The sequence below is a fragment of the Pseudomonas sp. AC211 genome (genome assembly GCF_979258055.1).
Map to the genome: position 1 here is coordinate 4118062 of NZ_OZ409830.1, position 57671 is coordinate 4175732.

At 61.6% G+C, this 57671-nt stretch carries 44 protein-coding genes and 10 pseudogenes (2 of these 54 only partly in view); 22 read left to right on the plus strand and 32 right to left on the minus strand.

The window, feature by feature from the left end; genetic code table 11:
- The 3 genes in view from ACZZZP_RS19535 to ACZZZP_RS19545 are tightly spaced (at most 55 nt apart) and all read right to left on the minus strand, a layout consistent with a single transcriptional unit that may run on beyond the window.
- Positions 1–672, minus strand: the 5' portion of a protein-coding gene (locus ACZZZP_RS19535) for an N-acetylmuramoyl-L-alanine amidase (protein ID WP_463536966.1). Its footprint begins 87 nt before the window's first position; 672 of the gene's 759 nt are visible here — the first part of the coding sequence; the start codon lies at positions 670–672; the stop codon falls past the left edge of the window.
- Positions 554–1285, minus strand: coding sequence for a hypothetical protein (locus ACZZZP_RS19540; protein WP_463536778.1), 732 nt, complete (start codon positions 1283–1285; stop codon positions 554–556). The genes ACZZZP_RS19535 and ACZZZP_RS19540 overlap by 119 nt, the downstream gene beginning before the upstream one ends.
- 55 nt (positions 1286–1340) lie before the next feature.
- Positions 1341–2108, minus strand: a complete 768-nt coding sequence (locus ACZZZP_RS19545; protein ID WP_463536779.1) for a hypothetical protein — start codon at positions 2106–2108, stop codon at positions 1341–1343.
- Positions 2109–2757: 649 nt separating this feature from the next.
- On the opposite strand from ACZZZP_RS19545, the gene urtA (ACZZZP_RS19550) reads away from it, so the two are divergent.
- The 5 genes from urtA (ACZZZP_RS19550) to urtE (ACZZZP_RS19570) all read left to right on the plus strand — a co-directional run bounded on the left by urtA (ACZZZP_RS19550) (position 2758) and on the right by urtE (ACZZZP_RS19570) (position 8553).
- Positions 2758–4026 (plus strand): urea ABC transporter substrate-binding protein, encoded by a 1269-nt coding sequence (urtA, locus tag ACZZZP_RS19550; protein ID WP_122452268.1) that lies wholly within the window; start codon positions 2758–2760, stop codon positions 4024–4026.
- Between the two features lie 186 nt (positions 4027–4212).
- A complete protein-coding gene (gene urtB / locus ACZZZP_RS19555) occupies positions 4213–5796 on the plus strand; it encodes an urea ABC transporter permease subunit UrtB (RefSeq protein ID WP_463536780.1) in 1584 nt (527 codons plus the stop codon).
- Positions 5793–6872, plus strand: a complete 1080-nt coding sequence (gene urtC / locus ACZZZP_RS19560; protein ID WP_463383816.1) for an urea ABC transporter permease subunit UrtC — start codon at positions 5793–5795, stop codon at positions 6870–6872. The genes urtB (ACZZZP_RS19555) and urtC (ACZZZP_RS19560) overlap by 4 nt, the downstream gene beginning before the upstream one ends.
- Positions 6873–7748: an urea ABC transporter ATP-binding protein UrtD gene (gene urtD, locus ACZZZP_RS19565; RefSeq protein WP_463383817.1), complete on the plus strand. Its 876-nt coding sequence runs from the start codon at positions 6873–6875 to the stop codon at positions 7746–7748.
- A 106-nt stretch (positions 7749–7854) separates the two neighbouring features.
- The gene (gene urtE / locus ACZZZP_RS19570; RefSeq protein ID WP_122452264.1) at positions 7855–8553 is read left to right on the plus strand and encodes an urea ABC transporter ATP-binding subunit UrtE; all 699 of its coding nucleotides are present in this window, start codon (positions 7855–7857) and stop codon (positions 8551–8553) included.
- On the opposite strand, the gene ACZZZP_RS19575 is transcribed toward urtE (ACZZZP_RS19570), so the two are convergent.
- On the minus strand, positions 8550–9341 hold the full coding sequence (locus ACZZZP_RS19575) for an aldolase (RefSeq protein WP_463383818.1): 792 nt from the start codon (positions 9339–9341) through the stop codon (positions 8550–8552). The two genes, urtE (ACZZZP_RS19570) and ACZZZP_RS19575, sit on opposite strands and share 4 nt — an antisense overlap.
- A gap of 335 nt (positions 9342–9676) precedes the next feature.
- Between ACZZZP_RS19575 and ACZZZP_RS19580 the strand changes: the two genes are divergently transcribed.
- Positions 9677–10999: an aminotransferase class III-fold pyridoxal phosphate-dependent enzyme gene (locus tag ACZZZP_RS19580; protein ID WP_463383819.1), complete on the plus strand. Its 1323-nt coding sequence runs from the start codon at positions 9677–9679 to the stop codon at positions 10997–10999.
- 146 nt (positions 11000–11145) lie between these two features.
- Here ACZZZP_RS19580 and ACZZZP_RS19585 read toward each other — a convergent pair whose 3' ends face one another.
- Positions 11146–11922, minus strand: a complete 777-nt coding sequence (locus tag ACZZZP_RS19585) for a ferredoxin--NADP reductase (protein ID WP_463383820.1) — start codon at positions 11920–11922, stop codon at positions 11146–11148.
- 172 nt (positions 11923–12094) lie between these two features.
- Here ACZZZP_RS19585 and ACZZZP_RS19590 point away from each other — a divergent pair, with 172 nt between their 5' ends.
- Entirely contained in the window at positions 12095–13219 is a 1125-nt protein-coding gene (locus ACZZZP_RS19590) for a methyltransferase (RefSeq protein ID WP_463536781.1), read from the plus strand.
- Between the two features lie 205 nt (positions 13220–13424).
- Here the strand turns inward: ACZZZP_RS19590 and ACZZZP_RS19595 are convergent, their stop codons facing one another.
- From ACZZZP_RS19595 to ACZZZP_RS19620, 6 genes and pseudogenes are all read right to left on the minus strand, one after another.
- Positions 13425–15836, minus strand: coding sequence for a TonB-dependent siderophore receptor (locus tag ACZZZP_RS19595; RefSeq protein WP_463383821.1), 2412 nt, complete (start codon positions 15834–15836; stop codon positions 13425–13427).
- A gap of 154 nt (positions 15837–15990) precedes the next feature.
- A complete protein-coding gene (locus tag ACZZZP_RS19600; RefSeq protein WP_463536782.1) occupies positions 15991–16956 on the minus strand; it encodes a FecR family protein in 966 nt (321 codons plus the stop codon).
- Positions 16953–17459, minus strand: coding sequence for an RNA polymerase sigma factor (locus ACZZZP_RS19605; RefSeq protein WP_463383823.1), 507 nt, complete (start codon positions 17457–17459; stop codon positions 16953–16955). Before ACZZZP_RS19605 ends, ACZZZP_RS19600 begins: the two co-directional genes overlap by 4 nt.
- A 159-nt stretch (positions 17460–17618) precedes the next feature.
- Entirely contained in the window at positions 17619–17759 is a 141-nt protein-coding gene (locus ACZZZP_RS19610) for a DUF2474 domain-containing protein (protein WP_463383824.1), read from the minus strand.
- Positions 17760–17769: 10 nt separating this feature from the next.
- Positions 17770–18781, minus strand: a pseudogene (gene cydB, locus ACZZZP_RS19615) (cytochrome d ubiquinol oxidase subunit II).
- Between the two features lie 2 nt (positions 18782–18783).
- Positions 18784–20217 (minus strand): cytochrome ubiquinol oxidase subunit I, encoded by a 1434-nt coding sequence (locus ACZZZP_RS19620; RefSeq protein WP_122494630.1) that lies wholly within the window; start codon positions 20215–20217, stop codon positions 18784–18786.
- Between the two features lie 1341 nt (positions 20218–21558).
- On the opposite strand from ACZZZP_RS19620, the pseudogene ACZZZP_RS19625 reads away from it, so the two are divergent.
- A pseudogene (locus ACZZZP_RS19625) lies at positions 21559–22813 on the plus strand (MFS transporter).
- On the opposite strand, the pseudogene ACZZZP_RS19630 reads toward ACZZZP_RS19625, so the two are convergent.
- The 3 genes and pseudogenes from ACZZZP_RS19630 to ACZZZP_RS19640 form a co-directional block, all read right to left on the minus strand.
- Positions 22791–25030 (minus strand): annotated as a pseudogene (locus ACZZZP_RS19630) (xanthine dehydrogenase family protein molybdopterin-binding subunit). The pseudogenes ACZZZP_RS19625 and ACZZZP_RS19630 overlap by 23 nt on opposite strands.
- On the minus strand, positions 25027–26016 hold the full coding sequence (locus ACZZZP_RS19635; protein WP_463536783.1) for an FAD binding domain-containing protein: 990 nt from the start codon (positions 26014–26016) through the stop codon (positions 25027–25029). The pseudogene ACZZZP_RS19630 and the gene ACZZZP_RS19635 overlap by 4 nt, the downstream one beginning before the upstream one ends.
- Positions 26013–26585, minus strand: coding sequence for a (2Fe-2S)-binding protein (locus ACZZZP_RS19640; RefSeq protein WP_463383827.1), 573 nt, complete (start codon positions 26583–26585; stop codon positions 26013–26015). The genes ACZZZP_RS19635 and ACZZZP_RS19640 overlap by 4 nt, the downstream gene beginning before the upstream one ends.
- 420 nt (positions 26586–27005) lie before the next feature.
- On the opposite strand from ACZZZP_RS19640, the gene ACZZZP_RS19645 reads away from it, so the two are divergent.
- Together ACZZZP_RS19645 and mdoH are read left to right on the plus strand one after the other, a co-directional pair.
- Positions 27006–28694 carry a glucan biosynthesis protein G gene (locus ACZZZP_RS19645; protein WP_463536967.1) on the plus strand — a complete coding sequence of 563 codons (1689 nt, stop codon included), beginning with the start codon at positions 27006–27008 and terminating at the stop codon, positions 28692–28694.
- A pseudogene (gene mdoH, locus ACZZZP_RS19650) lies at positions 28687–31229 on the plus strand (glucans biosynthesis glucosyltransferase MdoH). Before ACZZZP_RS19645 ends, mdoH begins: the two are co-directional and overlap by 8 nt.
- Before the next feature lie 413 nt (positions 31230–31642).
- Here the strand turns inward: mdoH and ACZZZP_RS19655 are convergent.
- The 4 genes and pseudogenes from ACZZZP_RS19655 to ACZZZP_RS19670 form a co-directional block, all read right to left on the minus strand.
- The gene (locus ACZZZP_RS19655; protein ID WP_463536784.1) at positions 31643–31939 is read right to left on the minus strand and encodes a PDC sensor domain-containing protein; all 297 of its coding nucleotides are present in this window, start codon (positions 31937–31939) and stop codon (positions 31643–31645) included.
- Positions 31903–32567, minus strand: a pseudogene (locus ACZZZP_RS19660) (methyl-accepting chemotaxis protein); the annotation flags it as partial. The gene ACZZZP_RS19655 and the pseudogene ACZZZP_RS19660, both read right to left, overlap by 37 nt.
- A pseudogene (locus tag ACZZZP_RS19665) lies at positions 32550–33053 on the minus strand (methyl-accepting chemotaxis protein); the annotation flags it as partial. The pseudogenes ACZZZP_RS19660 and ACZZZP_RS19665, both read right to left, overlap by 18 nt.
- A gap of 151 nt (positions 33054–33204) precedes the next feature.
- Positions 33205–33531: a DUF4345 family protein gene (locus tag ACZZZP_RS19670; RefSeq protein ID WP_463536785.1), complete on the minus strand. Its 327-nt coding sequence runs from the start codon at positions 33529–33531 to the stop codon at positions 33205–33207.
- Between the two features lie 224 nt (positions 33532–33755).
- Between ACZZZP_RS19670 and ACZZZP_RS19675 the strand changes: the two genes are divergently transcribed.
- The 4 genes from ACZZZP_RS19675 (at position 33756) to ACZZZP_RS19690 (ending at position 37014) form a co-directional block, all read left to right on the plus strand.
- On the plus strand, positions 33756–34190 hold the full coding sequence (locus tag ACZZZP_RS19675) for a DUF411 domain-containing protein (protein ID WP_463383831.1): 435 nt from the start codon (positions 33756–33758) through the stop codon (positions 34188–34190).
- 73 nt (positions 34191–34263) lie between these two features.
- Positions 34264–35187: a KPN_02809 family neutral zinc metallopeptidase gene (gene ypfJ / locus ACZZZP_RS19680; protein ID WP_463536786.1), complete on the plus strand. Its 924-nt coding sequence runs from the start codon at positions 34264–34266 to the stop codon at positions 35185–35187.
- Between the two features lie 92 nt (positions 35188–35279).
- A complete protein-coding gene (locus ACZZZP_RS19685) occupies positions 35280–35930 on the plus strand; it encodes a hypothetical protein (RefSeq protein ID WP_463536787.1) in 651 nt (216 codons plus the stop codon).
- Positions 35896–37014 (plus strand): sensor histidine kinase, encoded by a 1119-nt coding sequence (locus ACZZZP_RS19690; protein WP_463383834.1) that lies wholly within the window; start codon positions 35896–35898, stop codon positions 37012–37014. The genes ACZZZP_RS19685 and ACZZZP_RS19690 overlap by 35 nt, the downstream gene beginning before the upstream one ends.
- Positions 37015–37018: 4 nt before the next feature.
- On the opposite strand, the gene ACZZZP_RS19695 is transcribed toward ACZZZP_RS19690, so the two are convergent.
- Positions 37019–37924: an AEC family transporter gene (locus tag ACZZZP_RS19695; RefSeq protein ID WP_122494659.1), complete on the minus strand. Its 906-nt coding sequence runs from the start codon at positions 37922–37924 to the stop codon at positions 37019–37021.
- A 368-nt stretch (positions 37925–38292) separates the two neighbouring features.
- On the opposite strand from ACZZZP_RS19695, the gene ACZZZP_RS19700 reads away from it, so the two are divergent.
- Positions 38293–39018, plus strand: coding sequence for a TorF family putative porin (locus tag ACZZZP_RS19700; RefSeq protein WP_463383835.1), 726 nt, complete (start codon positions 38293–38295; stop codon positions 39016–39018).
- An 8-nt stretch (positions 39019–39026) separates the two neighbouring features.
- On the opposite strand, the gene ACZZZP_RS19705 is transcribed toward ACZZZP_RS19700, so the two are convergent.
- From ACZZZP_RS19705 to urtA (ACZZZP_RS19755), 11 genes and pseudogenes are all read right to left on the minus strand, one after another.
- Complete coding sequence (locus ACZZZP_RS19705) at positions 39027–39320, minus strand: chaperone modulator CbpM (RefSeq protein WP_241000575.1); 294 nt, start codon at positions 39318–39320, stop codon at positions 39027–39029.
- Positions 39321–39322: 2 nt separating this feature from the next.
- Entirely contained in the window at positions 39323–40246 is a 924-nt protein-coding gene (locus ACZZZP_RS19710; protein WP_463383836.1) for a DnaJ C-terminal domain-containing protein, read from the minus strand.
- Positions 40247–40427: 181 nt separating this feature from the next.
- Positions 40428–40694: a DksA/TraR family C4-type zinc finger protein gene (locus ACZZZP_RS19715; protein WP_122494665.1), complete on the minus strand. Its 267-nt coding sequence runs from the start codon at positions 40692–40694 to the stop codon at positions 40428–40430.
- Between the two features lie 95 nt (positions 40695–40789).
- A complete protein-coding gene (locus ACZZZP_RS19720; RefSeq protein ID WP_122452231.1) occupies positions 40790–41653 on the minus strand; it encodes an isocitrate lyase/PEP mutase family protein in 864 nt (287 codons plus the stop codon).
- Positions 41654–41848: 195 nt separating this feature from the next.
- Positions 41849–42197: pseudogene (locus tag ACZZZP_RS19725) on the minus strand (FmdB family zinc ribbon protein).
- Positions 42198–42372: 175 nt separating this feature from the next.
- Positions 42373–43603, minus strand: a pseudogene (gene fmdA / locus ACZZZP_RS19730) (formamidase).
- Positions 43604–43839: 236 nt separating this feature from the next.
- Complete coding sequence (gene urtE, locus ACZZZP_RS19735; RefSeq protein WP_122494669.1) at positions 43840–44529, minus strand: urea ABC transporter ATP-binding subunit UrtE; 690 nt, start codon at positions 44527–44529, stop codon at positions 43840–43842.
- Between the two features lie 159 nt (positions 44530–44688).
- On the minus strand, positions 44689–45450 hold the full coding sequence (gene urtD / locus ACZZZP_RS19740; protein WP_122494671.1) for an urea ABC transporter ATP-binding protein UrtD: 762 nt from the start codon (positions 45448–45450) through the stop codon (positions 44689–44691).
- The gene (gene urtC / locus ACZZZP_RS19745) at positions 45447–46631 is read right to left on the minus strand and encodes an urea ABC transporter permease subunit UrtC (RefSeq protein ID WP_122494673.1); all 1185 of its coding nucleotides are present in this window, start codon (positions 46629–46631) and stop codon (positions 45447–45449) included. Before urtC (ACZZZP_RS19745) ends, urtD (ACZZZP_RS19740) begins: the two co-directional genes overlap by 4 nt.
- Before the next feature lie 108 nt (positions 46632–46739).
- On the minus strand, positions 46740–47657 hold the full coding sequence (urtB, locus tag ACZZZP_RS19750; protein WP_463383838.1) for an urea ABC transporter permease subunit UrtB: 918 nt from the start codon (positions 47655–47657) through the stop codon (positions 46740–46742).
- Positions 47658–47841: 184 nt separating this feature from the next.
- Positions 47842–49077 carry an urea ABC transporter substrate-binding protein gene (urtA, locus tag ACZZZP_RS19755; protein WP_122494675.1) on the minus strand — a complete coding sequence of 412 codons (1236 nt, stop codon included), beginning with the start codon at positions 49075–49077 and terminating at the stop codon, positions 47842–47844.
- A 304-nt stretch (positions 49078–49381) separates the two neighbouring features.
- On the opposite strand from urtA (ACZZZP_RS19755), the gene ACZZZP_RS19760 reads away from it, so the two are divergent.
- From ACZZZP_RS19760 to ACZZZP_RS19785, 6 genes and pseudogenes are all read left to right on the plus strand, one after another.
- The gene (locus ACZZZP_RS19760) at positions 49382–52798 is read left to right on the plus strand and encodes an ATP-binding protein (protein ID WP_122494677.1); all 3417 of its coding nucleotides are present in this window, start codon (positions 49382–49384) and stop codon (positions 52796–52798) included.
- Entirely contained in the window at positions 52795–53454 is a 660-nt protein-coding gene (locus ACZZZP_RS19765) for a response regulator (protein WP_463383839.1), read from the plus strand. Before ACZZZP_RS19760 ends, ACZZZP_RS19765 begins: the two co-directional genes overlap by 4 nt.
- A 251-nt stretch (positions 53455–53705) precedes the next feature.
- Positions 53706–54206 carry an urease accessory protein UreE gene (gene ureE / locus ACZZZP_RS19770; RefSeq protein ID WP_463536788.1) on the plus strand — a complete coding sequence of 167 codons (501 nt, stop codon included), beginning with the start codon at positions 53706–53708 and terminating at the stop codon, positions 54204–54206.
- Between the two features lie 11 nt (positions 54207–54217).
- Complete coding sequence (locus ACZZZP_RS19775) at positions 54218–54892, plus strand: urease accessory protein UreF (RefSeq protein ID WP_463384757.1); 675 nt, start codon at positions 54218–54220, stop codon at positions 54890–54892.
- 22 nt (positions 54893–54914) lie between these two features.
- A pseudogene (ureG, locus tag ACZZZP_RS19780) lies at positions 54915–55530 on the plus strand (urease accessory protein UreG).
- Between the two features lie 32 nt (positions 55531–55562).
- A pseudogene (locus tag ACZZZP_RS19785) lies at positions 55563–56136 on the plus strand (HupE/UreJ family protein).
- Positions 56137–56221: 85 nt separating this feature from the next.
- On the opposite strand, the gene ACZZZP_RS19790 reads toward ACZZZP_RS19785, so the two are convergent.
- Together ACZZZP_RS19790 and ACZZZP_RS19795 are read right to left on the minus strand one after the other, a co-directional pair.
- Positions 56222–56752, minus strand: coding sequence for a hypothetical protein (locus ACZZZP_RS19790; protein ID WP_463383842.1), 531 nt, complete (start codon positions 56750–56752; stop codon positions 56222–56224).
- Positions 56753–56811: 59 nt separating this feature from the next.
- Positions 56812–57237, minus strand: a complete 426-nt coding sequence (locus ACZZZP_RS19795; RefSeq protein WP_122494686.1) for a VOC family protein — start codon at positions 57235–57237, stop codon at positions 56812–56814.
- Between the two features lie 132 nt (positions 57238–57369).
- On the opposite strand from ACZZZP_RS19795, the gene ACZZZP_RS19800 reads away from it, so the two are divergent.
- Positions 57370–57671, plus strand: partial view of a LysR family transcriptional regulator gene (locus ACZZZP_RS19800; protein ID WP_463536789.1) — the 5' portion only. It continues 559 nt past the right edge of the window; only the first 302 of its 861 coding nucleotides appear in the window; the start codon lies at positions 57370–57372; its stop codon lies beyond the right edge, outside the window.

A 57671-nucleotide genomic window follows, 5' to 3' on the forward strand; every position in this document is an offset into this window, starting at 1 on the left:
CTGGAAGGCGCGGACCAACTTGCACTTGCTGTCGGCATCGGTGGCCACGCTCACGTCGTAACCGAAACGGGCAAATAGATTCAGGCACTCGCGGGGATCGACGCCCGCCATGGTGTATTCCTGGACGTAGCGATTTTTGGTGGCTTGCTCGTACCAGGCGCCGATGCCGGCCCGGTACAACTCCTGCCAAGGAAACATGGGCCCCGGGTCAATTTTGCGTAGCGGCGCAATGTCGCTATGCCCCACCACATTGCGCGGCTCAATGCTGGGGTAGCGCTGCAAAATATCCAGCGCAATCGCCTTTATGGCGTCGATCTGAGCGCGGCTATAGGAAGGAAAAACGGGCAGCCCGTCGGCACCTTCGTGAGCCTGGTTTACGATTTCGATACCAATGGAGCTGTCATTCAGGTTGTTGCGGCCACGCCATGCGCTCACGCCCGCATGCCAGGCACGCTCTGATTCTTCCACCAGGTTGAAGCCGCGCATTTCGCTAAAGCCGGCGTTCCGATAGGTCGGGTCTTCGAGGTCCGGAACAAGGTAATGCGCACTGACATTAGGCCCGGTCAACGTCTGGATGGAGGCCGCGAAATCGCATGCGGTGTAATGCATAACCAAAAAGCGCACCCGGCTGTCGAAACCCAGTCGTGAGTGGTAGGTGGTGGAGTCGATGATCATCGCGGCCTCCGGGTTCGCTTACTTTTTTGTTGGCTACTGCCAGCAGATTAAGGATCGCGGCGAACGAAATTTCGGACGTGCCGATCTTGCTCATCTGGTCTTCCGGCAAATAGCTGAGCTTCAAGTACACCAGGTCACCCTGCGACTCGCCTTGCTCGCGATTGAAGCGCTCCAGCACCGACAGCAGCTCTTTGGCATCGCCCGTCAGGTCGGCGGCGTCGACAAACCACGGAATGTTGAGGTCGGCGACGTTGGGGAAGAATTTGGCTAACTTGCCAAACAACTGAGTGCCAAAGTCCTGAGCGGGAAACAAACCGCGAAAACGCTCGCCTTTTTTGTAAGGCGTTATGCCCATGTAAATGTCTGGGAGGGCTGCGATCTTGTTAACGACCTTTTTGTCTTTCTTGCCGATCAGGTAGGCCGCTATTTCCATGCGTGTGCCAATAATGGCCAGCGGCTGCACGCCAGGGCCCGCTTCGCTGAACAAGTAGTTTGAGTTGCTATCGGCAATGGCTTTTTTCAGGACTCCGCGATCTTCAATAACACTTGAATACTTACCTTCTTTCACAACCGGCGCAGGTACGCGCCAGAGCGCAACTTCATAGCTCATATCGAATTCTCATAGATAACAAAGCAGCCCGCTTAAGGGCTGCGAGTGGGGTAAATTAACGGGCAGCCAGCATAAGTTTCGCGCGCAACCCGGCGAGCGCCTTGGTGCTCTTGGCAATTAAGTCGCTGTAAATTTCAACACTGGATTGATACTGCTCGGGGGTGATCTTGTCCGCCGCAAGCTGATCTAGATAGCCATGAACTTTCTGCGTAAATGTGGCGATCTGATCTTCGTAAAGTTTGGTCAGCTCCATTTTCGCTTGTGTTTGCGCTTCACCTACCGAGTATTTAACTTCATAGATATACAGGTACTGGTAGATCTGCTGGTTTTCGAAAAAGCTGGTCGACTTGTACGAATCGCAAACCACCGTGGCGAACAGATGCATGCCGTTGCCGAGCGGCTGGCTCTTGTAGGACGAATTAAACGATACCGAGCTAGCGCTGCCGAAGCTCTCGACGATACCGCCCAACACTTCAAAGCATTTGCCGGCCACGTAGGTTTGCAGACTGGTTAAGTTGGCAACCGATTTACCGAGATCAATGTCTTTATTGACTTCTACGCCCTTCGGCACTTTGCCTTCACCGCCCAACACGGCTTTGGCAATGGAGTCGATTATTTTCTGCACATTACCAAGCGACCAATCAGAGGCCTGCATAAAATCCGAGTTACGGCCGGAGATAAAATCGGTTTTATCGTAGTCGTTGTCTTTGTAGAAACTGTCGATTTTCGCCTGCATTTCATCGCCGTGTTTCTTCGCTTTTTCCTCGAGCTCGTTTTCGATCTTGTTTATATACGCCCGGTACTCATCTTCTTTGGCTTGCATTTCCGCTATCGATTGTGAGTGACCCATAAACAACTCCTGATTGAAAAATCATTAAGAAACCAGCGGCATCCGCTTTGGTCGTCGGAACAAGAAGGTAGTCAGGGTTCTTGCGCAAACAAATCGCCTGCGTCCGAAGCGCAGTTCGGAGAGTTCTTTGAACAACTGGATAAAGCGATGAATATCGATGCAGTTCGCTGGCCTCGTAGGATGTGACGGCCAACAGACAGGCAAAAAAAAGCAGCTCTATAAAAGAGCTGCTAATGGGCCGGAAGCGGGGAAGGTTCCGACCTGGAGAAGGCGCTCAGACTACTGTATATCCAGACAGCACCGCAAGCACGATTCTGCGTGACCTGTTCTGAAAGCGACAAAACAGAACACAAACGCGCCCGCGCTAGGAAAAACCGCTAAAAAATGCACCAATACAGCGCATTTAGTAGGCGACGGAAAAACCTGAGAAGGCAGTCAACCGCATGGCCACGCGGTTTGGGCGATTTGGCACGGATGCTGCCATTGATTTGACGCGCAGCCGGAATTCACGCAACTGCCCGCTGTGGCTAGAGATTGGTGCCTTAGAGACAAGCGCACCCAACGATAAAAACCATCTGCCTTCCACCAGTGATGTGCACGGACCGCCCAGGAGCTTCCCCCGATGAAACGCCGCCCGTTCCTCAAAGCTACCCTCGCTGCCAGTACCCTGCTGCTCAGCGGCCTGTTCCCTTACACCCTGCAAGCTGCCGAGACCATCAAGGTCGGCATTCTGCATTCGCTGTCCGGCACCATGGCCATTTCGGAAACGTCGCTCAAAGACATGGCGTTGATGACCATCGACGAAATCAACGCCAAAGGTGGTGTGCTCGGTAAAAAGCTTGAGCCCGTGGTCGTAGATCCTGCGTCCAACTGGCCGCTGTTCGCTGAAAAAGCCCGCCAGTTGCTGACTCAAGACAAAGTCGCGGTAACCTTCGGTTGCTGGACCTCGGTGTCGCGTAAATCGGTGCTGCCGGTGTACGAAGAACTCAATGGCCTGCTGTTCTACCCGGTGCAATACGAAGGCGAAGAAATGTCGCCGAACGTGTTCTACACCGGCGCTGCGCCAAACCAACAGGCGATTCCTGCCGTTGAATACCTAATGAGCGAAGACGGCGGCGCCGCCAAGCGCTTCTTCCTACTGGGCACGGACTACGTGTACCCGCGCACCACCAACAAAATTCTGCGTTCCTTCCTACACAGCAAAGGCGTAGCGGACAAAGACATCGAAGAGGTCTACACCCCGTTCGGTCATAGCGACTACCAAACCATCGTTGCCAACATCAAGAAGTTCTCGGCTGGCGGCAAAACGGCGGTGATCTCGACCGTTAACGGCGACTCCAACGTGCCGTTCTACAAAGAGCTGGGCAACCAGGGCATCGAAGCGACCGAAACCCCAGTGGTGGCGTTCTCGGTAGGTGAAGAAGAACTGCGCGGCATCGACACCAAACCGCTGGTGGGCCAACTGGCCGCCTGGAACTACTTCCAGTCGGTGGATAACCCCACCAACAAGAAATTCGTCGACAGCTGGAAGGCGTACGCCAAGGCGAAGAACCTGCCGAACTACCAAACCGCAGTCACCAACGACCCGATGGAAGCCACGTACGTCGGCATCAACATGTGGGCGCAAGCCGTCAACAAAGCCGGCACCACCGACGTCGACAAAGTACGCGAAGCCATGGCGGGCCAGGAATTCGTATCGCCTGATGGCTACACCATGGTCATGGACAAAACCAACCACCACCTGCACAAGCCGGTGATGATCGGTGAGGTTCAGGAAGACGGGCAGTTCAACGTGGTCTGGCAGACCGAAGGGCCAGTGCGCGCCCAACCGTGGAGCCCGTATATCCCAGGGAACGACAAGAAGCCGGATTACGCGGTTAAGTCGAAGTAAGACGCTGAGTCGTCAGGGGTTGTGAACCTAGCGTTCCACTCCTGACGCCGACGTTCTGTGGGAGCGGCTTTAGCCGCGATGCTTTTGGCCGCAAGAGCATCGCGGCTAAAGCCGCTCCCACAGAAAGCGGCGGCCACATCTCGCACCCTGCACCCTTCGTCCGGCACCACCCTCAAGGACGCTTCCATGCTCACTGCCCTGCTCCGCCCCCCACTTTTTCTCATGCTGCTGCTCACCCTCCTCGCGCCCAGCGTTCAGGCCGGCGATGCAGCCGACTTCGTTGCCGCTAACGCCGCCAAACAGGCGACGCTGCTGGAAACCTGGTCCGCGCAGCCAGACGCCACTCGCCTGCCTCTGATCGAAGCCCTGCAACAAGGCCGCCTGGCGAGCGACAGCAATAAAGCCCCGTTCCTGCAAACCGACACCGGCTGGCAAGCCGCTGAAGGTGGCGAGGCGCAACCGGCTTCAACGCCAAAGAAAATTCCGCTGAACAACCGCCTGCGCGGCTTGATCGGCACCGCGCAAGCCAGTCACCAGTTGCTCGACAAAGACCCGGCCGTGCGCCTGAACGCCGCTCAGCAATTGCAAAAAAGTGCCAAGCCGGCGCAGTTGGCGTTGCTCAATGCCCGGGTCGCCAGCGAAGACGACGACACCGTGCGCGGCGCCCTTTCACTCGCGCTGGCGAACTTGCAGCTGATCGACCCCAACCCGGCCATTCGCCTGGCCGCCGTGCGCCTGCTGGGCGACACCGGCGAGCCGCTGGCGCGCACGCGTCTGGAAACCTTGCTCGACCCGGCGGTTGAAACGGACGCCGCCGTGCGCACTGCTGCCGAAACCAGCCTGGCGCAAGTGAAGCGTCGACTGCTGTTCGGCGAGCTATTGGGCCAAGCCTTTAGCGGCTTGTCGCTTGGCTCGATTCTGCTACTTGCAGCCCTTGGCCTGGCGATTACCTTTGGCTTGCTCGGCGTGATCAACATGGCCCACGGTGAAATGCTGATGCTCGGCGCCTACTCCACCTACATGGTGCAAATCCTGTTTCAGCGCTTCGCCCCCGATGCGCTGGCCTTGTATCCGCTGGTGGCGCTGCCGGTGGCGTTCTTTGTCACGGCGGCCATCGGCATGGCACTCGAACGCACGGTGATCCGCCATCTGTACGGCCGCCCGCTGGAAACCTTGCTGGCAACCTGGGGCATCAGCCTGATTCTTATCCAGTTGGTGCGGGTGCTGTTTGGCGCGCAAAACGTGGAAGTGGCCAACCCGGCGTGGTTGTCCGGCGGCGTGCAGGTGCTGCCGAACCTGGTACTGCCTTACAGCCGCATGGTGATCATCGGTTTCGCCCTGTTCGTGGTGCTGCTCACCTGGTTGCTGCTGAACAAAACCCGCCTGGGTCTCAACGTTCGCGCCGTCACCCAGAACCGCAACATGGCCGCCTGCTGCGGTGTGCCAACCGGCCGGGTCGACATGCTCGCCTTTGGCCTCGGCTCCGGCATTGCCGGGCTGGGTGGCGTGGCGCTGAGCCAGATCGGCAACGTCGGCCCGGACCTCGGCCAGAGCTACATCATCGACTCATTTCTGGTGGTGGTGCTCGGCGGCGTCGGGCAGTTGGCGGGCAGCGTCATGGCCGCCTTCGGCCTGGGCATCGCCAACAAGATTCTGGAACCGCAGATCGGCGCCGTCCTGGGCAAGATCCTTATCCTCGCGTTGATCATTCTGTTTATTCAGAAACGTCCGCAGGGCCTCTTTGCACTGAAAGGTCGGGTGATCGATTGAACCAGCCACTAAGCCTTACGCTGGCGCAAAAAGCCGGCCCCAAACTGACCCTCGCCGTGGGCGCCGTGGTGCTCGCCATTCTGGTGATTCTGCCGCTGCTGCACCTGCTGCCGGCCGATAACCCGCTGCAAGTGTCGGCCTACACGCTAACGCTGGTGGGCAAGATTCTCTGCTACGCCATCGTCGCCCTGGCGCTCGACTTGGTGTGGGGTTACGCCGGGTTGTTGTCGCTGGGCCACGGCCTGTTCTTTGCCCTCGGCGGTTACGCCATGGGCATGTACCTGATGCGCGAAAGCGCGGGCGACGGCTTGCCGGCCTTCATGGTGTTTCTGTCGTGGACCGAACTGCCGTGGTACTGGACCGGCACTCAGCATTTCCTCTGGGCCATGTGCCTGGTGGTGCTGGCCCCCGGCTTGCTGGCCCTGGTGTTCGGTTTCTTCGCCTTCCGTTCGCGGATCAAGGGCGTGTACTTCTCGATCATGACCCAGGCCCTGACCTTCGCCGGCATGCTGCTGTTTTTCCGCAACGAAACCGGCTTTGGCGGCAACAACGGCTTCACCAACTTCCGCACCATTCTGGGTTTCGACATCACCGCCCAAGGCACCCGCACGGTGTTGTTCCTGGCGATTGTCGCGCTGCTCACCGCCAGCCTGTTGCTGGGCTGGCGGTTGGCGAAAAGCAAATTCGGCCGCGTGCTCACTGCCCTGCGCGACGCGGAAAACCGCCTGATGTTCTGCGGCTACGACCCGCGCGGTTACAAGCTGTTTATTTGGGTACTGAGCGCCGTGCTGTGCGGCCTGGCCGGGGCGTTGTATGTGCCGCTGGTGGGCATCATCAACCCCAGCGAAATGTCGCCGACCAACTCCATCGAAGCGGCCGTGTGGGTGGCGCTTGGCGGACGCGGCAGCCTCGTCGGCCCGCTGCTCGGCGCCGGGCTGGTGAATGGCATGAAGAGTTGGTTCACCGTGGCCTTTCCCGAGTATTGGCTGTTCGCCTTGGGGGCCTTGTTTATCTTGGTGACGCTGTATCTGCCCAAGGGCGTGATCGGCTTGCTGCGTAAAAAGGGGGAACAGTAAATGCGCGCCACGCCCGTACCCGAATTTATGCTCGAACCGGCTTACGATCCGGCGAACCAGAACCCCAACAGCGACGCCGGCACCAGCCGCGACTCCCTGGGCTTGGGCCGTGCCGCCGGGCCGGGGCTGGATGTGCGCCACGGCACCATCCTCACCCTGGAAGACATCAACGTCAGCTTTGACGGCTTCAAGGCATTAACCAACCTCAGCCTGTACATCGGCGTGGGTGAACTGCGCTGCATCATTGGCCCGAACGGCGCCGGCAAAACCACGATGATGGACGTGATCACCGGCAAAACCCGGCCCGATAACGGCAAAGCCTACTTCGGCGAAACCCTCGACCTGACGCGCATGAGCGAAGTGCAAATCGCCCAGTCCGGCATTGGTCGCAAGTTCCAGAAACCCACGGTATTCGAAGCCCTCAGCGTGTTTGAAAACCTGGAGCTGGCGCTGAAAACAGACAAGTCGGTATGGGCCAGCCTGCGCGCCAAACTGAGCGGCGAGCAACGCGACCGCATTGACGAAGTGCTGACCACCATTCGCCTCGACAGCTCGCGGCAGCGCCCAGCCGGTTTGCTGTCCCACGGGCAGAAACAGTTCCTGGAAATCGGCATGTTGCTGATGCAAGACCCGCAACTGCTACTGCTCGACGAACCGGTGGCCGGCATGACCGACGCCGAAACCGAATTCACCGCCGAGCTGTTCAAATCGCTGGCGCGTAAGCACTCGCTGATGGTGGTGGAGCACGACATGGGCTTTGTCGGCTCCATCGCCGACCACGTCACTGTGCTGCACCAGGGCAGCGTGCTGGCCGAAGGGTCGCTGGCCGATGTACAGGCGGATGAACGCGTGATTGAGGTTTATTTGGGGCGCTGAGTTCGCCGCCTGTTCGCGAGCAAGCTCGCTCCTACGGACCGTGCATCGCCTGTAGGAGCGAGCTTGCTCGCGAAGCGGTCTGACCAACACATTCGAGTACATGACCATGCTTCAAGTCGAAAAACTCCACCAGTTCTACGGCGGCAGCCACATTCTTCGCGGCTTGTCGTTCGAGGCCAAGGTTGGCGAAGTCACCTGCCTGCTGGGCCGCAACGGCGTGGGCAAAACCACGTTGCTCAAATGCCTGATGGGCTTGATCCCTTCCAAGGAAGGCGCGGTGCAGTGGGAAGGCAAGCCCATCACCCAGTTCAAACCGCACCAGCGCGTGCACGCCGGAATCGCCTATGTGCCCCAGGGCCGGGAAATTTTCGGGCGCCTGACGGTGGAAGAAAACCTGCTGATGGGCCTGTCGCGTTTCCCCGGTTCACAGGCCAAGGAAGTGCCGGCGTTTATCTACGAGCTGTTCCCGGTACTCAAGGAAATGAAGCAGCGTCGCGGCGGCGACTTGTCTGGCGGTCAGCAGCAGCAACTGGCGATTGGCCGCGCCCTGGCAAGCAACCCGCGCCTGCTGATTCTCGACGAGCCCACCGAAGGCATTCAGCCCTCGGTGATCAAGGAAATCGGCGTGGTGATCAAAAAGCTCGCCGCCCGTGGCGACATGGCGATTTTGCTGGTGGAGCAGTTCTACGATTTTGCGGCGGAACTGGCCGATCAGTACCTGGTGATGTCACGCGGCGAAATCGTGCAGCAAGGGCGCGGCGAAACCATGGAAGCGGATGGGGTACGCGGGTTGGTGGCGATTTAAACGCTGTACTCGGGCTCGCGCTTGGCCAACTGCCGCTTCACGCTATCCAAATGCAACCGCGCACTCTCGGCATTGCCGATCAGCATCTGCTTGCTCGCCGCACTGGCAATTTCATGGGACACGGGTTTTAACGGGCGGCCGCTGCTCATGGCTTTGAGCTGCACCTCGGCGGCGCGTTCGAGGTAATAGAGGTCGTCCCAGGCCTCGGCGATGCTCGGCCCCAGCACCAGCGGGCCGTGGTTTTTCAGCATCACCACATCGGCATTGCCGGCCGCGCGGGCGATGCGCTCGCCCTCGGCGTTGTCCAGCGCCAGCCCGTTGTAGTGCTCATCGACGGCCATGCGTTCGTAGAACTTCAACGCCGTTTGCCCGGCCCACACAAACGGTTCCCCTTCGAGCATGCACAGCGCGGTGGCGTTGGGCATATGGGTGTGAAAGGCCGCCGTGGCGCGCGGGTTCAGACGGTGCAATTGGGCGTGGATAAAAAACGCGGTGGCCTCTGGCTTGCCCTCGCCAAGCACCACACGTCCCTGGAAGTCGCAAATCAGCAACGACGACGCCGTGACCTCGGCAAACGCCAAGCCATAGGGATTGACCAGAAACAGCTGCGGGTGGCCGGGCAACACCACGGAGAAGTGATTGCAGATGCCCTCGCCCATGCCCAGGTGGGCGGCCATGCGAAAGCACGCCGCCAAGTCGATTCGCGCCTCGCGGATGGCGGCGGTGTTGAGGTCGGCGGCAAGCACCTCGGCGGCGGGGGCGCGGTTGAGTTCGAAGGCGTGGGCCATGGCAGGCTCCTGGTGAAGTGGGATGGACTAAGACTAGCGGGGCTGGCTGGATTGGATAGGGGCAGATGGGCTGCCGCAATGGGCCAGATGGAATTGCGGTGGGTTCGGCCCTCACCCCTAGCCCCTCTCCCGTAAACGGGAGAGGGGAATTCAACCGCGATCGGCGTCAGAGCGCGGCGGGTCTCCCCTCTCCCGCCACGCGGGAGAGGGGCCGGGGGTGAGGGCCGCGGCAAACGAACTGCCCTGACCCACCCTTTCCCCCATCTGGCCCTACGACCCCGCCAGCGTTTATTCCTAAGGTGGCCCCATTCCCCGTCCAGCTCGCGAGGTCCGCCATGAGCACCGAGATTTCCAACGCCTACGTCCACGCCCTCGACCGCCAGTTCGTGTTCCATTCCTGGTCGATTCAGAGCGCCCTCAATCCGCTGGTGATCGCCGGCGGTCAGGGTTGCACGCTGTGGGATTACGACGGCAATCAGTACCTGGATTTCAGCAGCCAGTTGGTCAACACCAACATCGGCCACCAACACCCGAAAGTGATCGCCGCCATTCAAGAACAGGCCGGCTCGCTGGTGACGGTCGCGCCCGCCACCGCCAACCTGATGCGCGGCGAAGCGGCCAAGCGCATCCTGTCCCACGCGCCGAGCAACTTCAGCAAAGTGTTCTTCACCAACGCCGGTGCCGACGCCAACGAAAACGCCATGCGCATGGCCCGCCAATTCACTGGGCGCGACAAAATTCTCTCGGCCTATCGCTCCTACCACGGCAGCACCGGCTCGGCGATTGCCGCCACCGGCGACCTGCGCCGCGTGCCGAATGAATTCGCCCGTGGCCATGTGCATTTCTTCAACCCGTACCTGTACCGCACCGAGTTTTACGCGGGCAGTGAAGCGGAAGAATGCGAGCGCGCGTTGCAGCACCTGCGCCGAATTATCGAATGCGAAGGGCCGAACTCGGTGGCGGCAATTCTGCTGGAAAGCGTGCCCGGCACCGCCGGCATTCTGGTGCCGCCCAAGGGCTACATGAAAGGCGTGCGGGCGCTGGCGGACGAGTTCGGCATCGTGCTGATTCTCGACGAAGTGATGGCTGGTTTCGGCCGCACCGGCGCCTGGCTGGCGCTGGATAATTTCGACGTAGTGCCCGACCTGATCTGCTTCGCCAAAGGCGTGAACTCAGGCTACGTGCCGGCTGGCGGCGTGATGATTTCGCAGCCGATTGCCGAGTTCTACGAGAACCGTTTCTTCCCCGGCGGCCTGACCTATTCCGGACACCCGCTGGCGATGGCGGCAATCGTTGCCACGCTGGATGTGATGGCCGAAGAAGGCATCGTCGACAACGCCCGCATGATCGGCCAGGAATACCTCGGCCCAGGCCTTAAAGCACTGGCCGCCAAGCACGCGTTGATTGGCGAAGCCCGTGGCATCGGCCTGTTCTGGGCGTTGGAACTGGTCAGCGACCAGCAGAAGAAAACGCCGCTGGCGCCACCAGTGATGGCCCAGATGAAAGCAGCATTTCAGGCGCGTGGGTTACTCACCTTTATCGTGGAAAACCGCATTCACGTAGTGCCGCCGTGCATTGTTAATCCGCAGCAGGTGGCGCAGGCATTAGCGATTTTTGACGAAGTAATTGGCGAGTTTTCAGCGAAGCACGCCGGCTGAAAAAAGCATCGCGGCTAAAGCCGCTCCCACAGACTTCGAAATCCTGTGGGAGCGGCTTTAGCCGCGATTGGCCGGACCTGGAACCGCTGTGGTCAGGGTCAAGAGCATCGCGGCTAAAGCGGATCGCCGCCCGGCCGCTCCCACAGTTACCAATAATTCTCCACCGCCACCGCGCCTGGCCGGCGGGTCAGGCTCAGTTGCATGTCGCGGGTCTTCAGCACGGCGCGGCAGTCGTCGATCATTTGCGGGTTGCCGCACAGCATCACCCGTGAATGCTCCGGCGTCAGTTCAAGCCCGGCCGCTTTTTCCAGTTCGCCATTGGCGATCAATCCGGTGACCCGGCCATGCAGCGCGCCGGGCACTGCTTCGCGGGTAACAATGGGCACGTAAACAAACTTGTCAGCGTATTCGGCCAGGTAATCGCGCTGCATCAGGCCGGCGATCATGTCCTGATAAGCCAACTCGGTTCTGCTGCGGGCGCTGTACACCAGCACCACGCGCTCGAAGCGCTGCCACACCTCGAAGTCTTGCAGAATCGACAGAAACGGCGCCAACCCGGTGCCGGTGCCGATCAGCCACAAATCGCGGCCATCGACGAAACGGTCGAGGGTCAGATAGCCCACCGCCTGACGCTCCACCAGCAATTCGTCGCCAACCTGCAAGCGGCTCAGCTCGCTGGTGAATTCCCCGCCCGGCACCACGATGGAGAAGAACTCCAAGTGTTCGTCATGGGGCGCCGAGAGCATTGAATAGGCGCGCCACACCACGCTGCCATCGGCCTTCTGCACGCCCAGGCGTGCGAACTGCCCGGCGCGGAAGCGAAAGCCGGCGTCGCGGGTGCAACGCAGGCTGAACAGGGTGGGCGACCAGGGCCGCACGTCCAGCAAGGTTTCGCGGGTGAACTTGTCGTCGCTAGCGGTCATACGCACACATCCTTTCAAAGCCGATGGCCCAAGTGTCGCGCAAAGTGCGGCGCGGCAATACCTGCAAAGCATGGGGTTTTAGCCGGCCAAACGGCGCGCCCGGCTCGCGCCACTTTGCAGCATCGAGCACATCCGCCATCATTGCCGCCCTTGCTCTTCAGCGGTTCGCGCCATGCCTGTTTTCACCACGCCCTTCGCTTCTCTCGACCTGTTCCGCCAGCCGCCGCAGCGCGACGATCCGTTGCAGGCGTTCGACGCGGCGGACGAATACCTGCTCAACCACCTCGCCGAGCAGGGTCTGGCGCCCGAGGCGCGCGTGCTGCTGCTCAATGACAGCTTTGGTGCATTAGCGGCGAGCTTGGCGGGCAAGGCGCAGATCATCAGCAGCGGCGACTCGCACCTCGGTGCGCTGGCGCTGCGCAATAACCTGGCGTGTAACGGATTGCCGGCCGACAGCGTGCCATTCGTGCCGGCCAGCCAAACCGTGCAAGGGCCGTTCGACTGGGTGCTGATCCGCATCCCCAAAACCCTGGCACTGCTGGAAGAACAGCTGATCCGCCTGCACGGCCAACTCGCCCCCGGCGCACAGGTGGTGGCAGCCGGCATGGTCAAGCACTTGCCACGCAGCGCTGGCGATTTGCTGGAGCAATACGTCGGTCCAGTACAGGCCTCGCTGGCGGTAAAAAAGGCACGCCTGCTGCTGGTAACGCCGACGCATAAAGCCCCGGTCGCATCGCCCTACCCCAGCCGTTATCTGCTCGATTCGCCGCGCCTGGAGCTGCTCAACCACGCCAACGTGTTCTGCCGCGAAGGCCTGGACATCGGCACCCGCGCCTTCCTCCCGCACCTGCCAAAAAACATCGGCAGCGCCCGCGTGGCTGACCTGGGCTGCGGCAACGGCGTGCTCGGCATCGCCTGCGCCCTGGCCAATCCGGATGCGCAGCTGACGCTGGTGGATGAGTCGTACATGGCCGTGCAATCGGCCGCCGAGAAGTGGCAGGCGGCGCTGGGCGACCGGGCGGTGACGATTCGTGCCGATGATGGGTTGGCCGAGCAGGAAGAAGATTCGCTGGATATCGTGCTATGCAATCCGCCGTTTCATCAGCAGCAGGTGGTCGGTGATTTTCTCGCGTGGCGCATGTTTCAGCAGGCGCGGGCGGCGTTGGTGACGGGGGGTGAGTTGTGGATTGTGGGGAATCGGCACCTGGGGTATCACGCCAAGTTGAAGCGGCTGTTTCGGGGGGTTGAGCAGGTGGCGGCTAATCCGAAGTTTGTGGTGTTGAAGGGGGTTAAGTAGGTTGCCGTTTGGGTGAGGACCGAGTCCGACGCGGCACTCTGGATTCCCGCCTGCGCGGGAATGACGGTGGGTGGGGCCGTGCGCAGTGACTCATCTCGTCGAACCAAAACACCGTCATTCCCGCGAAGGCGGCGGTCCGACGATTCGGAATCCAGAATCGTCAGCCGAGCACCAAACTCGAATCAAACCTCAACACCCTCCCCCTTCAAAAATCCACCGTAGCCGACACCTTCACCGTCCTCGGCGCGCCCTGGGTCAAGTACCCGCCATTAGCCGATTCCCAATAATCCTTATTCGCCACGTTCTCCATCCCGGCGCGCAAGGTGATATCGCGCTCATCCAGCTTGAAGGCATAACGCGCCCCCAGGTCGATGCGGGTCCAGGCGGGAATGCTCAGGTCGTTGGCCGAGTCGTAGTATTGCCCGCCAGTGCGCAGCAACAGGCCATTGACGGCCAGGCCTTGCACGCCCGGCACGTCCCAGTCGGCGCTCAGGTTGTATTGGAAGTTGGGGACGCCCACGGCGCGGTTGCCGTCGTTCACGCCGCGCACGGTGCGTGCCGGTGTGCCGACGCTGGCCACCGTGCCGCGCAGTTCGGTGTCCACCCACGTACCGCCCGCCAACAGGCGTAAGCCCGGCAGCGGTTCGCCGAATACGCTCAATTCAACGCCGCGGTTGCGCTGCTCGGCATCCACGCTGGAGACGTTGTTGACGGTCACCAGCTGCGGCTGCTCGATGCGGTACACGCCGAAACTGGCACCGAAGGTTTGCCAGTCGAGCTTCACGCCCGCTTCGATTTGCTTCGAACGATACGGCGGGAACATCTCGCCACGGTTTCCCGCTGCCGTGCTCACCTGCCCCGGCGAGAGTCCTTCGATGCGGTTCGCGTAGAACGACAGGTACTCCGTGGGCTTGATCACCAGGCCATACACGGGCGTGTTGATGCTTTGGTCGTAGTCCGAGCTGCGCACACCGGTGCGGGCGTTCCAGGCGCTGGTGACGATCTGCTGACGACGAATGCCGAGGGTGAACAATACGCGCTCGTCAAAGAAACCCAAGGTGTCGGAAATGGCGGCGCTGCGGGCGATTGAGGATCCGGTCTTGCGTGGGTCGTGAATATCGCCGTTGATCGTGGCGCGTGGTATGGGACTGTCGAAAGGGTCGTAGAGATTGCCCGGCAAGCGATTGGCTTCAGACGTCGACTCATTCGCGCTACGCCATTCCCGCCAGTTGCCGCTCAAGCCGAAATTGAGCTTATGGCTGACCGGCCCGGTGTCGAACGTGCCGCGCAAACCGCCAAGGGCGCTGCGGCTTTCTTCATCGCGCGGGGCGTACAAGCGCCCGACTCGTCCGGTGCCATCCAGGCTGCTGACGTACAGCGACGAGTACACGCCGTTCTCGCGGGTGTACTTGCCGCCAGCGGCGCCGTAGAGGGTCCAGGTGTCGTTGAGGTCGAATTCGACCGTGGCCATGCCGAAGGTGTCTTCCATCTGCGAATACGCCCAGGGCTGGGAGTAGTTGTGGTCGGCGTCTGGCACTTTCGGGGTTTTACTTAGCGAGGCGGGCGTGAGGTAAACCACCGAGCGGCCTTCGTTGACGCGCTGTTTCTGATAGCCAAAGTCGGTCGATACACGCAGCCGCTCGCCCCGGTAGTCCAGGCCAAACGCCACCAGGCTGAAGTGTTGGTGCTCGTCGTCTACCGCCGTTTCGCCATCGCGCTTGGCCATGTTCACGCGCACGCCGAATTTATTGTCTTCGCCGAAACGCTGGCCCAGATCGAAGCTGCCACCGACGCGGTCGCTGCTGCCGTAATCCAGCGTGGCGCTGCGGTTGGGCGTGTCTTCGGCGTGCTTGGAAACGATATTGATACCGCCGCCCACGCCGCTACCGCCGGGCGACACGCCGTTGAGAAAGGCGTTCGAGCCTTTGAACACTTCCACCCGTTCCACCGCTTCAGTGGAAATAATCTGGCGCGGCAGAACGCCGTACAAACCGTTCAGCGAAATGTCGTCGGAATACAGCTGCAGGCCACGGATCACGAACACTTGCGAGAAGTTGCCGAAGCCATAGGACTGACGCACCGCCGGGTCGCTGTCCATCACCTCGCCCAGGCTTTGGGCCTGGCGGTTTTCGATCAGTTGGCTGGTGTAGCTCGACACGCTGAAGGGCACGTCTTGCATGTCTTGATTGCCCAGCACACCGACGCGCGCGCCACGGGCCACGTCGCCGCCAGCGTAGGTTTCCGGCAGGTCGCGGCGGCCATCGGCCACGCTATTGACGTTGGTTACGTCCAGCTCGACCGCGCCGGTTTCTGCCGGAATCGGCTGCACGCTCACGGTGCCGTCGGCATCGATGCGGTAAGTCAGGCCAGAACCTTGCAGCAACCGTTGCAGACCGTCTGCCACCGAGTAATCACCCTGTAGCGCCGGCGCCTGCTGGCTGCGCGTGAGGCCGGCGTCGTAGAGCAGGCGCACGTTGGCCTGTTCAGCGAAATCGGTAAGCGCCGCTTCCAGGCTTTGCGCCGGCACGTTCAGTTCGACGGCCGACGCGGCCCAGCTGGCGCAGGCCAACGGAATGGCCAGGAAAGAGTGAAAAACGCGCGGTGGCTTGCGGCCCATGGTGATGTCCTGTTCTGCCGGGTCTGTTGCTTCCGTTCTCTTTTGCGAGAACTTCGCATTTGCAGAAACAGAAGACGTAAGCGCGCGAGCTTTCTGAACCGACGCCGCCATTTTTTTTTCGATTATTTTTCGCGCCGTCGCGCAGGCCCGGAATTTACTCGGCCGCCGGCTCGCGTGAAGACACCAGCAACAGCCCCGGCAGACGCGTGAGGCGCACCGGCAAATTGCTTTCGATGGCACGCAGCAGCGCGTTTGGGTCGGCGCTGGCGAAAACGCCGGTCACTTGCAGGCGCCGCGCCGCGTCGTCCAGAAGCAGCACGCGCTCGCCTTGCACCCGTTGCAATTGGGCGAACACCTCCACCAGCGGCTGCGAACGGAACACCAGCCGCCCCCGTTGCCAGGCCAGACGTTGTGCTTCGTCCAGCGGTTCGAGAGTTTGCAGTGCGCCGTTGCGCCAGGCGATCTGTTGGTGCGCGTTCACAAACTGCGCGGGCTGGTTGCCGTCACTGACGTGCACCTGGCCCTGACTGACGGCCAGTTGAACCTGCTTGTCGCCGCTGTAGTGGACGTCGAACCGGGTGCCGGTGACGCGAATCTGCGCCGGGCCGGCGAGCACGAAGAACGGCTGGGTGGCGTCACGGGCGACCTGGAAATCCGCTTCGCCGCGATACAACTTCACCTCGCGGCGGCCCTCGGTTACCGACCAGTCCAGCGCCGTGTCACCGTTGAGCGTGAGCACCGAGCCATCGCTCAAGCGCACCTCGCGCACCTCGCCAGGCTGGGTGTGGTAATCGGCGTACAGGCCGACCCAAGTGCCTTGGGGCAGCCACACCGCCAGCAGCAACGCGGCGGCTGCGGCCAGCGGCACACCCCAGCGCGCCGCGCGATGGGCCCGTTTCACCTTGACCACGTTCATGGCCGGCGCCGGGCGCGACACTTCGCCGAGCAGCGACCACAGACTTTCCACCTGCTGCATGGCCTCGGCGTTCTGCTGCGACGCCACCCGCCAGGCATCAAGCCGTGCATGGTCCGCCGCCGTCGCGCGCCCGGAATGCAGCAGCACTTGCCATTCGCGCGCTTGCGCCAAGGGCAAATCGGTGGCGGGTTGGGTGTGTGTCATTGGCCGGCGTCCATGTGCTGCTGACAGGTTTCGAGGGCCTTGAGGATATAGCGTCCGGCCATGCTTTCCGAGACACCGAGGCGCTCGCCGATTTCACGCTGGGTCAAGCCGTCGAGCCGATTCCACAGCAGCGCCTGGCGCAAGTGCTCGGGCAAACCGTCGAGCACGTTCTGCATACGGCTCACGCCTTGCGCGCCGCTGGCAATGCGCTCGGGACCGGGCAGCTCGGACTCCAGCTGATCGTCCATGGCTTCCTGAGTCGGACGAGCTTCCTGCTGACGGTGGTGGTCGATGATCAAATTGCGCGCGATGCGGTACAAAAACGCCCGCAGGTTGCCGATTTCCTCCGTTGGCTCGCGGCGGCTGAAACGCAACCAGGCCTCCTGGCGCAAATCGGCCGCCAACTCGGCGCACTTCAACTGCCGCTGGAAAAAACGCAGCAGCTCGCCGGCATGGCGCTGGAACGGGTCGTCCGCAGAGTGAGGGTCGAGAGGCGAAGGCACGGCGGCTTCCGGCTGAAACGAGGGAAGCGCAACATACCTTTGTTGAGAATTGATTTCAAATGCGAGTAATGGCGAGAAGGCAGTGCGGCGCTGGAGATCAAACGCTCGAGGCTAAAGCCTCTCCTACAGGGGATGCGTTTGTTTAACGCCGGCCTCGCCCTACGGCGTACTCATGCCCGCGGCCTGCATGAACAGGCGCAGCAAATACGACACCACGCCCAAGGCCAGCACGCTGGCGGTCCAGATGAGGACCAGCCAGCCGAGGCGTTTCCAGAAGGGTTGTTTGTCGCTGGTTTCCATCGCTGCGCCCCTAGTGGTAGCCCTGATCCGGTGTCACCTTGCCGCGGAACACGTAGTAGCTCCACGCGGTGTACATCAGGATGAACGGGATGATGAACAGCGCCCCGACCAGAATGAAGCCTTGGCTCGACGGCGGCGACGCGGCCTGCCAGATGCTCACTGACGGCGGAATGATGTTCGGCCACAAGCTGATGCCCAAGCCGCTGTAGCCGAGGAAAATCAGCACCAGCGTCAGCAGGAACGGCACGTAGTTGCGGTTGCGCTCCACGGCGCGCAGCAGGGCGACGAAGGTCACCAGCACCAGCACCGGAACCGGCAGGAAATAGAACAGGTTTGGCAGGCTGAACCAGCGCTCGGCGATTTCGCTATGGGCCAATGGCGTCCACAAGCTGACCACGCCGGTCACGCCCAGCAGCACAAACGCCAAGGGCCGCGCCATGTCGTGCATCTGCTTTTGCAAACGGCCTTCGGTTTTCATGATCAGCCAGGTGCAGCCCAGCAGCGCGTAAGCGGCAATCAGCGCCACGCCGCAGAACAACGGGAACGGCGCCAACCAATCCAGCGAGCCGCCGGCATACGTGCGGTTAACCACGGGCAAGCCGTCGATATACGCCCCCAGCGCCACGCCCTGAAAGAACGTGGCGGTTAGCGAGGCCGCCAATAAAGGCTTTGTCCCACAGATGGCGCTTGTGCTCTTTGGCTTTGAAGCGGAACTCGAACGCCACGCCGCGAAAGATCAGGCCCAGCAGCATAAAGATCAGCGGCAGATACAAGGCGCTGAGCACCACCGAATAGGCCAGCGGAAAGGCGCCGAACAGGCCCGCGCCGCCCAGCACCAGCCAGGTCTCATTACCGTCCCAAACCGGCGCCACGGTGTTCATCATGATGTCCCGTTCGCCGTCGTCTTTCACAAACGGGAAGAGGATGCCGATGCCCAGGTCGAAGCCGTCCATGACCACGTACATCATGATGCCGAAGACGATGATGACCGCCCAGATCAACGAAAGATCGATACCGCCCATACTCAGTTACCTCTGCCCAGGTTCTGGTCAGTTTCCAGGCCTTCGCCCGGCGCCGACAACGGCCGCGCCGGTGTCCGTTTGGTCCCCGGCCCGCCTTCGCGTGGCTCGCGGCCTTCGTCGGTGATCGGGCCTTTGCGCACCAGGCGCATCATGTAGCCGAACCCCGCGCCAAACAGAGCGAAGTACACCACCACGAAGAGAATCAGGGTCAGGCTCATTTGCGCGAAGCTGTGGTTGGACGACGCATCGGCCGTGCGCATCAGGCCGTACACCACCCACGGCTGGCGGCCGACCTCCGTGGTAAACCAGCCAGCCAGAATGGCAATGACGCCGGACGGCCCCATCCACAAGGCCAGGTACAGAAACGGCTTGGACTCGTACAGCCGACCGCGAAACCGCAGCCACAGACTCCACACCCCGGTCAGCAGCATCAGCAGCCCGAGCGCGACCATGATGCGAAACGTCCAGAACACGATGGTGGAGTTGGGCCGGTCTTCAGCCTTGAACTCCTTCAGCGCCGGCACTTGTTTGTCCAGGCTGTGGGTCAGAATCAGGCTGCCCATGTACGGAATTTCGACGGCGAAACGGGTTTTCTCCGCCTTCATGTCGGGCCAGCCAAACAGGATCAACGGCGTCGGTTCGTTGCCGACGTTTTCCCAATGGCCTTCGATGGCAGCGATTTTCGCCGGCTGGTGTTTAAGCGTGTTCAGGCCATGGAAATCGCCGACCACCATCTGGATTGGCGCCACGATCAACGCCATCCACATGGCCATCGACAACATGCGCCGAATCGCCGGGTTGCCGCGCCCGCGCAGCAAATGCCAGGCCGCCGACGAGCCGACAAAAAACGCCGTGGCCAGGAAGGCCGCGATGGACATATGAATCAGGCGGTACGGAAACGACGGGTTAAAAATCACCGCGAACCAGTCCAGCGGCACCACGCGCCCGTCGACAATGTCGAAGCCTTGCGGGGTGTGCATCCAGCTGTTGGACGCGAGAATCCAGAAGGTGGAAATCAACGTACCGATGGCCACCATAACGGTGGAGAAAAAGTGCAAACCGGGGCCCACGCGGTTCCAGCCAAACAGCATCACGCCGAGGAAACCGGCTTCGAGGAAGAACGCCGTGAGCACCTCATAGGTGAGCAGCGGCCCGGTAATGGCGCCGGCAAAATCGGAAAAACCGCTCCAGTTGGTGCCGAATTGATAAGCCATCACCAGGCCCGATACCACGCCCATACCGAAGTTAACGGCGAAGATTTTCGACCAGAAGTGGTACAGGTCGCGGTAGGTTTCGTCGCGGGTCTTCAGCCACAGCCCTTCGAGCACAGCCAGGTAGCTGGCCAGGCCGATGGTGATGGCGGGGAAGATGATGTGAAAGGAAATGGTGAACGCGAACTGCATTCGGGCCAGATCCAGCGCCTCTAAGCCAAACATGGATATTCCTCGTCAGAAATCAGTTATCGCGCGTTCGTGGGGGCTTCTCGTTAGCCCCGAAAATTTGCGATCGGTTCAGGAAATTATTGTTAGGGCGGCGTGTTACGGGATGGGCGGTTTGGCCCTGCACGCTCTAATAAACGGCGTGCTGATATGGGTCAAAGCCTAACGCTTTTGCGGGTTGAGGGCTGATGCGGTGGATTGTCGCGCGAAGGTTTTTTGATAGTTAAAACGGCCTATCCGGCCCCTCCTCCCGTCATCCTCGCGAACGCGGCGGTCCGACGATTAGGGATCCAGAGTCTCCAGCCGTACGCCCAAGCTGGCCCCTCGTATTCATTACCGCGTGTACTGAACGTTTTGTTTCGCGCCTTTTGCGCGCTTCAACCAGTCCACCGTCATCCCCGCGCAGGCGGGGATCCAGAATCTCAAGCCTTGCAGTGGATGTGCAGAGGTATTCATTACCGCGTGTGCTGAACGTTTTGTTTCGCGCCTTACGCGCGTTTCAACCAGCCCACCGTCATCCCCGCGCAGGCGGGGATCCAGAATCTCAAGCCTTGCACGGTGGATGTGCAGAGGTATTCATTACCGCGTGTGCTGAACGTTTTGTTTCGCGCCTTACGCGCGTTTCAACCAGCCCACCGTCATCCCCGCGCAGGCGGGGATCCAGAATCTCAAGCCTTGCACGGCGGATGTGCAGAGGTATTCATTACCGCGTGTGCTGAACGTTTTGTTTCGCGCCTTACGCGCGTTTCAACCAGCCCACCGTCATCCCCGCGCAGGCGGGGATCCAGAATCTCAAGCCTTGCACGGTGGATGTGCAGAGGTATTCATTACCGCGTGTGCTGAACGTTTTGTTTCGCGCCTTACGCGCGACTCACTTTTTCCAGTCGCTGAAAAAGTAAGCAAAAAGCTTGCCCCTACCTTGGGTCTACGCTGCGCTTCGACTTCCCTCCCTCCATCGCCGCTACGGGGGCCGGCGAGACGGGCCATCCTTGGCCCGACACGCCTTTCGCGGCTCCCGGCCGCTCAACCCCCTACACGTCGACTCCACTCGGCCTGCGATGAATGGGGCGGGTAGATCACGAGCCAGATCAAAAGCGTCGATCAACCGCCCCTCTCCCCAACCCTCTCCCGCAAGCGGGAGAGGGGGTTCAACGCGTCAGTCCGGCGAACGAGGTACGCCTCCCCTCGCCCGCTCGCGGGAGAGGGGCTGGGGGTGAGGGGCCGTTGCTTCACCAATCCCCCCGAAAAAAACCGGGCGATCACTGGCCGCTTCATGGTCACCGCCAACCGCCCCCATGCTAGCCTCTGCCCTCGCCGCCCCAATTCCCCAGATGAACTATGTCCACCACCACGCCCGTGCTCTTGCGTCATCACGTTCCGTTCCTCACGTTCTGGCTCGCCCGCGTATTCACGGCGAGTGGTTTTCAAATGCTCACGGTCGCTATCGGTTGGCATATGTATCAGCTCACCGGCAGCGTCATGGACCTGGGTTGGGTCGGCATTGGTGGAGTTCTTGCCGCGCGTGCTGTTTATGTTGCACACCGGCCACGTGGCGGACCGCTACGACCGGCGCAAGGTGGCGGCGTTTTGTCAGGGTTGTCAGGCGGTGATCGCCCTCGCTCTGGTGCTGGGCAGCGCCAGCGGCGATGTCACGCGCGAGATGATTTTTGTATTGGCTTTCCTGCTCGGCAGTACCCGTGCCTTTGAGATGCCGGCCACCCAAGCGTTGTTGCCGAGTCTGGTGCCGGCGGCGTTGTTTCCGGCGGCCATTGCGGCGTCTTCGTCGGCGATTCAAACGGCCACTATCGTCGCCCCGGCGCTGGGCGGCTTTCTGTATGCGTTTGGCAGTATCTGGGTGTATGCCCCCACCACGGCGCTGTATGTGCTGGCGTGCGGGTTGATGCTGAGCCTGCCGAAGAATCAGGCCAAGCTCAGTCAGGAGCGGCCGTCGATGCAATCGCTGTTGGCGGGCATTCGCTTTGTTCGCAGTCGCCCGGATATTTTCGGCGCCATTTCGCTGGATTTGTTCGCGGTGCTGCTGGGCGGCGCTACGGCGCTGTTGCCGGTGTTCGCCAAGGACATTCTGCTCACCGGCCCGTGGGGCCTGGGCATGCTGCGTTCGGCGCCAGCGGTGGGCGCGCTATTGATGGCGTTCTGGATTGCGCGCTTTCCGATCAAGCGCAAGGTGGGCCGCGTGATGTTTATTGCGGTCGGCGTGTTTGGCGTGGCCACTATCGCTTTTGGGCTGTCGACGTCGTTGTGGTTTTCGCTGCTGGTGCTGGTGATTCTCGGTGCGGCCGACATGATCAGCATGGTCATTCGCGGCGCGTTCGTGCAGTTGGAAACACCCGATGCCATGCGCGGCCGCGTCAGTGCGGTGAATGGCTTGTTTATCGGCGCGTCCAATCAGCTCGGCGAGTTCGAGTCCGGCCTCACCGCCCATTGGTTCGGCACGGTTAACGCGGTGGTCATGGGCGGGGTCGGCACGCTGTTGATTACCGGCACTTGGTACAAGCTGTTCCCCACCCTGGCCAACCGCGAAACCCTCAGCGCGCCGGAACCGGCCGAGGCTACAAAACCTTCTCCACCGTAATCGGGAATTCCCGAATGCGCTTGCCGGTGGCGTGATACACGGCGTTGGCAATCGCCGCGCCGACGCCCACCAGGCCAATTTCCCCGACACCTTTCGAGCCTAGGGCGTTGACGATGGTGTCGGGCTCGTCGACAAAAATCACATCGATATCGCCCATGTCGGCATGCACCGGCACGTGGTATTCGGCCAGGTTGTGGTTCATGTAGCGGCCCAGGTTGTGGTCGATTTGCGTCTCTTCCTGCAACGCCATGCCAATGCCCCACACCAGGCCGCCGAGAATCTGGCTGCGGGCGGTTTTCGGATTCACCACGCGCCCGGCCGCAATCGCACTGACCACGCGGCTAACCCGCACCTTGCCCAACGCTTCGTCAACGCGCACTTCCACGAACACCGCCGAATGGGTGGCGGTGGCGTAGGGGTCGCGCTTCTCTTGGTCGGGTTCAGCGTCGACATGGGCCTCGATATGCCCGCTGCCGCTGCCGCGAACGATTTCGCCCAAGGCCACCTGCTTGCTCGGGTTCGCTTTCAGACGCAAGGCGCCGTCAACAAATTCCACCTGCTCGCGAGTGGCCTCGGCGAACGGCGAATCATCGAGTTGTTGCGCCGCTTCCAGCAGTTGCTTTTGCAAGGCGCTACAGGCTTGCTGCACAGCGCTGCCGACCGAGGAAATGGTGAACGAGCCGCCTTGCAGCGGCGAGGTGGGCAGGCTGGAGTCGCCGATCAACACGGCCACCTCATCGGTGTCCAGCCCCATGGCGGCGGCTGCAATTTGCGTGAGCGCGGTGTAGGTGCCGGTGCCGATGTCCGTCACGGCGCTGCTGACGTGCAGGCGCCCGTGAACGTCGAGCACGACGCGGGCACTGGCTTTCTGTTGCATGGCTTCCCACACGCCCGTGGCCACGCCCCAGCCGAGCAAGTCGTTGCCGTCGCGCATGCTGCGCGGCTCGGGCGAACGTCTGGCCCAGCCGAAGCGTTCGGCACCTTCGCTGTAGCACTCACGCAGGGCCTTGCTTGAGTAGGGTTTGTCTTCGTTCTGGTTGCGGTCGCTATAGTTCTCGATGCGCAACTTCAGCGGGCAGACGTTGGCGGCGTAGGCCAATTCGTCTATCGCGCATTCCAGTGCCAACACGCCCGTGGCGCGCCCGGTGCGCGCATGTCCAACGGCGTATACACATCCAGCGGCACCAAGTGGTAGTCGAGCGCCACGTTATCGCAGTGATAAAGCATGCCGGACCACTCGACCAAGTGCTCGGTGAAGTCCTCAAAACTGGCGGTTTGCGCAATCGCTTCATGGCGAATGGCTTGCAGCTTGCCGTTGGCATCGGCGCCCAGACTCAAGCGTTGGATGGTGCGCGGCCGGTAGCCAAAGGTGAACATTTGCTGGCGAGTCAGGGCCACACGCACTGAGCGTTTGAGCTTCAGCGCGGCCATCACTGCCAAGGTCAATTGGTATTGCGGACGCAGGCCGGAACCAAAGGCGCCGCCCACGTAATGTGCCACCACTCGCACGCTGCCCGGCTCCAGGCCGAACACTTGCTCGATAAAGGTGCGGCAGTTTTGCGTGCCCTGGGTTTTGTCGTAAATCAGCAGGCCACCGTCGGGCTGCACCACCACGGTGGAGGCGTGAGGCTCCATGGGGTTGTGGTGCTCGATCGGCGTCTCGTATTCCACGTCGACGCGGGCGGTGGAGCGCGCCAGCGCCGCGTCGACATCGCCGCGCGGTTCGGGCAACTCGGCGGGGGCTTTGTGGCTGTTGCCCAACTGCTCGCGCAGATCGGTGTGATGGGGCTCGCTGCGGTATTCAACGTGCACCTGGGCGGCGGCCATGCGCGCCTGTTCCAGTGTCTTCGCCACCACCAGCGCCACCGGCTGGCCGCTGTAGAGAATGCGGTCGTTGTAGAACGGACGGAACGGCGAGCCGTCGCCCGCATCGGCGTCCATATACGCTTCGTCGTAGCTGGCCAATTCGGGCCGATTCAGGTGGCTGAGCACCAGCAACACGCCAGGCAATGCCAAGGCGGCGCGGGCATCGATATCGACGATACGGCCATGGGCGATGGGGCTGGAAACGACCCAGCCGTACGTCAGCTCGGCAGTGTGAAAATCCGCTGCATAGCGCGCTTCGCCGGTGACTTTGGCGTAGCCGTCGACGCGGTCCAGCGGCACGCCCATGGGCGCTTCAAGCGGCGTGTGAAGGGCTGTAACGGTGGCGCTCATGCGGCCTCCCCTGCTTTCGCGGCATCGTTGAGGGCACGCACCACAGCCTGGCGCGCCAGTTCAATTTTGAAAGTGTTGCGGCCCAGGCCGTTGGCACCGTCGAGGAGCAGATCGGCGGCCAGGCGGAAATTCGCGGGCGTCGCCGGTTTGCCCACCAGCGCCGCTTCGGCGTCCGGGTTGCGCCACGGTTTGTGCGCCACGCCACCCAAGGCAATACGCGCCTCGCGGATCACATGGCCGTCGATATCCAGCGCCGCCGCCACCGACACCAAGGCGAAGGCGTACGACTCACGGTCGCGCACCTTCAGGTAATGGCTGTGGGCGGCGAAGCCGGCGGGGGGCAGTTCGATGGCGGTAATCAGCTCGTCCTGCGCCAGCACGTTGTCGCGCTGCGGCTCATCACCCGGCAGGCGATGAAAATCCGCGAACGCAATCACCCGCGCGCCTTGCGGTCCGGCCACATGCACCTTGGCCTGCAAGGCGGCAAGGGCCACGCACATGTCCGAAGGATGCGTCGCCACGCAGTGTTCACTGGCGCCAAGAATGGCGTGGTTACGGTTCAAGCCCTTTAGCGCGCTGCAACCGGAACCCGGCTCGCGCTTATTGCACGGCGTGGCGGTGTCGTAGAAATACAGGCAGCGCGTGCGTTGCAGCAGGTTGCCGCCGGTGGTGGCCATGTTGCGCAGCTGCGGTGAAGCGCCGGCCAGAATCGCCTGCGCCAGCAACGGATAATCGCGCTCGACGCGAGGATGCCAGGCGAGGTCGCTGTTGCTGACCAAGGCACCAATCAGCAGGCCGCCGTCCACCGTATCGGTGAGTTCGTGCAGCGGCAGGCCGGTGATATCGATCAAGCGTTGCGGACGCTCGACGTTCTCTTTCATCAAATCGAGCAGGTTGGTGCCACCGGCAATAAAGCGCGCATGTGGCCCGGCCAACCGCAGGGCTTCATCCAGCGCCGTGGGCCGCGCATAAGCAAAGGGACTCATGCCGCGTCCCCCTTCTTGATCAACGCCGGCGCGCTGGTTTCCAACTCACCGCGACACACCGGCAACGCTTCTTCGATGGCCGCCAGAATGTTGTTGTAGGCGCCGCAACGGCACAGATTGCCGCTCATTTGCTCGCGAATTTCGTCGGTGCTGTGGGCACGGTTTTCACCGGCCATCGCCAGCGCCGAACAGATTTGCCCCGGCGTACAGAAGCCGCATTGAAAGGCATCGTGCTTGATAAACGCGCGCTGCAACGGATGCAGCTCTTCGCCGTTGGCCACGCCTTCAATGGTCGTCAGTTCCGCGCCATCGTGCATCACCGCCAGGGTCAAGCAGCTGTTGATACGCTTGCCGTCGAGCAACACCGTGCACGCACCACATTGGCCGTGGTCGCAGCCTTTTTTGGTGCCAGTGAGTTGCAGTTGCTCACGCAGCATGTCCAACAACGTGGTCCAGGCCGGTATCTGAACGCGGCGCTGCTCGCCATTGATGGTGAAACGCAGGGTGTGCAGCGCGAACAGGTCTTCGCGCTCATGTTCCAGGCCTTCGCCAGTCAGAGTCGTACTCATAGAAGCCTCACGGTAATCGGCGGGCCGCGCGTTGGCGGCGGCGCAGTTGGCTGCGTCTATGGGTTACGACTGAGCGAAAAACTGATGTGTTCAGGTTTTTTCCCCAAGCGCTCGGCAGACGACCATTCATCGCGCCAAAAAGCAAAACGCCATACCGCCTTCAGGCCCCGTTATTACTCGCATTGTGGCGTTTCGCTTTTGCCCGACCGAAGCCGCAAACGCGGCACAAGCCCGTCCTTGACGCGCCGCCCGGGAACCATCTGAAAAAAACCACAGTCGGAACCTTGTCTCGCCTTCCCGCCTGTCACGCCCACGGCGAGGTAGGCAATCATGGATCTCGGCGAGGAGCCCTCGGTGACTTTCAGCATCCCAAACGCAGCAACCGGTAAGCGCAAACGACTGCGCCATTCCCTCACCACCATGGCGGCGCTGGTGTCGTTAATGGCTGCCGGACAGCTCTGGGCGTTCAGCCTGGACGACGTGGCGCAGAAAGCTAAAGACCTGGCGGCGCAAAAGTATGTGGTGCCCAAAAGCAACCTGCCGGCCGAGTTCAGTGAGATGAAGTTTGCGGATTACCAGAAGATCCGCTTCCGCCCCGAAAAAGCCGAGTGGCAAAACCTGAAAACGCCGTTCAAGTTGTCGTTCTATCACCAGGGCATGCACTTCAATACGCCGGTGAAGATCAACGAAGTCGCCGCCACCACGGTGAACGAAATCAAGTACGACCCCAGCCGTTTCGATTTCGGCGACCTCAAGTTCGACGCCAAGGCCACCGAACAATTGGGTTACGCCGGCTTTCGTGTGCTGTACCCGATCAACAAGGCCAACAAGCAGGACGAGATCATGACCCTGCTCGGTGCCAGCTATTTCCGCGTGATCGGCAAAGACCAGACGTATGGTTTGTCGGCGCGCGGCATGGCGATTGATACGGCGTTGCCCTCGGGCGAAGAATTTCCCCATTTCACTGAATTCTGGATTGAGCGGCCCAAGGCCGGCGAGAAGCAGTTGGTGATTTACGCCCTGCTGGATTCGCCGCGCGCCACTGGCGCTTATCGCTTGGTGCTGCGCCCGGGGACCGACTCGGTGGTGGATGTGAAAACCCGCATGTACCTGCGCGAAAACGTGGCGCAGTTGGGCGTTGCGCCGCTGACGAGCATGTACTTGTTCGGCGCCAACCAGCCACCGAAAACCCTGAACTACCGCCGCGAGTTGCACGACTCCAACGGCCTGTCGATTCACACCGGCAACGATGAATGGATCTGGCGCCCGCTGAACAATCCCAAGCACTTGGGCGTGAGCAGCTTTGCCGTGGAAAACCCGAAAGGCTTCGGCCTGCTGCAACGCGGTCGCGACTTCTCCCATTACGAAGACCTCGACGACCGCTACGACCAGCGCCCGAGCGCGTGGATTGAGCCGCAGGGTGATTGGGGCAAGGGCACCGTCAACCTGGTGGAAATTCCCACCGCCGATGAAACCAACGACAACATCGTGGCCTTCTGGAAACCCGAGTCGCTGCCCGAGGCCGGCCAGCCGATTGATTTCAGCTACCGCTTGCACTGGAGCAGCGATGAAAAAGCGCTGGGCTCGCAGGAGCTGGCGTCGGTTAAACAAACGCTGCGCTCCACCGGCGATGTGAAGCAGTCGAACCTGATTCGTGAGCCCGATGGCAGCATCGCCTTTTTGGTCGACTTCGAAGGCCCGGCCCTTAAAGCTCTGCTGGAAGACGCGCCGGTGCGCAGCCAGATCAGCCTGGACGACAACGCCAAGCTGATGGAAAACAACGTGCGCTATAACCCTGAAACCAAGGGCTGGCGCCTGACGCTGCGCTTCAAAGTGGTCGACCCAAACAAGCCGGTGGAAATGCGCGCGGCCTTGGTGCGCGATCTGCCTGTTGAGGTGCCGGCGGCGGTGGATGAAGACCATGCGCCAGCGGCACCAGCAGCAGCTCCAGCAGCACCCGCCACTGCGGCCACCGCCCCTGCGCCAGGCGATGGCAGCGCCGCCGTAGCGACACCCGCTGCCGCGCCTGCGAACGACGTGCCGCCCGCCCCGCCAGCCGTGCAAGTGCTGACGGAAACCTGGAGCAACCAGTTGCCCGCCGATGAATAAGCCAGCCGCCACCACCGTGCGCGAGTACCTGGCGCATCTGCCGCTGAGCGAAGCGCAGCGCGCCGAGCTCAGCGACAGCGCTTCGCTGCAGGACGTGCACCAGCGCCTCGCCGCACAGCCTGTGGCGGATAGCGAAGCGGCGGTGCATGCCTCGGTGGCGCAACGGCTGACGTTGCTCAGCACCGATGCGCAAATGCTCGACGCCGATGCCGAGGGCCGCGTGCGCCTGAAGGCGACGCCGGCCGATCAAACGCACGCGGGTGATTCCCGAGCCCTGGCGCACCAATGTGCTGGTGCGCGCCTGGCGCACCCTTCGTGGCCGCGAAAATCCGCCGCGCGCGCCAAGCGTGAACTGCCGTCGGCGCGCTGGCGGCATGTGGGTTCTGTTCGGTCGTTACATTCTGTTGGTGCTGATGTTGGGGCAAACGCTGGTCGCCGGTTGGTACATGAAAGGCATCATGCCGTACCAGGGCTGGGCGTTTTTTGAATGGGACGAAGTGCGCCAGCAAACCATTCTGCAAACGGTCACCCAAGTGCTGCCGTATTTCTTGCAGGGCAGCATTTTGCTGCTGTTCGGCATTTTGTTCTGTTGGGTGTCGGCCGGGTTCTGGACCGCGCTGATGGGCTTTCTGGAATTGCTCACCGGGCGCGACAAGTACCGCATTTCCGGCGCCAGCGCCGGCAACGAACCCATACCTGCCGAGGCGCGCACGGCCATCGTCATGCCGATTTGCAACGAAGACGTGGCGCGAGTATTTGCCGGGCTGCGGGCTACGTATGAGTCGGTGGCCGCCACGGGCGATTTGGCGCACTTCGACTTCTTCGTGCTCAGCGACAGTAACGACGCCGACATCGCCGTCGCCGAACAACAGGCCTGGCTCGACCTGTGCCGCGAGACCCAAGGTTTCGGACGGATCTTCTACCGTCGTCGCCGCCGTCGGGTAAAACGCAAAAGCGGCAACCTCGACGACTTCTGCCGCCGTTGGGGCAGCGACTACCGCTACATGGTGGTGCTCGATGCCGACAGCGTAATGAGCGGCGAATGCCTGACCAGCCTGGTGCGATTGATGGAAGCCACGCCAGACGCCGGCATCATCCAGACCGCCCCGCGTGCCTCGGGCATGAACAGTTTGTATGCGCGCATTCAGCAATTCGCCACCCGCGTTTACGGGCCGCTGTTCACCGCGGGCCTGCACTTCTGGCAGCTCGGCGAATCGCATTACTGGGGCCATAACGCAATCATCCGCATGAAGCCCTTTATCGAGCACTGCGCCTTGGCGCCGCTGCCTGGCAAGGTGCGTTTGCCGGGGCGATTCTGTCCCACGACTTCGTCGAAGCCGCGCTGATGCGCCGCGCCGGCTGGGGTGTGTGGATCGCCTACGACTTGCCGGGCAGTTACGAAGAGCTGCCGCCCAACCTGCTCGATGAGCTCAAGCGTGATCGGCGCTGGTGCCACGGCAACCTGATGAACTTCCGCCTTTTTATGGTCAAGGGCATGCACCCGGTGCACCGCGCGGTGTTTTTAACCGGCGTGATGTCGTACCTGTCGGCGCCGTTGTGGTTCTTTTTCTGCTGCTGTCCACCGCGCTGCTGGCGACCAATACGCTGATGGAACCGCAGTACTTTATGGAGCCGCGCCAACTGTATCCGCTGTGGCCGCAATGGCATCCGGAAAAAGCCATCGCACTGTTTTCCACCACGGTGGTGCTGCTGTTTTTGCCCAAGTTGCTGAGCGTGGTGCTGGTCTGGGCCAAGGGCGCCAAAGCCTACGGCGGTCGGCTGCGAGTAACCGCCTCGATGCTGCTGGAAATGCTCTTCTCCATCCTGCTGGCGCCCGTGCGCATGCTGTTTCACACGCGTTTTGTGCTGGCGGCGTTTCTCGGATGGGAAGCCGTGGCATTCGCCAAGCCGTGACGACGGTTCCACCACCTGGCGCGAGGCGGCGCTTGCGCCATGGCCCGCAAACCGCGCTCGGCGTGGTGTGGACGGCCTTGGTGGCGTGGCTGAACCCGAGCTTTCTGTGGTGGCTGGCGCCGATTGTGGGGTCGCTGATGCTGTCGATTCCGCTGTCAGTGTTGTCCAGTCGCGTGGGCTTGGGCTTAAAGGCCAAAGACGAGCAACTGTTCCTGATTCCCGAGGAATACCAGCCACCGCGCGAGCTGGTGGCTACCGATGAGTACAACCACGAAAACAACTGGCACGCGCTGCACAACGGCTTCGTGCACGCCGTGGTCGACCCGAAACAAAACGCCCTCGCCTACGCCCTAGCTACCGCCCGCCATCGCCAGGCCGAACCGCTGCAATGGCAACGCACGGAGCAGGTGCGCCATGCGCTGAAGGTTGGGCCAAAACAGCTGGACGGCGCGGCGCGTATGGCTTTGCTGAGTGACCCGGTGGCCCTCGGCGCGGCTGCATGCTGCTGTTTGGGAAGACCAGCCGGGCGAGTGGATTGAGAGTTGGCGGGAGACGATTGCCAAGGATCCGCATGCACCGTTGTTGCCGCTGCCGGCGGTGGGGAACGTGGTGTTGGCGTGATCCAATATTCCGAGTGCTTTATCGCCTGAACGAGCCTGGATCCCCACGTGCGCGAGGATGACGGGCGTATGTGCATCGACTTGCGGAGGTTTCAAGAAAACCTCCGTCATCCTCGCGTATGCGGGGATCCAGGAATGTTGGATGGAACGGCGGTTTTCGTACGGCTCAAAAGTCTGGATCCCGAATCGTCGGATCCCCGTCTGCGCGGGGATGACGGTGGGTTTGTGCATCGACTTGCGCAGGCCTCAAGAAAAACTTCCGTCATCCTCGCGTATGCGGCGGTCCGACGATTCGGGATCCAGAATGTTGGATGTATCGTAGATTTTCGTACGACTCAAAACTCTGATCCCCGCGTGCGCGAGGATGACGGGGGTTTGTGCATCGACTTGCGCAGGCCTCAAGAAAAACCTCCGTCATCCTTGCTCGGGCGGCAGTCCCCCTACACCAACGCCGACAACGACATCCGCCCCCAGCACCCGCTGCAATTGCCCGTTAGCGGTAAACACTGGCACCGAAACAGTGAAGCAAAACGCATCGGTGGCGCTGGAGCGGTACACGGGGGTGATGTGGCTGCTCAGTTGTTCGGCCACTGCCCGGAACCACGGCCGTTGCGCCCAGTTGCGCCCCTTGTAGCCGTCGCCTTTGTCCAGCCCTTGGGCGAAGACGTTTTCGCTCAGTTGAGTGCCGTCGCTGCCCACCAGGTAGAACAATTCGAAGCGCGAGTCGCGGCGCAGGGTATCGCGCAGGAATTCTTCGGCGCGGCGACGTCGCCGTGCAGCGAGGCCTCCATGGCCAGGCGTTCGACGCTGGCTTGCACGTCTTTATGAATCTGCAGACGAAACGCGCCCAAGCCATCGAGCAACAGGTCGCCGCTGCGGCGCACGGCTTGGCTGTGGGTCGACACCTGACCGGCTTTGCTGAGCAAGTCGGCCGCCACCCCGGCGATGTTTTGCACGTCGCCATTTATGGCGTGCACCGCGATGCCGATCTGTTCGGTGCCGGCGGCAATATGGCCGACGCGCTGGTCGAGCTGGTCCATGGCGGCGCGGGTGTTGCGCAGGTCTTCGCCCATGCGGGTCATGCCGTCGCGGCCATCGGCAACGGCGCTGTGCATGTGCTGGCCGGCGGTGCCGAGCTGGGCCATGCCGTCGCGAAAGCGTTCGATAATCTGACTGACTTTGCCGGTGGCCTCGGTGGTGTGCCCGGCCAGGCGCCGCACTTCATCGGCAACCACAGCAAAACCTCGACCATGCTCGCCAGCGCGCGCGCGGCTTCGATGGCAGCGTTCAGGGCCAGCAGGTTGGTTTGCTGGGAAATGCTGGCGATCACGCCGAGCACTTGGCTGACTTCTTCCAGTTGCCCGACCAATTGGCCGATCACGCCTTCAAGCTGCGCTTCGCTGGCGTCGATCGCATCCACTTGGCGCAGCACGGCGTCGCCGGTTTGCTGGCAGCTGCGCAAGGTTGCCGACACGTCGGCCGCCAGCTTCGCCACTTGCGCCGCACCCGGCACCAGCTCGCTGTCGAGGGTGGTGCTGACTTCTTCGCTAGCGCTGGCGATCAGCTCCGAGGCTTGCGCCAGGCGCTGGCCGCTGACCTCGGTTTCGCTGGCGATGCGCGCCAGTTCGGGGGCGTGGGCGGCAATGTCGACAGATGCGGCGAGGCTGTCGCCCAAGCGTTTATGCAGGGTCTGGGCGAAGTGGTTGAGGCGAGTATTGATGGGCTGCGCAGCGGACAATTGACTGGTCAGGTCAAGGTTGTCCACCAGCAAGCTCAAGGCGCCGTCGTCTTCTGCTCGACGGGCTTTGGTGCGCATTAGCAACATAGTTGTGTTCTCCCTGTTAGACACAGGGTCGTGCAAGCACAGTGCCACTACGCTAACGCCGAACTCTTTGGCTTACGCTCAAGCACGGGCCTTGCGCCTGCCCCGTTTTAAAAACCAACGCTGGAAACGGGGCTCGTTTTGGTGCGAACGGTTACGCCGGCAGGCGCCGGAAACCGACATAGGCCAACAGCGCCGACGCCGCTTCATAACTCAGGGCGTAAAAGTTGAAGGTCTGGCCAATAAGGCCGTCGAGGTACAAACCGGCGATGCGGCCCAGTGCAAGTGCGGCGAACAGCAGCGTGAGCAAGCTGAGCGCCGGTCGCCAATACGCAGGGCGAAAGGCGGCAGACAACAGAAATACCCCAAGCCCCAGCTGCAAGGCGCCGTAGTAGGCGCGCACATCCACCACCGCAGCGGTTTGCATCAGCAGCATGCCGGTGAGGTTGGCCATTTCTTGCGGGTACACGAAATACGCCACGCCAAAGCCACCCAATACCAGGGACTAGAAGCAGCAGAAACACACGGGCAAACAGCATCGGAACGCTCCAGCGTTTGGGGAAGGCTGCAGGATAGTCGTTCTGCCGGAAGGAAACGTAGGCGCCTTGCTGTCCTTCTGACATATCTATAAACAGCGACCCACTTTAGGCCCCACATGACCAGCGGCTATGCTGCATGGCACTTTATAACCGTGGAGTCACCCTCATGCGCCGTTTTGCTCTCGCTTCTCTTTTGTTCGCCGGCAGCCTGCAGGCCGCCGAGCCCATCGCTATCGATGTTCACCGCGACGCCAACTGCGGTTGCTGCAAAGCCTGGATCAGCCATTTGGAAACCAACGGCTTCAAAGTCACCGACCATGTGGAAACCGACATGAGCGCGGTCAAAACCCGCCTCGGCGTTCCCCACAAGCTCGGCAGCTGTCACACCGGCGTTATCGACGGCAAATTTGTCGAAGGCCATGTACCCGCCAGCGACATCCTCAAACTGCGCGCTCGCGCCGATTTGATCGGCGCCGCAGCGCCCGGTATGCCAATGGGATCACCAGGGATGGAACATGGCGACGTTCGTGATGCCTATGATGTGATCGGTGTGCAGAGTAATGGCGCCGAGCAGGTGCTGACCCACTACGACGGCAAGTGATGTAACAGACCGTCGGCCTGGCGCGAGCACCTTTAACTGGCAACACTCAAGCGCCACACAAAGGAGAAACACCATGCTCTGGAAGAAAGGCCGACGCAGCGACAACGTAGTGGATGCCCGCGACAGCGGCGGTGGTGGTGGCGGTATGCGCATCGGCGGCGGCAAAGGCCTGAGCCTCGGTGCCGTGGCGATCATCGTGGTGTTTGGGCTGGTTACCGGCCAAGACCCCATGCAAATTCTCGGGCAACTGGCCAACCAGGCTGGCGTGTCCACCGCCCCCAGCCAAACCGAAGGCCACGCGCCGCCGGCCAACGATGAACAAGCCGAGTTCGTGCGCTCGGTACTCGGCGACACCGAAGACACCTGGCGCGCCATTTTCCAACAAGCCGGCAAGCAGTATCAGGACCCCACCTTGGTGCTGTTTCGCGGCGGCGTGAACTCCGCCTGCGGCTTCGCCGATTCAGCCACCGGGCCGTTCTACTGCCCAGGCGACCGCCAGGTGTATCTGGACCTCGACTTCTTCAAAGAAATGGCTCAACGCTTCTCCGCCGCTGGCGATTTCGCCCAGGCTTATGTGATCGCTCACGAGGTCGGCCACCATGTGCAAACACTGTTGGGCGTGTCGGCTAAGGTCGACAGCGCACGGCAGAGCGGCGCCAAGATGGAAGGTGCCAACGGCCTGCTGGTCCGCCAGGAGCTGCAAGCCGACTGTCTGGCGGGCGTGTGGGCATTTCATGCGCAGCAACGCTTGAATTGGCTGGAGCCGGGTGACCTTGAGGAAGCCTTGAATGCGGCGAACGCGATTGGCGATGACCGTTTGCAGCAGCAGTCACGCGGACGCGTGGTGCCGGACTCGTTTACCCATGGCACGTCGCAGCAGCGGGTGCGTTGGTTTAAGGCGGGGTATGAAGGCGGCAAGGTGAGTGGGTGCGATACGTTTAAGTGCGACGACGCTGTAGGGGTGATCAGACGCTGCAGATCAACATCTCGCGGCTAAAGCCGCTCCTACAGAAATCGCGCACCCTGTGGGAGCGGCTTTAGCCGCGATGCTCTACCATCCGCCACCCTGTTCTCGCGGATATTCAGGGTATGAAAATCGCTCTGCTGCCGGCCGCTCTGGCCTTGTTCTGTGTGCTGGCTCATGCCGAAGGTGAAGCCGAAACAACACCCGAAGCGCCGCCCAAAGCGCTGACCACCCAGGTCGAACACTTGGTGGCCGCGCTCAGCGACAGTTTCGCCACCGGCTACCCCGAAGCGACCCTGGCGCAAGATCTTGACCTGGGCAGCCACAATTACCTGACGCTGGCCGTGTTCACCGTGGAAGGCTTTTCCATGGGCAACAGCTACAACCAGTACCTGGCGGTGTTCGAGCCCGATGCCAACGAGGCCGGCGAGCCGCATTACCGCTTGATCGATGTGATGCAAATCGGCGGTGACATGCGCCGCTCGATTGATGCCCTCAAGGCTACCGCCAGTCGCGACGAAACCAGCGGCGCCGTCACGTTTAACATCCCCGCCATGGCCAATACCGAAGACGATTCACCCAATTTTCCAAGCCTGCCGGTGGTGATTACCTTGCGCTTGGAAAATGACCGTCTGGTCGAAGGTAAAACCCTGAAAACCGACGCCAGCAAAACGCCGCTAGCAAGCGCAACGAAAGCAGCTAATATGCCTGATCGTCGTAGCTGTCCGGGGTGTTCAAGCCATGCGTCTTGCCGAGTTTATCGTCGCCACCGTTGACCGCATCGTCGATGAATGGGAGGCCTTTGCCATGACCATTCGTCCCGCTGCCGACAGCATGAATAAGGTCGAACTGCGCGACCATGCCAAGGCCATTCTGCTGGCCGCCGCGCGCGACATGAACACCGCGCAAACGCGCATGGAAAGCGCGGCCAAAGCCATGGGCGAAGGGCCGGACAAAACCCCGAGCCTTGACGTAGCGGCCGCCAGCCACGGCGAGCTGCGCCATCAGGTGGGGTTTGACCTGGTGCAAATGACGTCCGAATTCCGCCATCTGCGCGCCAGTGTTATCCGTTTGTGGACCGACAGCCTGGTGCAGATGGAACTGGTGCACATGCGCGACCTGATCCGCTTCAACGAAGCCATCGACGAAGCGCTGGCCGAATCCACGGCCGCCTACGCCGAGCAGGTCAATCACTCCCGCGATATTTTCCTGGCCATTCTTGGCCACGACCTGCGCGCGCCGTTGCAGGCGGTGAGCATGTCCAGCGAATTGCTGGCCAGCAAGCAGGGCCTGGACGACAAAGCCCGCAGCCATGTGCAGCGCATCCGCAACAGCACCCGGCACATGAGCGGCATGGTTAACGACCTGTTGGAATTCGTGCGCAGCCGACTGGGCAACAGCCTGCCCATCGTGCGCTCGCCCGTCGACATGAGCCTGTTGTGCCAGGCCGCTATCGACGAAGCCAGCGCCGGCCAGCCGCTGAGCGATCTGCGCTTTGAAATGAGCGGCGACACTGAGGGCGAGTGGGATCAGGGCCGGATTGAACAGCTGCTGCAAAACCTGATCGGCAACGCCCTGCAACACGGCGCCAGCAACCTGCCAATCACCGTGCGCCTGATCGGTGAAACCGACAGCGTGACCTTGGTAGTGCACAACCAGGGCGAGCCCATTCTGGAAAGCGCCATCTCCACCATCTTCTTCCCGCTCGTGCGCAGCACCAGCGACCGCGCCGGCGAAACCAGCCTGGGTCTGGGCTTGTTCATCGTCAACGAAGTGGTGCTCGCCCACGGCGGCACCGTCAACGTGAGCTCCAACCACGAAGACGGCACCACATTCACGGTGATGTTACCCAAGCGTTGAGCGCTTACGGCGCCATCACCGGCGCGCCATAGCCGGCGGAAAACAGCAGGCCCAACACCACGGGCATAACCGCCGCACTTCCCAGATTGCCGATCAATACCATCGACGCCACTTTGTGCGGGTCGCGGTGGTATTGCTCGGCGAGCATGTAGTTGAGTACCGCTGGCGGCAGCGCCGCGAACACCCACAGGCAGGCCAGTTGCAGGCCTTGCAGGTCGAGCAGTTGGATAAGTGGCCAGGCGAGAATCAAGCCACTCGCAGGGCAGGCAATCGCGCCGAGCAGGCCAATTTTCCAGGCGCTGAAGTCCACGTCTAGCATGCGTACACCGAGGGCGAAGAGCATCAGCGGCACGCTGGTGGTGCCCAGCATGGTCGCCGACTCCAGCAGCCAGTGCGGCAGGTGTAGACCGCTCAGGTTGATGGCCAAACCAGCAATAGTCGCCAGCACCACGGGAATTCGATACAGGCGCCACAGCGGCGTGGCGGGGTCGAGCATGCGCAGGCCGACGGTGAAGTGCAGCAGCATTTCCACGATAAACAGCACCACGGCTGCCGGCAGCGCTTTCTCGCCGAATGCCAGGGCCATCAGTGGCAAGCCCATGTTGCCGGTGTTGCTGAACATCATCGGCGGTAGAAAGGTGCGCAGGTCCAGCTTCAGCCAGCGCGCAAACGGCCACAGCACCAGCCCCGAGCCCAACACAATCCCCGCCCCGGCGAGCGCCAGGCTGGCGTAGTCCTGCAGCGCCGCCTTGCTGTCGGCCAGCACGGCGAATACCAGCAGCGGCACCAGCAATTCCATGTTCAGGGTGTTAAGGCCGCGCATGTCCGGTTTGCGCAGATGGCCGTACAGCGCACCGCAGCCGGTGATCAAAAACACCGGCATCAGGGTTGAGAGAATCTGGGAAAACATGACCGCTCCAGACGACAAAGGAAGAAGGCGAGATCGTTAGGGTGGCAAGCATCCTGCCGGGGCGCTTGGGGCGATACAACCCCTACTAGCGTCTTGGTAGCGTCTAGCCAGCGCCTTTGCGCTGAAATAGTGGCCTTTCTGACAGCCCGTCGATTTTTCCCGCCCTATCGACGAATGGCCGTCCATCCTCCGCCGATGGCGGTAACCTCGGACCGCTCTAGCCTGCGGCTTCGCGTCATAAAGCTCCACAGAGAGCCCACCGCAGGCGACAAAACACGGGTAACGCCAGCGTGCCAACCGCTGCCGTTACAGGCTGAGCGCCCCTGCCAGCGTGCAAGCCACTCCTTACTCAACATCTGGAGTGATCAATGATGACGTCGTTAAAGGCCACGCTGCTGGCCGCCGCACTGTTTGCCTGCGCCGCCGCCCACGGCCAGGTGATGGAACGCGAACTGGGCCCCTACGATTTACAACTTGGCACCACGCCCACCCGCAGCATGGCGCAGGGCCTGGTGCAGCCGGCGCAGAACGGCACCTTTCAAGGCGGCCTCGACCTGACCCACGAGAGCGGCTGGTACCTGGGCCAATGGTCGCCCAGCATGGGCATCGCCCGAGACAGCCAGCTAGAGCTCGATTCTTACAGCGGCTTCAAGCGCCCGTTCAACAACCGTTTCGGCTACGAAATGGGCCTGATCCGCTACAGCCATCCCGGCTTCAGCGCCAATGACAGCAACGAGTATTACGCCGGCCTGACCCTGCTCGACAGCCGCTTCGGCGCGGCCTTCAGCCAGGCGCCGGGGCGCGCCGACAGTACGTTGTTAATGGACCTGGCGCTGAATCCGCCGTTGGCCATGAACCTGTCAATGAAGTACGCCAATCACACGCTGGACGACGCGGTGACCTACGGCGATGGCGGGGTGGTGCGGGTGTTCAACGATTGGTCGCTGAACCTGTCGCGCCCGTGGGCAGGCATCGACCTGAACCTGTCGTACAGCGGCTCCACGTTGAGCGGGCCGCAATGCGTGGCGTATTCGGGGCACAACGGCTACTGCGAGGATTACTTCATGTTCAAGGCAGAGCGGTCGCTGTTCTGACGGCGGCGCTACTCGCTGAGAAAACGGCCAAGCTGGCTTTTCAGCTGACGGTTTTCCCGGCGCACCTGCTCCAGGTCGTCGAGCAGCTGCAAGGCCAGGGCAATGCCCGACCATTCCATCTCCAATTCGCGCTGTAGCCGTGCGGCGCGGCGGCAGGTGATCAGCGCGTGCTGATCGAATTGCCAGTTGTCCGGGCCGCGCCCGGCCGGATCGATGATGCCGTGCTCGACGATTTCCATCAGCAGTGAGGTGGGAATCGCCACGGTCTGACAAATTTCTTGCATGCCTAATGGGTCGCTCATGCTCATTTGCTCCATTCGCTGCGGGGATCGAAGTCGACTTTCTGCGCCAGTTTCTCCCAGAGTTTGCGCGCATCGTCGCTGGTGGTTTTTGGCATCACAACTTTGAGCTGCGCATACAAATCGCCGCGCTCTCCGGCTTTGGTGCCCAAGCCTCGGCCTTTAATGCGCAGACGCTGGCCGCTCTGGCTGTTGGCCGGAATGGTCAGGGTGATACGGCCGTTTAACGTCGGCGCCTCGACTTTTGTACCCAGCGCAGCTTCCCAGGGCGCCAACGGTACGGTGAGCACCAGGTCGCTGCCCTGCACATCAAACAAGGGATGGGGCGCGAAGCGCACGTTCAGGTACAGATCGCCCGGCTGCCCGCCAGCGCTGCCGGGGCCGCCCTGCCCTTTCAGGCGGATGCGCTCGCCGTCGCTGACGCCGAAGGGAATCTTCACGTTGAGGCTTTTGCTCTGCGCCGCCTGGCCCATGGCGGCGGGGAGCTGGAAGGAAATCTTCTTCGCCTCGCCGGTTAGGGTTTCCTCAAGAAACACCGGCAGCTCCATTTCCACATCCTGGCCTTTGCGAGCACGGTTGCGCGCCTCTTCAGCGCCGCCGCCACGGCGAAATATCGACTCGAAAAAATCGGAATAATCGCCGCCGTAGGCATCGGTAAACGCTCCGGCGCCCGGCTGCCGACCACGCGGGTGCTCGAACGGCCGGCCGTGCTGGCCGTACTTGCGCAGGTCATCGAACTCGGCGCGCTTGTCGGCATCCTTGAGCACGTCATAGGCCTCGGCCACTTCCTTGAAGTGGACTTCGGCGTCCTTTTCTTTGCTCACATCCGGGTGGTACTTGCGCGCGAGCTTGCGGTAGGCGGCTTTGATCGCCTTTTCGTCCGCGGTGGGCTCGATGCCCAGAATTTTGTAGTAGTCCTTAAAGTCCATCGTCACTCCGGGTAAAAACTACTGCGCTCGGTTAAGCGGCGTTGAAAGGTGGATTCAAAAATGCTCATTGGCTACAGCCAACTCCGCTTTTTTCACCACCTTTCGCCTTGCTTTCCCTGCGCTCGCTACGTTTTTACAGTCAGCGGGAAAGCGGCGGCAATTGCCTGATCAGTAGTTTTTTCTAGCGAAGCTGGCTGTCTTTGCTGCCGCGTCGGTTATACCCGGCGCTGGCCGAGTTTGCTTTGTCGTGTTCCGCCTGGCAGGCGACGCACAGGCGCACGCCGGGAATGGCCTGGCGCCGCGCCTCGGGGATGGCGGCGTCGCATTCTTCGCAGTGTTTGAGGCTTTCGCCCTTGGGTAGATTGCTGCGCGCACGCGCGATGGCGTCTTCGATGCTGCTGTCTATCTGCTCTTGTACGGCTCCATCACTTGCCCAACCGCCGGCCATGATCTGTCTCCCGCTCGTTTGCGTTAGAGAAAGATATGGGCGCGCGGGTGTTTTTTTACAAGCTCAAGCGGCATGGAGCTGCATGAACGGTCGGATTATTCCTTCACTTCCATAAACTCTTTCGCCCAGAGCAAATAGTCTTCGGGGTGCGTGTATTTGTGCGAAAGCTCCGATGCGCTGAGATCACTGGCGACCACTTGGCGCTGTTCGCGCAGGCAGTCGTAGGTGGCTTTGATGGCGGCGAAATACGCAGCATGACCGTCCACCACAATGCGCACGCCCAGGCTGGCAAGTCGGGCGTCGTCGCGTAGCGACGGGTTGCCATAGGTCACCAGCATGATCGGCACGGTGAGGTGCGCGGCGATGCGTTCCAGGTGTTCGAAGTCGGTGATGCCGACCATGCAGATGCCGTCGGCACCGGCGGCCTGATAGGCCAGGGTGCGGCTGATGACTTCATCCACCGACAGCACGCCGGCATTGGTGCGGGCAATGATGGCCAGCGCGGCATCGACACGCGCTTCCAGTGCTGCGCGAATTTTGCCGACACCTTCTTCCACGGGAATCAGGTCGGTGGACTTGCGCCCGAACTGCGCCGGCAGCAGCGTGTCTTCCAGCGTCAGCGCGGCGACGCCGGCGCGCTCGAGTTCCTTCACGGTGCGCATTACGTTCAGCGCGTTGCCGTAGCCGTGGTCGGCATCGGCGATCACCGGCAGGTTGGCGACGCGACCGATGCGGGTGGCCTGTTCAACAAATTCGCTGAGCGTAATCAGGGCGAAGTCGGGCGCTGCCAGTACCTGCAAGGAGGCAACCGAGCCGCCGAGAATGCCGACTTCGAAACCGAGGTCGCCGGCAATGCGCGCAGACATGGGGTCGAACACCGACGCGGTGTGGTAGCAGAATTCGGATGACAGCAACGCACGGAAGGTGCCGCGCAGCGCATGGTGGGAGGCTCTGGGCATAGGGGTTCCAACAGCTGTTTTTATTGGTGGTATGAGTCGTTACCTAACCTTAGCAAGACACATACCCGCTGCCAGCTTAACCCACGGCCCCTTTCTAGAGCCTTTCGACGGCGTGTTGCTGGCTGAGGGTGGCGAATTTACGCCGCCGCCAGCCATGTAGGGGCGGCAAACCGCCACTACCTGATAAATGGTCCTTCAATGGCTGATCATCCACGGCCGCCCGGCCGGTTTGCCTTTCATGGCGTGAGGATTGGCCTTGGTCGGCGCCAAGGGTTTATTGGCGCTGCAGCAGCCGCAACCGGCCGGGTGTTTGCGCGCTTTGCTTGTACTCATCGAGCGTTTGCGGCGCATGGGCGCTGCGCTCGTTGGCCGCGTGGGCGCGGCGCTGGCTGCCGGCCATGGTCGACAGGCACGGCGCCGAGAGAATCACCCGTTTGCTGGTGCTGCCGCAGGCTGGGCACAGGCACGGTTCGTCGCGGTCCGCCATAGGGCGCAGCATCGTAAAGTCGCCGCAGTCGGCGCAGTCGTATTCGTAGATGGGCATTGGGTTGTCCCTTGAGGGCAATCGCGGCTAAAGCCGCTCCTACAAACCGCACCCTCTGTAGGAGCGGCTTTAGCCGCGATTGGCCAGACCTGAAAACAACGTTCTCTACATCAGGGTTTCATCACCTGGACCATGCCAACGCCGCCCGGCCCCGGCACAGCCCAGGCGACGAAACTCATTTGTCCGGCGCTTTGGGTAGGTCGATGCTGCCATCGAGGTACTTGGTCGGGCCGGAGGCATTCGGGTTGATGTCGAATTCGAAAATCTCAGTCGGCAGCCACAAGGTGGCGCAGGCGTTGGGGATATCCACTACGCCGCTGATATGGCCCTGCACCGGCGCGGAGCCGAGGCAGCGAGTAACCCTGGGCCGGTGAGTAGCCGAACTTGGTCAGGTAGTTGATGGCGTTCAGGCAGGCCTGTTTGTAGGCCAGGTTGACGTCGAGGTAATGCTGCTTGCCGGCGTCGTCTACCGAGATGCCTTCGAAGATCAGGTAATTGTTGTACGTCGGCACGATGGGGCTGGGTTTGAAGATTGGGTTCTTGATGCCGTACTTGGCCATGCCGCCTTTGATCAGCTCGACTTTCATGTGCACCCAGCCGGCCATTTCGATGGCGCCGCAAAAGGTGATTTCGCCGTCGCCCTGGCTGAAGTGCAAATCGCCCACCGACAGCCCGGCGCCGTCCACATACACAGGGAAGAAAATCTTCGAGCCGCGCGACAGGTCTTTGATATCGCAGTTACCGCCGTGCTCGCGCGGCGGCACGGTGCGCGCGCCGGTCATGGCCGCCAGGTCGCGCGCCTCACCTTTCATCTTGCCCATGTGCGCGGTTGGCGCCATCGGCGCGTTGGCCAGCGGCGGCACGCGGGTGGGGTTGGTGTCGATCAGTTCCTGCTCGCGCTTGTTCCACTCGGCGAGCATTTTGTGATCCGGCAGGCAGCCAATCAGGCCGGGGTGAATCAGGCCGGCAAAGTTAACGCCCGGAATGTGCCGCGAGCTGGTGAACATGCCTTTGAAATCCCAGATGGACTTCTGCGCTTCGGGAAAATAATCAGTGAGAAAACCGCCGCCGTTCTGCTTGGAGAAAAAGCCGTTGAAACCCCACAGCGAATCCGGCTTGGCGCCGATGTCGAGCAGATCAACCACCAGCAAATCGCCGGGTTCGGCACCGTGCACGCCCACCGGGCCGGAGAGGTAGTGCACGGTGGTCAGGTCCACATCACGCACGTCGCTGGCGTCGTCGTTGTTCTTGATCGCGCCGGCGGTCCAGTCATAGGTTTCCAGAATGAAATCGTCGCCCGGCTTGACCCAGCAAGCCATTGGAATGTCCGGGTGCCAGCGGTTGTGAATCTGCTCGTTTTCGGTGGCGGCCTGGTTGAGGTCAACCTTGATCAGCGTATCGGTCATGACGAAGCTCCTGGACCTTGTGAGGGTGGTGCGCAGTGAAGCGCCGGGGTACGGAGCTAGTCTTGTTCGGCTGGGGAAATGGATAAATACGTTGGATGACGTATGCGTGCAGGGCTTGAATGGCGGGGGCTACAGCGGATTTTCGGGCGGGCGAAAAGCATCGCGGCTAAAGCCGCTCCCACAGTTGTACTCGCACCCGTGGGAGCGGCTTCAGCCGCGATTGGTGGAACAGGCAATCACACCGACAAATACCGGCTGATGGTTTTCTCATCCACGTTATCGCGCGTTTCCTCGACCACGAATTTGCCTTTTTCGATGACCAGAAAACGGTCGGCGATCTCCATGGTGAAGCTCAGCACCTGCTCGGACACCACGATGGTCAGGTCGCGCAGGTTGCGGATTTCTTTCAGCTTGTGGGCGATGTCTTTGATGATCGAGGGCTGGATGCCTTCGGTGGGTTCGTCGAGCAGCAGCACCTTGGGGTTGGTGGCCAGGGCGCGGGCAATTGCCAGTTGTTGTTGCTGGCCGCCGGAGAGGTTGCCGCCTTTGCGCGAACGCATTTCGTGCAGCACGGGGAACAACGCGTAGAGGTCGTCCGGCACCTTGCCTTTGGCTGATGCGGGCAGGCCGGTCTGGATGTTCTCCAGCACGGTCATGTGGGAAAAAATCATTCGGCCTTGCGGCACATAGGCGATGCCGTGCTCGACGCGCTGGTGGGTTTCCAGCTTCGACACGTCGTGCCCGTCTACCGAGATTTGCCCGCCCCACTGCGGCAGCACGCCCATCAGGCTTTTGAACAGCGTGGTTTTGCCCATGCCGTTGCGGCCCATGACCGCGACGATTTCTTTTTTCGCGACATCAAGGTTCAGCTCGTGAAGGATTTGGCTCTGGCCGTAGCCGGACACCAGGTTGGAAATGGTGAACATAGGGTGTGCCTCTTGTTCGCAATAGATGAAATACCCGGCCCTCACCCCCAGCCCCTCTCCCGCAAGCGGGCGAGGGGAGTTCAAACGCGGTCTCCGTCCAATCCCCTCGCCCGCTTGCGGGAGAGGGTGCCCGAAGGGCGGGTGAGGGGCTGTTCGACCTCAATGCCCCAGATAAACCTCAATCACCTTCGGATTACTCTGCACCGCCTCCATGCTCCCTTCCGCCAGCACCTTGCCCTGGTGCAGCACGGTCACGCGGTGGGCGATGCTTTTCACGAACTCCATGTCGTGCTCAATCACCAGCACCGAGCGCCCCTGGCTGATGCGGTTGAGCAGGTCGGCGGTTTGCACCCGTTCGCTCACGCTCATGCCGGCCACCGGTTCGTCGAGCATCAGCAGCGCCGGGTCTTGCATCAGCAACATGCCGATCTCCAGCCATTGCTTCTGGCCGTGGGAAAGCAGGTCGGCCTGTTTGTCGAGAAAGTCGCTGAGGAAGATTTCACCGGCCACCTCCTCCACCCGCGCAATCACCTCGGCGCTGCGCTTGAAAAACAGCGCGCCGAACACTTTGCGCCCGGCCGGGTACGACATTTCCAGGTTCTCGAACACGGTGAGGTTTTCGTAGATCGAGGGGTTTTGAAACTTGCGGCCGACGCCGGCGCGAACGATGTCGTACTCGCGCATTTTGGTCAGTTCACGGCCTTCGAATTCGATGCTGCCAGCGGTGGATTTGGTCTTGCCGCAAATCAGGTCCAGCACCGTGGTTTTGCCGGCGCCGTTGGGGCCGATCACCACGTGCACTTCATTGCGGTCGACGTACAGGTTGAGGTCGTTCACGGCCTTGAAGCCGTCGAACGAAACCGTCAATCCTTCGATGGCCAATACCGGTTTGGCCGCTTGAAATCCGGCGGGGCTGTTCATGGCGTGGTCTCCAGTTCGCGCGGTGCGGTTTTCGGTTCAGGCTTGACGGCAAACACACGGGCTTTGGTTTCCGGCACGCCAAACAGTTTTTTGCCCAGAGCAAAACGCGACAGCCATTTGCGCCCGTGGCTTTCCCACAACCCGGCGATGCCGTTGGGGAAGTACATGACCACCACGATAAACAGCCCGCCCATCAGGTACAGCCACAGCTCGGGGAAGCTCTCGGAGAAATAGGTTTTGCCAAAGCTCACCAGCAAGGTGCCGTACACCGCGCCAAGCAGCGACATGCGCCCGCCTACCGCGGCAAAAATGACCATTTCAATCGACGGCACGATGCCGACGAAGCTCGGGGACATGAACCCGACCTGCAAGGCAAACATCGCCCCGCCAATGGCCGAAAACGCCGCCGCCACGCAGAACACGAAGACCTTGAAACTGGCCACGTCGTAGCCGGAAAAACGCACGCGCTCTTCCTTGTCGCGCATGGCCATGAGCAGGCGGCCGAGCTTGGAGGTGAGGATGAAACGACCGAGCAGCACGCAGCCCAACAACAGGAAGGCGTTAACGAAGTAGAGAATGGTTTTCGAGCTGTCCGGGCGGATGTCCCAACCGAGTAAGGTTTTCAAATCGGTGATGCCGTTGACGCCGCCAGTAAGCCCCTGCTGGCCGATGATGAGGATGGTCAGAATGGCCGCAATCGCCTGGGTAACGATTGAGAAATACACATCGCCCACTCGCCGTTTGAACATCGCCACACCGATGATCAGCGCCAGCAACGTCGGCACCGCCACCACCGCCAACAGCGCAAAGCTGAAGCTGTGAAACGGCTGCCACATCATCGGCAGTTCGGTGATCTGGTTCCAATCCATAAAGTCCGGAATGCCGGGTGTGGATTGAATTTTGGTGCTCTCGGGGTCGGATGCTTCGAGCTTCAAAAACATCGCCATGCAGTAGCCGCCAACGCCGAAGAAAATGCCCTGGCCCAGGCTCAAAATGCCGCCGTAACCCCAGCACAACACCAGGCCAACGGCGACGAAGGCGTAGGTCAGGTATTTGCCGACCATGTTCAGGCGGAAGGTGTCGAGCAGCAGCGGGAACACCACCAATATCAGCGTGGCCAGCACCAACAGGCCAATGGCCCCCTGCTTGCCACCAAGCAGGCTTTCGTATGCGTTTTTCATGGGCGGTTTCTATCGTGTGTTCGTGCATTTCGCCAGCAAGCTGGCTCCTACGAAGAGCAGACCGCACTCCCCTGTAGGAGCCAGCTCGCTGGCGAACCTCCAGCCAACTCACTTCCTGACCTTGATTGAAAACAGCCCTTGCGGGCGCAGCATCAAAATCAAAATCACCGCCGACAACGTCAGCACCTTGGCCATCGAACCCGAGAGGAAAAACTCCATGATCGATTGCGCCTGGGCGATGGTGAAGGCCGAGGCGATGGTGCCCACCAGGCTGGCAGCGCCGCCGAAGACCACGGTGAGAAAGGTGTCGACGATGTACAGCGAACCCGCTGTCGGCCCGGTGGAACCGATGGTGGTGAACGCAGCGCCAGCCACGCCCGCCACGCCGCAGCCGAGGGCAAAGGTCATGCGGTCGACCCGCTTGGTGTTGATGCCCACGGCACGGCTCATCACGCGGTTTTGCATGGTGGCGCGCACCTGCAAGCCCCAGCGCGAGCGGTACAGCATGAGGAAAATGGTGGCGGTCAGCGCGGCGGTGAGGGCCATCACGAACAGGCCGTTCTTGGGAATATCCACCGCTGCCGTGGGGCTCCAGGAGCCCATGATCCACTCGGGCATTTCCGCGCCCACTTCACGGGCGCCGAAGATCGAGCGGAAGGCTTGCTGCATTACCAGCGAAAGGCCCCAGGTGGCCAGCAGCGTGTCCAGCGGCCGGTGGTACAGCTTGCTGATCATCGCCCACTCCACCAGCCACCCGAGGCCGCCGGCGATAAAGAACGAGGCGATGATCGCGAAGAAAAAGTAGTACGGCTGCAAGGCCGGTACGTAGTGCAGCGTGAGCGTGGAGATCACGTACGTGGTGTAAGCGCCAACGGTGAGGAACTCGCCATGGGCCATGTTGATCACGCCCATTTGCCCGAAAATAATCGCCAGGCCGAGTGCCATCAGCAGCAGCACACAGAACACCGACAAGCCGTTGAACCCCTGCATGACGGCGATTGCGCCGAAGTCGGTAAGCCATTCCATGAGTGGACTCCTGATGGTGGTGGGATGGATGCGCAAAGCGACCGAGTAAAACCCGCCCCTCACCCCAGCCCTCTCCCCGGAGGGGCGAGGGGGGCGGACAGGTGTTACGCCGTCATCAACGCAACGCAGGTCGGTCCCCTCCCCCCGTGGGAGAGGGGCTAGGGTGAGGGGGGACTTTCAGCCCTTACTGATAACCCTTAGGAAACGGATTCGGCTCAATCAGCTCCGACTCATGCACGACCTTGAACGTACCGTCGGCCTGAATTTCGGCGATGCGCGCCTTGCTCCACAGGTGATGGTTGTCGTGCACTTTCACGTAGCCTTCGGGCGCTGTGGTCAGTTCGATGCCAGGCGAGGCGGCGACCACTTTGTCCACATCAAAGCTGCCGGCTTTTTCCACGGCGGCTTTCCACAACCAGGGGCCGAGGTAGCCGGCCTGGGTGACGTCGCCGATCACCGAGTCCTTGCCGTACTTGGCTTTGAATTCCTCAACGAATTTCTTGTTGTTGGGGTTATCCAGGGTTTGGAAGTACTTCATCGACGAGTAGAAGCCCTTCATGTTCTCGCCGCCGATACCGAGCATTTCGTCTTCGGTAACCGACAGGGTCAGCAGGGTTTGCTTGTCGCTGGTGATGCCGGCGGCTTTCAGTTGTTTGTAGAAGGCCACGTTGGAGCCACCGACCACGGCAGCGAACACCACGTCGGGTTTTTTCAGTTTGATTTTGTTGGTCAGCGAACCGAACTGAGTGTTGCCGAGCGGGTAGTACTCTTCGCCAACCACGGTGCCGCCGAGCACGTTTTCGATGTGCTTGCGGGCGATTTTCATGGAGGTGCGCGGCCAGATGTAGTCCGAGCCCAACAGGTAGAAGGTTTTCGCGCCCTTCTCTTTGGCGATCCAGTCGAGGCTGGCGAGAATTTGTTGGGTGGCTTCCTGGCCCGTGTAGATCACGTTTTTCGACTGCTCAAGGCCTTCGTAAAACGTCGGGTAGTAGAGCAAGCCGTTGTCTTTCTCGAAGATTGGCAACACCGCTTTGCGCGAGGCCGAGGTCCAGCAGCCAAACACCGTGGCGACCTTGTCGCTCTCCAGCAGCTTCTTGGCTTTTTCGGCGAAGGTCGGCCAGTCGGAGGCGCCGTCTTCCTGAATCACTTTAATCTGCCGACCCAGAATGCCGCCCGAGGCGTTGATCTGGTCGATGGCCAGGCGTTCGGCCTGAATGGCGCCGGTTTCGGAAATGGCCATGGTGCCGGTGGCCGAGTGCAGCTGGCCGACGGTGACGGTGGTGTCGGTAACCGCCAGGCCCGTGGTATTGGCCGCATCCGCCAGCACGCTCTGGCTGAACACGCTCGCCGCCAGCAGCGACAGTGCCGCCGCACCGAGCGCCAGCCGACGGGGAAGAAAGCTCGTCAATCGTGAATCCATGATGCTGCTCCTCTGGTAGTTGGCCTCCCCGGCTCGCCTTTCGGGTACCGGCTTGGGGTTGCAGCAAGGATGGGGCGCAGCAGCGTGGCGGCGGTATACGCAGGTTGACGTAAGCGCATACGTCATCTGACGTACAGCCGCCTGCCCCGGCCTGGTGCAAGCTAGCCGCACGCCACGCAGCCAGACAAAAGCCCAGGCGCAGCAGACGCGCGTATTAACGGGGGCGCAGGCCGTAAACGGGCCGGGGCATGGAAGTTGCTCGGCACCCCGCAGGCCTTTTCCTTCCGAGCTTCAGGAGCCCGACGTGCAACCCACCGGCACCCAGCGCATCGTCAAGATTCGCCGCGACTACAACAGCTGGGTCGCCGACGAGACCATGGAGGACTACGCGCTTCGCTTCACGCCACGCTCGTTTCGCAAATGGTCGGAGTGGCGCATCGCTAATACGGCGATTGGCGCGGTGTCGTTTCTGGCCCTGGAAGCCATCGGCGGCGCGCTGGCGCTGAGCTACGGATTCACCAACACGCTGTGGGCCATTCTGGCGGTGAGCCTGGTGATTTTTCTCACCGGTTTGCCCATCAGCTACTACGCCGCGCGCTATGGCGTGGACATGGATTTGCTCACCCGCGGCGCCGGCTTCGGCTATATCGGCTCGACCATCACCTCGCTGATTTACGCCAGCTTCACCTTCCTGTTTTTCGCCCTGGAAGCGGCGATCATGGCCTTGGCGCTGGAGCTGTATTTCCACATTCCGCTGGCCTTGGCCTATGTGATTTGCTCGGTGCTGGTGATTCCCCTGGCCGCTTACGGGGTGACGCTGATCAGCCGTTTGCAGCTGTGGACGCAGCCGCTGTGGATTGTGCTGTTGCTGCTGCCGTATCTGTTTGTCGCGTGGAAAAATCCGGAAGCACTGAGCGACTGGACCAGCTTTGCCGGCCGCGAAGGGGAAGGCGGCGCGTTCAATCTGCTGTCGTTCGGCGCCGCCTGCACGGTGGCCTTGGCGCTGATTACGCAGATTGGTGAGCAGGTCGATTACCTGCGCTTTCTGCCGGAAAAAACCACCGCCAACCGCAAACGTTGGTGGGCCGCATTGCTGATGGCCGGGCCCGGCTGGATTATTCCCGGCGCGCTGAAAATGCTCGCCGGGGCGTTCCTGGCCTTCCTGGCGTTGCAGCATGAAATTCCCATGGAGCGCGCCGCCGAGCCCACGCAGATGTACCTGGTGGCGTTCGGCTACGTGTTCGGTTCGCCGCAGTTGGCGCTGGCGGCGATGGTGCTGTTCGTCATCGTGTCCCAGGTAAAAATCAACCTGACCAACGCCTACGCCGGCTCGCTGGCGTGGTCGAATTTCTTCGCCCGCGTCACCCACAGCCACCCGGGCCGCGTGGTGTGGTTGGTGTTTAACGTGGCGATTGCCTTGATGTTGATGGAGCTCGGGGTGTTCGAGGCCATCGAAGAGGTGCTGGGGTTGTACGCCAACGTCGCCATCGCCTGGATTGGCGCGGTGGTCGCCGACCTGGTCATCAATAAACCGCTGGGCTTGTCGCCGCGCCATATCGAGTTCAAGCGCGCTCATCTTTATGACATCAACCCGGTGGGCGTCGGCGCCATGCTGGTGGCCTCGTTGCTTTCGGTGCTGGCCCATGGCGGGGTGTTCGGCGCCATGCTGGAAGCGGCGTCGCCGGTGGTGGCGCTGGGCACCGCCTTTGTCACCGCGCCGCTGATTGCCTGGCTGACCAAGGGCCGCTTCTACATCGCCCGCAGCAGCGCGCCGCAATTGCTCTACCCCGCCGGGCCGGTCGCGCAGTTGCAATGCGGCTTGTGCAGCAACGCCTTCGAGGCGCCGGACATGGCGTTCTGCCCGGCCTACAGCACGCCGATTTGCTCGCTGTGCTGCTCGCTCGACGCCCGCTGCGGCGACGCCTGCAAGCCGCAGGCACGACTGGTCGATCAGATGGATAACTTCGTACGCTGGCTGTTCCCCCGCGCTTCGATTCCCCGTTTGCACAGCCGCCTGGCGCAATACCTCGGACTGCTGCTGGTGCTGGTGGCCTTGCTGCTTGGCGCCCTGCTGATGATTTACAGCCAGGTGTCCCACAGCCTGCTGCCCCACTCGCCGCAGGTGCAACAGACGCTGTACCTGGCCTTTCTCAAAGCCTTTCTCACCCTCACCGTGTTCGCCGCCATTCTCGCCTGGTGGGTGGTGCTGACCCGGGAAAGCCGGCGCGTGGCGCAGGAAGAATCGGACCGGCAAACCGTGCTGCTGATGCAGGAAATCGAAGCCCACAGCCGCACCGACGAGGCGCTGCAAAAAGCCAAAGAGGCCTCGGAAGCGGCGAATGCGGCGAAGAGCCGCTACGTGACCGGGCTGTCTCACGAGCTGCGCACGCCGCTCAATAGCATCCTTGGCTACACCCAGATTCTGCAACGCGACAGCGCCATGCCAGGCCAGCACCACGACGCCCTGGCCACCATTTACCGCAGCGGCTCGCACCTGCTCTCGCTGATCGATGGGCTTCTAGACGTGGCCAAGATCGAAGCGGGCAAGCTACAACTGGAACTCAGCGAAATTCCCTTCCCCGAATTTATCCACGACCTTCAGCGCATGTTCACGCCGCAAGCCGAAGAGAAAGGCCTGCACTTTCGCCTGGAGCAGCAAGGGCGTATGCCGACCGTGGTGCGCGGCGACGAAAAGCGCGTGCGGCAAATTCTGATCAACCTGCTCGGCAACGCCGTGCGCTTTACCGACAGCGGCGAGGTGTGTTTGCGCGTGAGCTATATGCGCGAGACGGCGACGTTTGAAATCGTCGACACCGGCATCGGCATTGCGCCGGAGCAAATCGAGCGGATTTTCCAGCCGTTCGAGCGCGGCGACCTGATGCGCCAGGACAACGGGGTGGGCCTGGGCCTGACCATCACGCGCATGCTCACCTCGTTAATGGGCGGCGAGTTGTCGGTGCGCAGCGTGCCGGACCAAGGCACTTGTTTTCAGGTGCGCCTGTTTCTTTCCGAAGTGCGCGTGCCGCAGGCGGTGGTGCACGTTGAGCACGACATCATTGGTTATCAGGGCCCACGCCGGCTGATTCTGCTGGTGGACGACCATATTGAGCACCGCCGCATTCTTGCCGGCATGCTCGAGCCGCTGGGTTTTGATATCGCCCAGGCCGCCAGCGGGCAGGAAGCGATTCGTCAGGTGGCGCTGTTAAACCCGGATCTGATCCTGATGGACCTTTCGATGCCGCACATGGATGGCTGGGAAACCAGCCGGCTGATCCGGCGCAACGCGCTGTCACTGGCGCCGATCATCGTCATTTCCGCTAACGCCTTTGCCGACGACCGCGAGCGAAGCGTCGCCGCGGCCTGCAACGATTACCTCGCCAAGCCGGTACATACGCCCGCCTTGCTGGAGAAAATCCAGACGTACCTGGGCCTGCGTTGGGTGAAGCGCGCCAACGTGGTCGCCGGGCCTGCGCAGGCACTGGTAGCGCCGTCAGCCGGCGCCTTGGCTGAACTCTACGAGCTGGGCGAGCTGGGCTATATCAAAGGCATTTTGGAAAAACTCGACTGGCTCGACCAACACGAACCGGTGAGCGCGACCTACACGCAGAGCCTGCGTGCGCAGGTAAAACGCTTCCAGCTGAACGAATTCAATCGCCGGGTAAAAGACGCCCTGCAACACCTCACCCACCCCACCGACGCGCCTGCCGAGGAGACGCCATGAACGCGCTCACTGCCCACCAGGGCATTGTGCTGATCGTCGATGACACGCCAGACAACCTGGCGTTGTTATCCGACGCGCTCGACATGGCCGGCTATATGGTGCTGGTCGCCCTTGACGGCGCCAGCGCTCTGGAGCGCATGCAGCGCCGTCGTCCGGATGTGGTGCTACTGGACGCGATGATGCCGGGGCTGGATGGCTTTGAAACCTGTCGAAGGATCAAGGCGCAGGCCGAGCTGGCCGACATCCCCGTGCTATTCATGACCGCCCTGTGCGACAGCGAACACGTGGTGGAAGGCTTCGCGGCCGGCGGCATCGATTACGTGACCAAGCCGATCCGCCCTGACGAAGTGCTCGCCCGTGTCGCCGCCCACCTGCGCACCGCTCGCAGCCTGCAATCGGCCCGCAGCGTGCCGGCCTTGCGCCCCGCACCGACCCAGGCGCAAACCCAGGAAGCACTGGCCCAGCGCTTCCAACTGACGGAACGGGAAGTGGAAGTGCTGCAATGGGTGAGTTGCGGCAAAACCAACCGTGACATCGGCGACATTCTCGGCCTGAGCCCGCGCACCGTGAACAAACACCTGGAGCACGTTTACGTAAAACTCGGCGTGGAAACCCGCACCGCCGCAGCGGCGGTGGCGATTGCGGCAGGGCGCTGATTTCTGAAGATACCCAGCCCTCGTAGGAGCGAGCTTGCTCGCGAAGCTTTTTAAAAGAGCTTCGCGAGCAAGCTCGCTCTACCCCGCGCACGCCGCACGCCGCACCGTAACGGTGCGCGCGCGCGTACCGCTCGCACCAAATAAAACCTGACCACTGCCCCAGTTTTACCCCACCCCGCCCACCACGGGCGTTGGCGGGTTTGGCACCGCCCTTGCTCTGCACCCGTTATTGAATCTGCCGGTACACCGTTATGTTGGTCATCCATTCCCGTATCCAGCCACAGCAGAGCTGGGACGCCGAATTGCATTTGAGCTTTGCCGCACGCAGTAAAAGTCGCCTGCGCTGCTTTACGGTCTCCGGCGAAGACGTCGGCTTGTTCCTGGAACGTGGCCAGCCGGCGCTGCACGATGGCGAGTTTCTCCAGGCGCAAGACGGGCGCGTCGTTCGTGTCAGCGCCAGCTCTGAACGCTTGCTGCACGTCACCTGCGCCAATGCCTTCGAACTGACCCGCGCCGCGTACCATCTGGGAAATCGCCATGTCACCCTGCAGTTGGGCGATGGCTGGCTGCGCTTGCCGGAAGACTACGTGCTGCAAGCGATGCTTGAGCAGTTGGGCGCCACGGTCGAACTTATCGACGCGCCGTATCAACCCGAGCAAGGCGCTTACGGCGGCGGCCACCACCATTCTCACGCTGGCGATGAAGAATTCAGCTACGCGCCGCGCCTGCACCAATGTGGCGTGCGCACGTGAGCATCGGCCCGCTGAGCCCGGCCTGGGCGCTGATGCGCCTGGCCAGCCCGCAGCTGCCAATCGGCGGCTACAGCTACTCGCAAGGCCTGGAAATGGCGGTGGAGCGCGCGCAGGTGTGTGACCCGGAAAGCGCCCAACGCTGGATCGCCGATCAACTGCTGCTCAACCTCGCCCGCTTCGAAGCGCCGCTATTGCTGGCCCATTGCACCGCCGCGCTGGCCGGCGACTGGTCCGCGCTGGCCACGCTGAGCGAACAACACCGCGCCAGTCGCGAAACCCGTGAGCTGCAGCAAGAAAGTCGGCAAATGGGCTATTCGCTCAAGCAACTGCTTGAAGGCTTGCCGGAACTGGATGACGACGCCCGTGGCTTTCTCGCCCAACAATCCGAGCCTGGTCTGGCCGTGATGTGGGCATTGGCCGCACGCGCCTGGGCCATCAGCGCTGACGACGCGCTGGCCGCGTGGCTGTGGGGCTGGCTGGAGAACCAACTGGCGGTGCTGATGAAAACCCTGCCGTTGGGTCAGCAAGGCGCACAGCGCCTGACATCTCAGCTGCTGCCTTTGCTGCAGCACGCCCACGTTCAGGCACAACACTGCTCACCCGAACAACGAGGCAGCGCGGCCTTTGGCCTGGCGTTGGCCAGCATGGCGCACGAGCGCCAATACAGCCGCCTCTTCCGCTCTTGATCGCCAAAAGGAACAGACACTCATGAACAGCCAACCTCTACGCGTCGGCATCGGTGGCCCGGTAGGCTCCGGCAAAACTGCGCTCACCCTCGCCCTGTGCCTGGCGCTGCGCGACCGCTACAACCTGGCCGTAGTGACCAACGACATTTACACCCAGGAAGACGCGCAATTTCTCGTACGAAACGAAGCGCTGGCGCCAGAACGCATCATCGGCGTGGAAACGGGCGGCTGCCCGCACACCGCGATTCGTGAAGATGCTTCCATCAATCTGGAAGCTGTCGACCAGCCTCAATCGTCGCTTTCCTGGCCTGGACCTGATCATCGTCGAATCGGGCGGTGACAACCTTTCGGCTACGTTCAGCCCGGAACTGTCCGACCTGACCTTGTACGTGATCGATGTCTCGGCGGGCGACAAGCTGCCACGCAAGGGCGGGCCGGGCATCTGCAAATCCGACCTGCTGGTGATTAACAAAGTTGATTTGGCACCGATGGTTGGCGCGTCGCTGGAAGTGATGGAGCGCGACACCAAGAAGATGCGCGGCGACAAGCCCTTCGTGTTCAGCAACCAGAAAGTCGGCCAAGGTCTGGACGAAATCATCGCCTTTATCGAAAAACAGGGCCTGCTCACCGCAGCCTGAAACGTCCGCCGTTTTTATAAAAAGGAGCTCACATGAATCTGCGTAAAGCCCTGTTTAGCCTCGCGCTGTTTCTGTCCCCCGCCGTGGCATTCGCTCCACCCTGGGCACGACAGCAGCGGCCTGCTCGCCGGCATCGCTCACCCGATCACCGGCCTCGACCATTTGCTCGCCATGCTGGCGGTCGGGCTGTGGGCGGCACAACAGAAAGGGATGGCGCGCTGGGCGCTGCCGGTAACGTTCGTCGGCACCATGCTGCTGGGCGGCGTACTGGGATTCGAAGGGCTGCAGTTGCCGTTTATGGAAACCGGTATTGCCGCTTCCGTGTTGGCGCTGGGCTTGTTGGTGGCTGTAGCCGTGCGGCCTCCAGTGGCCGTGGCCATGGCGCTGACGGCATTGTTCGCACTGGCCCATGGCGTGGCGCATGGCCTGGAATTGCCTGAAGTGGCGAGCCCGTGGGGTTATGCGGCCGGCTTCGTAGCGGCGACTGCGGCGTTGCATGCGGCCGGCTATGGCTTGGTTCGCGTATTGCCGTCTGCTGCCGCGCCGCTGGTGCGGATTGCTGGCGCGGTATCGGCTGGCGCTGGGGCCTGGCTGCTGGTGAGCTAAGCCGACGAGCCTGACGTTACGGAGCCCTCTCCCGCGCGACCGTTGTCCTGTGGGAGAGGCTTCACCTCGATGAGGCCAACACCGTTTAAACGTGTACCGCCACTCGCAACGCTTCGTAGGAACCTGCCGCAGCAATGCCCACCGCTGCGGCCAATTCTAAAACCCGCTCCAGATCGGTGGCGTACACCAACACCGCCTGCATCTCATCGTCCAGCGGCTGACTGAAATCCACCAGCACATAGCCTTTGGTTTCCGGACTCAAGGCGCTGAGTTGCACCTGAATACGGTTCATCGCCGTGAGCGGTTCGGTTTTCTGCAGCTGCTTGGGCTTTATGTTGAAGGTCACTTCTTTGCCAAACGAGTCGATGATCTGTTGCAGCAGGTCGGGGTAGCTGTCTGCCTGGAACAACACTGTTTCCGGCAGGCTGCCCACCACTACCCATTCGCCGAGTGGGATGGGGAATGTATCGTCGTAGTTGATATCCGGATTAGCTGCCAGAAAGGCAGCCGGATCGGCGTAGGCTTGCGCCGCTTCGTCCGCAATCTTGTCGATTTCCTCGGCGCCCATGCACCCCGAACTTATTTTGCTGATCAGTTCTACGAGTTGGTCTTTCATGGGGAGCTGGTCCTGGCTGAGTTGAGGGCGCCAAGGATATCGCGAAGGTGCGAGCCCTGCTATTTGGCGAACAGTTGGCCGATGTCTTTGAACGCCTTGAACTCCAGCGCGTTGCCGCACGGATCGAACAGGAACATGGTGGCCTGCTCGCCAACCTGGCCCTGGAAGCGGATGTGCGGCTCAATCACGAACATCAGGCCTTTTTCCTGCAGGCGCTTGGACAAGTCTTCCCACTCCTGCCAACCCAGCACCACGCCGAAATGCGGCACGGGGACGTCGTGACCATCAACTTCGTTGGTCATGACCTGTTCCTGAGAGGAGGTTTTCGGGTGCTCGTGGATCACCAACTGGTGGCCAAAGAAATTGAAATCGACCCACTTCTCGCTGGAGCGGCCTTCAGCCAGACCAAAGGTTTCACCGTAAAACTGGCGCGCAGCGGGAAGATCGAACACTGGAATAGCCAAATGAAAAGGGGAAAGACTCATGCGAAATGCCTCAACAAGACGTGGGAATGACTGCTCAGGTTTGAGTCTAGCCTTGTAGTTATGAATTGAAAGACGGTATTTTTTGCACCGAGCACAAATTATTTCGATCAATCCCACAGACGAGCCGAGCCAATGCTGCGCGAACTAAAGACGTTTCTCGCCGTCGCGCGGTATGGCACCTTTGCGGCGGCAGGCACGCACATCGGCCTCACGCAGTCGGCTGTAAGCGCGCAGATTCGCAACCTGGAGCGCGCGCTGAACCAACAATTATTTGATCGAACCGGGCGCCAGGCCGTGCTCAACGCCGCTGGCAAGCGCGCACTGCCCATGGCTGGCGAAATGCTGGAGCTGTTCAGCCGCATGGCCACCGTAGACAGTGCGGGGGAATGCAGCGGCGAGTTGCGAATTGGCGCCATTGCCAGCGTACAGACTGG

Excerpts from the sequence above, each read along its gene's own strand:
- urtC (WP_122494673.1), bottom strand. The coding sequence starts at position 46,631 with ATGAAAAACGCATACGAAAGCCTGCTTGGTGGCAAGCAGGGGGCCATT.
- ACZZZP_RS19675 (WP_463383831.1), top strand. The coding sequence starts at position 33,756 with ATGCGCCGTTTTGCTCTCGCTTCTCTTTTGTTCGCCGGCAGCCTGCAG.
- urtB (WP_463383838.1), bottom strand. The coding sequence starts at position 47,657 with ATGGAATGGCTTACCGACTTCGGCGCAATCGCCGTCATGCAGGGGTTC.
- ureE (WP_463536788.1), top strand. The coding sequence starts at position 53,706 with ATGTTGGTCATCCATTCCCGTATCCAGCCACAGCAGAGCTGGGACGCC.
- ACZZZP_RS19545 (WP_463536779.1), bottom strand. The coding sequence starts at position 2,108 with ATGCAAGCCAAAGAAGATGAGTACCGGGCGTATATAAACAAGATCGAA.
- ACZZZP_RS19685 (WP_463536787.1), top strand. The coding sequence starts at position 35,280 with ATGAAAATCGCTCTGCTGCCGGCCGCTCTGGCCTTGTTCTGTGTGCTG.
- ACZZZP_RS19705 (WP_241000575.1), bottom strand. The coding sequence starts at position 39,320 with ATGAGCGACCCATTAGGCATGCAAGAAATTTGTCAGACCGTGGCGATT.
- ACZZZP_RS19640 (WP_463383827.1), bottom strand. The coding sequence starts at position 26,585 with ATGAGTACGACTCTGACTGGCGAAGGCCTGGAACATGAGCGCGAAGAC.
- ACZZZP_RS19595 (WP_463383821.1), bottom strand. The coding sequence starts at position 15,836 with ATGGGCCGCAAGCCACCGCGCGTTTTTCACTCTTTCCTGGCCATTCCG.
- ACZZZP_RS19695 (WP_122494659.1), bottom strand. The coding sequence starts at position 37,924 with ATGTTTTCCCAGATTCTCTCAACCCTGATGCCGGTGTTTTTGATCACC.
- ACZZZP_RS19710 (WP_463383836.1), bottom strand. The coding sequence starts at position 40,246 with ATGGACTTTAAGGACTACTACAAAATTCTGGGCATCGAGCCCACCGCG.
- ACZZZP_RS19600 (WP_463536782.1), bottom strand. The coding sequence starts at position 16,956 with ATGACACACACCCAACCCGCCACCGATTTGCCCTTGGCGCAAGCGCGC.
- urtA (WP_122494675.1), bottom strand. The coding sequence starts at position 49,077 with ATGGATTCACGATTGACGAGCTTTCTTCCCCGTCGGCTGGCGCTCGGT.
- ACZZZP_RS19720 (WP_122452231.1), bottom strand. The coding sequence starts at position 41,653 with ATGCCCAGAGCCTCCCACCATGCGCTGCGCGGCACCTTCCGTGCGTTG.
- ACZZZP_RS19700 (WP_463383835.1), top strand. The coding sequence starts at position 38,293 with ATGATGACGTCGTTAAAGGCCACGCTGCTGGCCGCCGCACTGTTTGCC.
- ACZZZP_RS19620 (WP_122494630.1), bottom strand. The coding sequence starts at position 20,217 with ATGTTTGGCTTAGAGGCGCTGGATCTGGCCCGAATGCAGTTCGCGTTC.
- ACZZZP_RS19575 (WP_463383818.1), bottom strand. The coding sequence starts at position 9,341 with ATGGCCCACGCCTTCGAACTCAACCGCGCCCCCGCCGCCGAGGTGCTT.
- ACZZZP_RS19580 (WP_463383819.1), top strand. The coding sequence starts at position 9,677 with ATGAGCACCGAGATTTCCAACGCCTACGTCCACGCCCTCGACCGCCAG.
- ypfJ (WP_463536786.1), top strand. The coding sequence starts at position 34,264 with ATGCTCTGGAAGAAAGGCCGACGCAGCGACAACGTAGTGGATGCCCGC.
- ACZZZP_RS19765 (WP_463383839.1), top strand. The coding sequence starts at position 52,795 with ATGAACGCGCTCACTGCCCACCAGGGCATTGTGCTGATCGTCGATGAC.
- ACZZZP_RS19645 (WP_463536967.1), top strand. The coding sequence starts at position 27,006 with ATGGCGGCGCTGGTGTCGTTAATGGCTGCCGGACAGCTCTGGGCGTTC.
- urtE (WP_122494669.1), bottom strand. The coding sequence starts at position 44,529 with ATGTTCACCATTTCCAACCTGGTGTCCGGCTACGGCCAGAGCCAAATC.
- urtB (WP_463536780.1), top strand. The coding sequence starts at position 4,213 with ATGCTCACTGCCCTGCTCCGCCCCCCACTTTTTCTCATGCTGCTGCTC.
- ACZZZP_RS19790 (WP_463383842.1), bottom strand. The coding sequence starts at position 56,752 with ATGAAAGACCAACTCGTAGAACTGATCAGCAAAATAAGTTCGGGGTGC.
- ACZZZP_RS19590 (WP_463536781.1), top strand. The coding sequence starts at position 12,095 with ATGCCTGTTTTCACCACGCCCTTCGCTTCTCTCGACCTGTTCCGCCAG.
- urtD (WP_122494671.1), bottom strand. The coding sequence starts at position 45,450 with ATGAACAGCCCCGCCGGATTTCAAGCGGCCAAACCGGTATTGGCCATC.
- ACZZZP_RS19585 (WP_463383820.1), bottom strand. The coding sequence starts at position 11,922 with ATGACCGCTAGCGACGACAAGTTCACCCGCGAAACCTTGCTGGACGTG.
- urtD (WP_463383817.1), top strand. The coding sequence starts at position 6,873 with ATGCGCGCCACGCCCGTACCCGAATTTATGCTCGAACCGGCTTACGAT.
- ACZZZP_RS19715 (WP_122494665.1), bottom strand. The coding sequence starts at position 40,694 with ATGGCCGGCGGTTGGGCAAGTGATGGAGCCGTACAAGAGCAGATAGAC.
- ACZZZP_RS19690 (WP_463383834.1), top strand. The coding sequence starts at position 35,896 with ATGCGTCTTGCCGAGTTTATCGTCGCCACCGTTGACCGCATCGTCGAT.
- urtA (WP_122452268.1), top strand. The coding sequence starts at position 2,758 with ATGAAACGCCGCCCGTTCCTCAAAGCTACCCTCGCTGCCAGTACCCTG.
- ACZZZP_RS19795 (WP_122494686.1), bottom strand. The coding sequence starts at position 57,237 with ATGAGTCTTTCCCCTTTTCATTTGGCTATTCCAGTGTTCGATCTTCCC.
- urtE (WP_122452264.1), top strand. The coding sequence starts at position 7,855 with ATGCTTCAAGTCGAAAAACTCCACCAGTTCTACGGCGGCAGCCACATT.
- ACZZZP_RS19635 (WP_463536783.1), bottom strand. The coding sequence starts at position 26,016 with ATGAGTCCCTTTGCTTATGCGCGGCCCACGGCGCTGGATGAAGCCCTG.
- ACZZZP_RS19540 (WP_463536778.1), bottom strand. The coding sequence starts at position 1,285 with ATGAGCTATGAAGTTGCGCTCTGGCGCGTACCTGCGCCGGTTGTGAAA.
- ACZZZP_RS19610 (WP_463383824.1), bottom strand. The coding sequence starts at position 17,759 with ATGGAAACCAGCGACAAACAACCCTTCTGGAAACGCCTCGGCTGGCTG.